At 67.5% G+C, this 56,229-nt stretch carries 57 protein-coding genes, 1 pseudogene and 1 riboswitch (1 of these 59 only partly in view); of the genes and pseudogenes, 41 read left to right on the top strand and 17 right to left on the bottom strand.

What is annotated here, in order from left to right; all coding sequences use genetic code 11:
* Positions 1 to 27: 27 nt before the first annotated feature.
* From AWB94_RS34690 to AWB94_RS21455, 4 genes are all read right to left on the bottom strand, one after another.
* Positions 28 to 519 carry a hypothetical protein gene (locus AWB94_RS34690; RefSeq protein WP_131805217.1) on the bottom strand — a complete coding sequence of 164 codons (492 nt, stop codon included), beginning with the start codon at positions 517 to 519 and terminating at the stop codon, positions 28 to 30.
* A gap of 124 nt (positions 520 to 643) precedes the next feature.
* Positions 644 to 1,642, bottom strand: coding sequence for an acetamidase/formamidase family protein (locus AWB94_RS21445; protein WP_062655435.1), 999 nt, complete (start codon positions 1,640 to 1,642; stop codon positions 644 to 646).
* Positions 1,629 to 2,444, bottom strand: a complete 816-nt coding sequence (locus AWB94_RS21450) for a CbtA family protein (RefSeq protein ID WP_062655434.1) — start codon at positions 2,442 to 2,444, stop codon at positions 1,629 to 1,631. The genes AWB94_RS21445 and AWB94_RS21450 overlap by 14 nt, the downstream gene beginning before the upstream one ends.
* 12 nt (positions 2,445 to 2,456) lie before the next feature.
* Positions 2,457 to 2,684 (bottom strand): CbtB domain-containing protein, encoded by a 228-nt coding sequence (locus tag AWB94_RS21455; protein WP_062655433.1) that lies wholly within the window; start codon positions 2,682 to 2,684, stop codon positions 2,457 to 2,459.
* A gap of 255 nt (positions 2,685 to 2,939) precedes the next feature.
* Between AWB94_RS21455 and nthB the strand changes: the two genes are divergently transcribed.
* From nthB to AWB94_RS21485, 6 genes are all read left to right on the top strand, one after another.
* Positions 2,940 to 3,638, top strand: coding sequence for a nitrile hydratase subunit beta (gene nthB / locus AWB94_RS21460; RefSeq protein WP_062655432.1), 699 nt, complete (start codon positions 2,940 to 2,942; stop codon positions 3,636 to 3,638).
* A 34-nt stretch (positions 3,639 to 3,672) separates the two neighbouring features.
* Entirely contained in the window at positions 3,673 to 4,269 is a 597-nt protein-coding gene (gene nthA, locus AWB94_RS21465; RefSeq protein WP_062655431.1) for a nitrile hydratase subunit alpha, read from the top strand.
* Entirely contained in the window at positions 4,270 to 4,641 is a 372-nt protein-coding gene (locus AWB94_RS21470) for a nitrile hydratase accessory protein (protein ID WP_062655430.1), read from the top strand.
* Positions 4,642 to 4,650: 9 nt separating this feature from the next.
* On the top strand, positions 4,651 to 5,172 hold the full coding sequence (locus tag AWB94_RS21475) for a DUF1097 domain-containing protein (RefSeq protein WP_062655429.1): 522 nt from the start codon (positions 4,651 to 4,653) through the stop codon (positions 5,170 to 5,172).
* An 84-nt stretch (positions 5,173 to 5,256) separates the two neighbouring features.
* Positions 5,257 to 5,700, top strand: coding sequence for a MarR family winged helix-turn-helix transcriptional regulator (locus tag AWB94_RS21480; RefSeq protein WP_062655428.1), 444 nt, complete (start codon positions 5,257 to 5,259; stop codon positions 5,698 to 5,700).
* 113 nt (positions 5,701 to 5,813) lie between these two features.
* On the top strand, positions 5,814 to 6,896 hold the full coding sequence (locus tag AWB94_RS21485; RefSeq protein ID WP_062655462.1) for a substrate-binding domain-containing protein: 1,083 nt from the start codon (positions 5,814 to 5,816) through the stop codon (positions 6,894 to 6,896).
* Positions 6,897 to 6,917: 21 nt separating this feature from the next.
* Here the strand turns inward: AWB94_RS21485 and AWB94_RS21490 are convergent, their stop codons facing one another.
* Both AWB94_RS21490 and AWB94_RS21495 read right to left on the bottom strand, forming a co-directional pair.
* Entirely contained in the window at positions 6,918 to 7,682 is a 765-nt protein-coding gene (locus tag AWB94_RS21490; protein WP_062655461.1) for a MerR family transcriptional regulator, read from the bottom strand.
* Between the two features lie 85 nt (positions 7,683 to 7,767).
* Positions 7,768 to 8,301 carry a GNAT family N-acetyltransferase gene (locus AWB94_RS21495; RefSeq protein WP_062655427.1) on the bottom strand — a complete coding sequence of 178 codons (534 nt, stop codon included), beginning with the start codon at positions 8,299 to 8,301 and terminating at the stop codon, positions 7,768 to 7,770.
* Positions 8,302 to 8,496: 195 nt separating this feature from the next.
* Between AWB94_RS21495 and AWB94_RS21500 the strand changes: the two genes are divergently transcribed.
* The 3 genes from AWB94_RS21500 (at position 8,497) to AWB94_RS21510 (ending at position 13,376) form a co-directional block, all read left to right on the top strand.
* Positions 8,497 to 8,970: an Lrp/AsnC family transcriptional regulator gene (locus AWB94_RS21500; RefSeq protein ID WP_062655426.1), complete on the top strand. Its 474-nt coding sequence runs from the start codon at positions 8,497 to 8,499 to the stop codon at positions 8,968 to 8,970.
* A 138-nt stretch (positions 8,971 to 9,108) separates the two neighbouring features.
* On the top strand, positions 9,109 to 11,997 hold the full coding sequence (locus AWB94_RS21505; protein ID WP_062655425.1) for an aminotransferase: 2,889 nt from the start codon (positions 9,109 to 9,111) through the stop codon (positions 11,995 to 11,997).
* Positions 11,998 to 12,020: 23 nt separating this feature from the next.
* Complete coding sequence (locus tag AWB94_RS21510) at positions 12,021 to 13,376, top strand: flavin monoamine oxidase family protein (RefSeq protein ID WP_062655460.1); 1,356 nt, start codon at positions 12,021 to 12,023, stop codon at positions 13,374 to 13,376.
* 6 nt (positions 13,377 to 13,382) lie between these two features.
* Here AWB94_RS21510 and AWB94_RS21515 read toward each other — a convergent pair whose 3' ends face one another.
* Positions 13,383 to 13,802 carry a DUF5313 domain-containing protein gene (locus AWB94_RS21515; RefSeq protein WP_062655424.1) on the bottom strand — a complete coding sequence of 140 codons (420 nt, stop codon included), beginning with the start codon at positions 13,800 to 13,802 and terminating at the stop codon, positions 13,383 to 13,385.
* Between the two features lie 81 nt (positions 13,803 to 13,883).
* Here AWB94_RS21515 and AWB94_RS21520 point away from each other — a divergent pair, with 81 nt between their 5' ends.
* On the top strand, positions 13,884 to 14,261 hold the full coding sequence (locus AWB94_RS21520) for an ArsR/SmtB family transcription factor (protein ID WP_062655423.1): 378 nt from the start codon (positions 13,884 to 13,886) through the stop codon (positions 14,259 to 14,261).
* Between the two features lie 29 nt (positions 14,262 to 14,290).
* Positions 14,291 to 15,895 (top strand): SulP family inorganic anion transporter, encoded by a 1,605-nt coding sequence (locus tag AWB94_RS21525; RefSeq protein ID WP_062655422.1) that lies wholly within the window; start codon positions 14,291 to 14,293, stop codon positions 15,893 to 15,895.
* A gap of 131 nt (positions 15,896 to 16,026) precedes the next feature.
* Here AWB94_RS21525 and AWB94_RS21530 read toward each other — a convergent pair whose 3' ends face one another.
* Together AWB94_RS21530 and AWB94_RS21535 are read right to left on the bottom strand one after the other, a co-directional pair.
* On the bottom strand, positions 16,027 to 17,049 hold the full coding sequence (locus AWB94_RS21530) for a carbon-nitrogen hydrolase family protein (RefSeq protein WP_062655421.1): 1,023 nt from the start codon (positions 17,047 to 17,049) through the stop codon (positions 16,027 to 16,029).
* A gap of 1 nt (position 17,050) precedes the next feature.
* On the bottom strand, positions 17,051 to 18,466 hold the full coding sequence (locus tag AWB94_RS21535) for a purine-cytosine permease family protein (RefSeq protein ID WP_165605282.1): 1,416 nt from the start codon (positions 18,464 to 18,466) through the stop codon (positions 17,051 to 17,053).
* A gap of 264 nt (positions 18,467 to 18,730) precedes the next feature.
* Here AWB94_RS21535 and AWB94_RS21540 point away from each other — a divergent pair, with 264 nt between their 5' ends.
* The 6 genes and pseudogenes from AWB94_RS21540 to AWB94_RS21565 all read left to right on the top strand — a co-directional run bounded on the left by AWB94_RS21540 (position 18,731) and on the right by AWB94_RS21565 (position 24,759).
* Positions 18,731 to 19,642 carry a LysR family transcriptional regulator gene (locus AWB94_RS21540; RefSeq protein WP_062655419.1) on the top strand — a complete coding sequence of 304 codons (912 nt, stop codon included), beginning with the start codon at positions 18,731 to 18,733 and terminating at the stop codon, positions 19,640 to 19,642.
* A 125-nt stretch (positions 19,643 to 19,767) separates the two neighbouring features.
* The gene (locus AWB94_RS21545; RefSeq protein ID WP_062655459.1) at positions 19,768 to 21,030 is read left to right on the top strand and encodes a flavin-containing monooxygenase; all 1,263 of its coding nucleotides are present in this window, start codon (positions 19,768 to 19,770) and stop codon (positions 21,028 to 21,030) included.
* Between the two features lie 33 nt (positions 21,031 to 21,063).
* Complete coding sequence (locus AWB94_RS21550; protein WP_062655418.1) at positions 21,064 to 21,507, top strand: RidA family protein; 444 nt, start codon at positions 21,064 to 21,066, stop codon at positions 21,505 to 21,507.
* Complete coding sequence (locus AWB94_RS21555; protein ID WP_062655417.1) at positions 21,504 to 22,172, top strand: DUF1028 domain-containing protein; 669 nt, start codon at positions 21,504 to 21,506, stop codon at positions 22,170 to 22,172. Before AWB94_RS21550 ends, AWB94_RS21555 begins: the two co-directional genes overlap by 4 nt.
* On the top strand, positions 22,169 to 23,344 hold the full coding sequence (locus tag AWB94_RS21560) for a M20 family metallopeptidase (RefSeq protein WP_062655416.1): 1,176 nt from the start codon (positions 22,169 to 22,171) through the stop codon (positions 23,342 to 23,344). Before AWB94_RS21555 ends, AWB94_RS21560 begins: the two co-directional genes overlap by 4 nt.
* Positions 23,341 to 24,759 (top strand): annotated as a pseudogene (locus AWB94_RS21565) (aspartate ammonia-lyase). The gene AWB94_RS21560 and the pseudogene AWB94_RS21565 overlap by 4 nt, the downstream one beginning before the upstream one ends.
* On the opposite strand, the gene AWB94_RS21570 reads toward AWB94_RS21565, so the two are convergent.
* Positions 24,756 to 26,228 (bottom strand): serine hydrolase domain-containing protein, encoded by a 1,473-nt coding sequence (locus AWB94_RS21570; protein WP_084395030.1) that lies wholly within the window; start codon positions 26,226 to 26,228, stop codon positions 24,756 to 24,758. The pseudogene AWB94_RS21565 and the gene AWB94_RS21570 overlap by 4 nt on opposite strands.
* Before the next feature lie 42 nt (positions 26,229 to 26,270).
* Between AWB94_RS21570 and AWB94_RS21575 the strand changes: the two genes are divergently transcribed.
* On the top strand, positions 26,271 to 27,491 hold the full coding sequence (locus tag AWB94_RS21575) for a serpin family protein (protein ID WP_062655415.1): 1,221 nt from the start codon (positions 26,271 to 26,273) through the stop codon (positions 27,489 to 27,491).
* Between the two features lie 5 nt (positions 27,492 to 27,496).
* On the opposite strand, the gene AWB94_RS21580 is transcribed toward AWB94_RS21575, so the two are convergent.
* Positions 27,497 to 27,766 (bottom strand): DUF6480 family protein, encoded by a 270-nt coding sequence (locus AWB94_RS21580; protein ID WP_062655414.1) that lies wholly within the window; start codon positions 27,764 to 27,766, stop codon positions 27,497 to 27,499.
* 88 nt (positions 27,767 to 27,854) lie between these two features.
* On the opposite strand from AWB94_RS21580, the gene AWB94_RS21585 reads away from it, so the two are divergent.
* From AWB94_RS21585 to holA, 6 genes are all read left to right on the top strand, one after another.
* Positions 27,855 to 28,886, top strand: a complete 1,032-nt coding sequence (locus AWB94_RS21585) for an acetamidase/formamidase family protein (RefSeq protein ID WP_062655413.1) — start codon at positions 27,855 to 27,857, stop codon at positions 28,884 to 28,886.
* Positions 28,883 to 29,302 (top strand): RidA family protein, encoded by a 420-nt coding sequence (locus tag AWB94_RS21590; RefSeq protein WP_201029503.1) that lies wholly within the window; start codon positions 28,883 to 28,885, stop codon positions 29,300 to 29,302. Before AWB94_RS21585 ends, AWB94_RS21590 begins: the two co-directional genes overlap by 4 nt.
* Positions 29,303 to 29,311: 9 nt before the next feature.
* Positions 29,312 to 29,713 (top strand): DUF6841 family protein, encoded by a 402-nt coding sequence (locus tag AWB94_RS21595; RefSeq protein WP_062655412.1) that lies wholly within the window; start codon positions 29,312 to 29,314, stop codon positions 29,711 to 29,713.
* A 94-nt stretch (positions 29,714 to 29,807) separates the two neighbouring features.
* A complete protein-coding gene (locus tag AWB94_RS21600) occupies positions 29,808 to 30,608 on the top strand; it encodes a ComEA family DNA-binding protein (protein WP_062655411.1) in 801 nt (266 codons plus the stop codon).
* Positions 30,605 to 32,134, top strand: a complete 1,530-nt coding sequence (locus AWB94_RS21605) for a ComEC/Rec2 family competence protein (RefSeq protein WP_062655410.1) — start codon at positions 30,605 to 30,607, stop codon at positions 32,132 to 32,134. Before AWB94_RS21600 ends, AWB94_RS21605 begins: the two co-directional genes overlap by 4 nt.
* A gap of 12 nt (positions 32,135 to 32,146) precedes the next feature.
* Positions 32,147 to 33,103, top strand: coding sequence for a DNA polymerase III subunit delta (gene holA, locus AWB94_RS21610; protein WP_062655409.1), 957 nt, complete (start codon positions 32,147 to 32,149; stop codon positions 33,101 to 33,103).
* Positions 33,104 to 33,174: 71 nt separating this feature from the next.
* Here the strand turns inward: holA and rpsT are convergent, their stop codons facing one another.
* On the bottom strand, positions 33,175 to 33,435 hold the full coding sequence (rpsT, locus tag AWB94_RS21615; RefSeq protein ID WP_024453436.1) for a 30S ribosomal protein S20: 261 nt from the start codon (positions 33,433 to 33,435) through the stop codon (positions 33,175 to 33,177).
* 165 nt (positions 33,436 to 33,600) lie between these two features.
* Between rpsT and AWB94_RS21620 the strand changes: the two genes are divergently transcribed.
* From AWB94_RS21620 to AWB94_RS21630, 3 genes are read left to right on the top strand one after another with little or no spacing between them, the layout of a single operon-like run.
* Positions 33,601 to 35,268, top strand: coding sequence for a circularly permuted type 2 ATP-grasp protein (locus AWB94_RS21620; RefSeq protein WP_409365960.1), 1,668 nt, complete (start codon positions 33,601 to 33,603; stop codon positions 35,266 to 35,268).
* Positions 35,268 to 36,245 (top strand): alpha-E domain-containing protein, encoded by a 978-nt coding sequence (locus tag AWB94_RS21625; protein ID WP_062655407.1) that lies wholly within the window; start codon positions 35,268 to 35,270, stop codon positions 36,243 to 36,245. Before AWB94_RS21620 ends, AWB94_RS21625 begins: the two co-directional genes overlap by 1 nt.
* Positions 36,246 to 37,085, top strand: coding sequence for a transglutaminase family protein (locus tag AWB94_RS21630; RefSeq protein ID WP_062655406.1), 840 nt, complete (start codon positions 36,246 to 36,248; stop codon positions 37,083 to 37,085). It begins immediately after the preceding gene.
* Here AWB94_RS21630 and AWB94_RS21635 read toward each other — a convergent pair.
* A complete protein-coding gene (locus AWB94_RS21635; protein WP_062655405.1) occupies positions 37,069 to 37,938 on the bottom strand; it encodes a ribonuclease Z in 870 nt (289 codons plus the stop codon). The genes AWB94_RS21630 and AWB94_RS21635 overlap by 17 nt on opposite strands.
* A 257-nt stretch (positions 37,939 to 38,195) precedes the next feature.
* On the opposite strand from AWB94_RS21635, the gene AWB94_RS21640 reads away from it, so the two are divergent.
* The 11 genes from AWB94_RS21640 (at position 38,196) to AWB94_RS21690 (ending at position 48,874) form a co-directional block, all read left to right on the top strand.
* The gene (locus AWB94_RS21640; RefSeq protein ID WP_062655404.1) at positions 38,196 to 39,596 is read left to right on the top strand and encodes a purine-cytosine permease family protein; all 1,401 of its coding nucleotides are present in this window, start codon (positions 38,196 to 38,198) and stop codon (positions 39,594 to 39,596) included.
* 18 nt (positions 39,597 to 39,614) lie between these two features.
* Positions 39,615 to 40,778, top strand: coding sequence for an aromatic ring-hydroxylating oxygenase subunit alpha (locus AWB94_RS21645; RefSeq protein WP_062655403.1), 1,164 nt, complete (start codon positions 39,615 to 39,617; stop codon positions 40,776 to 40,778).
* A gap of 11 nt (positions 40,779 to 40,789) precedes the next feature.
* A complete protein-coding gene (glnT, locus tag AWB94_RS21650) occupies positions 40,790 to 42,163 on the top strand; it encodes a type III glutamate--ammonia ligase (RefSeq protein ID WP_062655402.1) in 1,374 nt (457 codons plus the stop codon).
* A 2-nt stretch (positions 42,164 to 42,165) separates the two neighbouring features.
* Positions 42,166 to 42,912, top strand: a complete 747-nt coding sequence (locus AWB94_RS21655) for a creatininase family protein (RefSeq protein ID WP_062655401.1) — start codon at positions 42,166 to 42,168, stop codon at positions 42,910 to 42,912.
* Between the two features lie 14 nt (positions 42,913 to 42,926).
* On the top strand, positions 42,927 to 43,685 hold the full coding sequence (locus tag AWB94_RS21660) for a TetR/AcrR family transcriptional regulator (RefSeq protein WP_062655400.1): 759 nt from the start codon (positions 42,927 to 42,929) through the stop codon (positions 43,683 to 43,685).
* Positions 43,686 to 43,758: 73 nt separating this feature from the next.
* Complete coding sequence (locus AWB94_RS21665; protein WP_062655456.1) at positions 43,759 to 44,187, top strand: CBS domain-containing protein; 429 nt, start codon at positions 43,759 to 43,761, stop codon at positions 44,185 to 44,187.
* Between the two features lie 14 nt (positions 44,188 to 44,201).
* Positions 44,202 to 44,891: a GNAT family N-acetyltransferase gene (locus AWB94_RS21670; protein WP_062655399.1), complete on the top strand. Its 690-nt coding sequence runs from the start codon at positions 44,202 to 44,204 to the stop codon at positions 44,889 to 44,891.
* Positions 44,884 to 45,019, top strand: a riboswitch (cobalamin riboswitch). (Overlaps the previous gene by 8 nt.)
* 39 nt (positions 45,020 to 45,058) lie before the next feature.
* Positions 45,059 to 46,084 (top strand): ABC transporter substrate-binding protein, encoded by a 1,026-nt coding sequence (locus AWB94_RS21675; RefSeq protein ID WP_062655398.1) that lies wholly within the window; start codon positions 45,059 to 45,061, stop codon positions 46,082 to 46,084.
* Complete coding sequence (locus AWB94_RS21680; protein WP_062655397.1) at positions 46,081 to 47,094, top strand: ABC transporter substrate-binding protein; 1,014 nt, start codon at positions 46,081 to 46,083, stop codon at positions 47,092 to 47,094. Before AWB94_RS21675 ends, AWB94_RS21680 begins: the two co-directional genes overlap by 4 nt.
* Positions 47,091 to 48,116, top strand: a complete 1,026-nt coding sequence (locus AWB94_RS21685; RefSeq protein ID WP_165605281.1) for a FecCD family ABC transporter permease — start codon at positions 47,091 to 47,093, stop codon at positions 48,114 to 48,116. The genes AWB94_RS21680 and AWB94_RS21685 overlap by 4 nt, the downstream gene beginning before the upstream one ends.
* Complete coding sequence (locus tag AWB94_RS21690) at positions 48,113 to 48,874, top strand: ABC transporter ATP-binding protein (protein ID WP_062655395.1); 762 nt, start codon at positions 48,113 to 48,115, stop codon at positions 48,872 to 48,874. Before AWB94_RS21685 ends, AWB94_RS21690 begins: the two co-directional genes overlap by 4 nt.
* 77 nt (positions 48,875 to 48,951) lie before the next feature.
* Here AWB94_RS21690 and AWB94_RS21695 read toward each other — a convergent pair whose 3' ends face one another.
* On the bottom strand, positions 48,952 to 49,533 hold the full coding sequence (locus tag AWB94_RS21695) for a type II toxin-antitoxin system PemK/MazF family toxin (RefSeq protein ID WP_201029501.1): 582 nt from the start codon (positions 49,531 to 49,533) through the stop codon (positions 48,952 to 48,954).
* 90 nt (positions 49,534 to 49,623) lie between these two features.
* Between AWB94_RS21695 and lepA the strand changes: the two genes are divergently transcribed.
* Positions 49,624 to 51,465, top strand: coding sequence for a translation elongation factor 4 (gene lepA / locus AWB94_RS21700; protein ID WP_062655454.1), 1,842 nt, complete (start codon positions 49,624 to 49,626; stop codon positions 51,463 to 51,465).
* Positions 51,466 to 51,496: 31 nt separating this feature from the next.
* The gene (locus AWB94_RS21705; protein ID WP_307188154.1) at positions 51,497 to 52,213 is read left to right on the top strand and encodes a sensor domain-containing protein; all 717 of its coding nucleotides are present in this window, start codon (positions 51,497 to 51,499) and stop codon (positions 52,211 to 52,213) included.
* A 138-nt stretch (positions 52,214 to 52,351) separates the two neighbouring features.
* Here AWB94_RS21705 and AWB94_RS21710 read toward each other — a convergent pair whose 3' ends face one another.
* On the bottom strand, positions 52,352 to 53,266 hold the full coding sequence (locus tag AWB94_RS21710; protein ID WP_062655394.1) for a zinc-binding dehydrogenase: 915 nt from the start codon (positions 53,264 to 53,266) through the stop codon (positions 52,352 to 52,354).
* Between the two features lie 94 nt (positions 53,267 to 53,360).
* On the opposite strand from AWB94_RS21710, the gene AWB94_RS21715 reads away from it, so the two are divergent.
* A complete protein-coding gene (locus AWB94_RS21715; RefSeq protein WP_062655452.1) occupies positions 53,361 to 53,888 on the top strand; it encodes a class I SAM-dependent methyltransferase in 528 nt (175 codons plus the stop codon).
* Between the two features lie 14 nt (positions 53,889 to 53,902).
* Here the strand turns inward: AWB94_RS21715 and AWB94_RS21720 are convergent, their stop codons facing one another.
* Together AWB94_RS21720 and AWB94_RS21725 are read right to left on the bottom strand one after the other, a co-directional pair.
* Positions 53,903 to 55,885, bottom strand: coding sequence for a glycoside hydrolase family 15 protein (locus AWB94_RS21720; RefSeq protein ID WP_062655393.1), 1,983 nt, complete (start codon positions 55,883 to 55,885; stop codon positions 53,903 to 53,905).
* A 66-nt stretch (positions 55,886 to 55,951) separates the two neighbouring features.
* Positions 55,952 to 56,229, bottom strand: the final stretch of a protein-coding gene (locus tag AWB94_RS21725; protein ID WP_409365959.1) for an FAD-dependent oxidoreductase. The gene runs 979 nt beyond the window's last position; 278 of the gene's 1,257 nt are visible here — the last part of the coding sequence; the start codon falls outside the window, past its right edge; the stop codon is at positions 55,952 to 55,954.

Here is a 56,229-nt window from a genome sequence, read left to right on the forward strand (position 1 = left end):
ACACACCCAGCCAACCAGACACCCCAATCACAGGCCGACAGCAGCTGACCGTTCTACACCCTCAATCATGAAGAGCCGGTTTACTGCAGACAAACAGATTGGGGCAATGCTATGTAGGGAGAGATCGATAGCTCGTTCATCGACGAAAAATTCACCCCATACTCGGGGCGCGTTGCTGCTAGTCCTGATGGATCTGCCGCCACGCGCTCCGGCCGCGCCGACCACCACGCTGACGAGTTCGATGCGCAGCCCCGGCCGGCGGGGTATCCGCCCGGAATATCCTGGCGGCCCTATGTCGCGGTAGCGGCGTCTGTTGCCTTTGGATGTGATGACCCTGTGGTGTGCGCGTTGCGTCAGGCGGCGCAAACTGAGCAACAGCCGGCCAGACATCACGTGGCCCAGCACCATATGCTCGACTGCCTTGCCTTTATCGGTGTGACGCTCTGCTGCAGTCAGCCTGTCGTCGACGTAGGCGACGATAGCGAATATGTTGCAGCGCTTGGCCCGTCCATCGGCCACCCAACATCGTCGAATGGCTGCGTCGTGAGGATGCTGCGATGGGCGCAGGTCACCGGGCGCCGGTGGATACGAAATGTGAGAAGCCATACTCGCACCACCGGCACGCCGAAGTGCAGGACCGCCTTTACAGTGTCTGCGCCAACTGGCGCAGCCGGGTGTGTGTGCCGTGGTAAGCGGTTGCGGCCGGTAACAGTCCCTTGTCGATCTTGGTGACCGCGCTGTAGTTCACGTCGACGACGTTGGCCAATGGTGACCGGCAGAGTTGACTGCACAGTTGGTAGGCATCGAGCTGGCCGAGGTGATAGAGCTCCTGCAGCCATCGCACCATTTCGACCTGCGAGCACCGCCAGGCATCCTCGAGCGGTCGGGCAGACCCAACCGTGAGCAAGGCGTCGTCGTGCTCGAAGCGGGGCCAGGCCGGTGCGCCGCCCTTGATCAGGTCGACGATCAGGCGGACATTCATCGCGCCTTCCAGTGCCGTGCCGCAGGTTTCGCCTTCCCCCTGCCGGTAATGGCCGTCGCCGACCGAGAACAGGGCGCCGGGGACGTTGACGCCCAGGTACACCGTCGTCCCGGCCCGCAACTCGGGGGTATCCATGTTGCCGCCGAAGTAGTCGGGCACCAGCGTGGTGCGTACCTCGCGCAGCGCCGGTGCGACGCCGACGGTGCCCAGCATCGGAGCCAGTGGCAGTGTCATCGTGAAATCGGTTTCGTGGGCGACGAAGGTTGCCAGTGCCGCGGCCCGGTCCACCTCGTAGATCCACGTGAGTTCCGGTAAGGGACTTTGCAATCCGGCAGTTCGGTCGGTGCCGGTGAGAGCGCCGAACAGGGGGATCGTTGTGGAGGCGGCCCAGTCCCGGGCCGGCTCCAGGGAGACGATGTGGATGGCGAGCGTGTCTCCGGGTTCGGCGCCGGTGACGTAGAAGGGGCCGGTCTGTGGGTTGAGCTCCTTGGGGTTGAGCACTTGACTCGGTTTGTCGGTTCGCGATGTGACCCGACCGGCGAATGCGTCTTCTGTCCAGAGTTGCAGTGCCGTGCCCGGTGCCACTTCGAGTGCCGGTTCGGCCCCGCCGAAGGTCCAGACGTACTGATCCGGTGTGGGGGTGAATTCAACGATGTCCATGCACTACCTTCGTCACGTTGGGGGTGGGGGCGTCGGAGTCACGTCGTCGGCCGGGGAGTAACAGCGCGAATCCGGCCCCGATCACCGCCCACATGATCGCCTGGCCGACCAGTGATCCGATCCGGAAGTCGCTCAACACTTCTGCGGGGAATCCGCCGAACACGAGCTCGCCTGTGGGTGCGGTGAGCGGAAGCGGTACCTCGTGGAAGGAGGGCAGTGCCGCAGCGATTGCGCACATCGCCAGTGCGTATCCGGTGACACTCACCGTGGCGGAGAGCGCGGCTCCGACCTTGGCTGTGAGCCGGACACCGATCACCGCCGCGACCACGGCCAGCGCCACGGAGGCGACCACGATCACCAGGTAGGCAGTGGTCCGATCGCCGATCGTCTCCTCCAGGCCGACGCCGGGTGGATTGGGCGGGTAGGCCAGCGACGGCACGAGGGTGATCGATACGAAAGCGGCGAGCGCCAGCCATCCGGCGACGCAACGCTGGCTGACCGAGACCCTACGTTGCAGCAACCGCACCGCCACGGTGAAAGCCACCGCGAACAGCGCACCCATCACGATGCAGAACAGGATCGTGCCGGCACCGGCACCGACGTTCTGCTGGAACGACCGGCTGAAGATCTCGTGCTCGTGCGGATGTGTGCCGCTGAGCGTGGCTTCGGCGTGCGAGCGGTCGCCCTCGTAACCGATCGCCGTGTCGATGAGCGGGGTGATCATCGTTCGCGCATACCCGAATGACACCACCCCGGCCACCAGGCCCGACCCTATGCCGAGCGCTGTGTACTTCTTTTCCATGTCGAATCACTCTCAGTGGCAGGGGAAACCCAGCATGTGCCGAGCGTCGTGGAAGAGCTCATGGACATGTGTGTCGGCGCCGAAGACCGACACGGCTCCCTGGTCGTACCCGAGGAAGTAGTAGACGATCAGAGCAAGGGTGGCCGTGGTGGTCAGCCAGAGGGCGGTGGAGACGACGGTGCTGTCGGGTGTCTCGACGGCGACCGATCGAGTGCCGGCGGAGGTGTGTGATGCGGTCATTGTTCGATCCTTCCTGAGGTCATTACTTCCATTACGCAACTATTGGTTGCCAACTGGATTCTGTTGCCCAATCGATGGGTGCGTCAACACGGGACGTATGTTTGGCCTGTTTGGAAACCCAGCCGTAACAGCGGCTGACGGGCTGTGTAAAAGCTGTGTTACGGCGGGCCGTTCCGATTGCGCGACCCGTCTGGGTGCGTTTACTTGTATTTCGGAAGTATTTGACCGACGAACTAAAGATCGGAGACCCTAGGTATGCATGGCCCACACGACGTGGGGGGACGCGACGGGCTCGGGCCCATCGCAACTGAGTTCCTCGAGCCGGGTATCCCGGATTGGCGTTACCCTTTCGAAGGCCGGATGCACGCCGTCACGGCGATGGCAATCGCCAAGGGCGCATTCAACCTCGACGAGCAGCGCCACGGTATCGAACTGATGCGCTGGAGCGACTACACCGACTCGACCTACTACGCGCACTGGCTGTTCTCGGTGGAGAAACTGCTCAACGACAAGGGCTACATCACCCACGACGAGATCGACGCGCGGATGGCCGAGTTGGGAACTCCCGACATGACGCCCCACCCCGCCAAGCCGGAAACGCTGTCGCCGTTCGCCGAGCAGATGATCGACGTGCTGTGGAAAGGCACCCCACACGATCTGCCGGCGGACGCCCCTCCGGTCTACGAGGTCGGGGCAACCGTCCGGGTGCGCAATCTCCATGAAACCACGCACAATCGGCTGCCCGGGTATCTCAATCGAGCCGTCGGTGTGATCGCCAAGCAGTATGGGGCCTACCACGACCCGGCGGCCAGCGCACACCGGCAGACCGATGAGCCGCACCAGCTGTACATGGTGCGCTTCACCTCTACCGAGCTGTGGGGTGAGCAGACACCCGAACAGTTCGACTTGTACGCCGACCTGTTCGAGAACTACCTCGAGCCCGTTACCGACTGACCGAACCCAAGAGATCACAAGGAGATTGACGAAGATGGACTGGTTGTCGCTATCCGATGTCGAAGCGCGGGTCAACGCGCTGGAGTCGCTGATGGTGGAGAAGGGTCTGGCCGAATCCGAGGCCGTCGATGCGGTCGTGGCGTCGTTCGAGAACGACATGGGCCCGGTCAACGGCGCCAAGGTGGTGGCGCGGGCCTGGACTGATCCGGACTACAAGGAATGGTTGCTGCGGGATGCCACCGCTGCCATCGCGGACATGGGCTTCACCGGTTTGCAGACCGAACACATGGTCGCGGTGGAGAACACCGCGGAAAAGCACAACGTCGTCGTGTGCACGTTGTGCTCGTGTTACCCGTGGACGCTGCTGGGTATCCCGCCCGCGTGGTTCAAGTACCCCCAGTACCGGGCTCGGGTGGTCAAGGAGCCGCGCAGCGTCCTCGCTGAGTTCGGTGTGACACTGCCCGATGAGGTCAGCATCGACGTCTGGGACAGCAGCGCCGAAATCCGTTATCTGGTGGTGCCTCAGCGCCCTGCGGGTACCGAGGGCCTTTCGGTGGAGGAGCTGATTCCGTTGATCAGCAGGGACTCGATGGTGGGGACCGCACTGGTCGGCACCGGGCCGGGGGCTTAGATGTCGGCCACCCTCGATTTCACCGAATTCGACACCGAGGGCGCCACGTTGGCGCTGCCCCGGTCCAACGGTGAACTGGTCTTCGATGCGCCCTGGCAAGGTCGATTGTTCGGTCTGGTTGTGCATTTGTGTAAGACGGGCGCGTTCGAATGGGACGAGTTCAAGACTCATCTGATCGCCGTGATCGACGAGTCCGGGCTCGTCGATGTCTGTGACCCGGGCGTGTACTACCGCCAGTTCGGCGAAGCGTTCTGCCGACTGGCGGGGCAAAAGCGCTTCTTCGAGCCTGATGCGCTGGAGCAGCGAACGCGGGTCGAGCTCGAGCACCTGTCCCACGATGATCACGATCACGATCATGACCATCATCATTAGGAGTGTGACGTGTCCAAGGTGACTGCATTGTCGATCAGCGTCGGCTTCTTCGGTGCGGTGTCGACATGGTTGACGGCGACGGTATGGCCGCTGCCGGTGTGGGTGTTGTTCCTGGCCTGGGCCTCGTTCTTCTTCGTCGGATCGGGTTGGGCAGGGTTCGTGAAATCGGTGGCGTGCAACTGGGCGGGTATCGTGATCGCGACACTGACATTGCTGTCGGTGCAGTTCACCGGTAGTGCCGTGGTGCTCGCGATCGCCGTGGGAATCGGGAGCCTGGCCATGGTGCAGGCATCGCGGCTGCGGTGGATCTCGGCAGCGCCGGCGGTGGTTTTCGGGTTCGCCATGACGGTCGGCACGATCGCGGCCACGGGCAACGGGATTACCTCTCCAGGGCTGTCCAACCCGGCGCTGGTCGCGGCGACAACCGCCTTGGTGGGGGCGACCTTCGGGATCGCCTCCGAATGGGGCGCTTCGGTGGTGGGGCGCCTGATGCGATTGCCCAACGGTGGCGAGACCGCTGCTCCCGCATGATCGGTGCAGCAGCTGTACAGATAGCGGGGATATGCTGCACCCCAACGAGTATCCGATGAACAACAGCTTCAGGCAGGAGACGAAGTGCCTTCCACGACAAGCTTGGAGAGCCTTTCCGAAGTACTGTTCGGAGTCGAGCGGTGGTGGAATGGCACACTGTCGAACGCTCTTCTCGACGCGGACGTCACAAGCCTGGACGGGTGGCGGGTGCTCGGCGCACTCCGTTCCGGCGACGGGCTGACCATGAGCGAGCTGTCTGCCGGGATGGTGATCGCACCCCCCACGCTGACCAGGATCGTGGACAAACTCGTCGACGGGGGATTCGTCTTGCGCCGCGTCGACGCGATGGACCGGCGGCGGGTGCTGGTCTACCTCTCGGCGCGGGGTAAGACCAAGGTGCGCAAGCTGATTCGGCATGAAGGGTGGGTCAAATCCACCTTGATCGAGGAGTTCGGCGAAGAGGCCGCGGTGGCATTGGTGCGGGGGCTGTCCCGGTTGGCGCAGCTGTCCGTGCCGGCCATGCGCTAGGCGAATGGTTCTGGAGGGCAACTTTTCCTCGCCAGAACAGTTGTGAAACGTCGACGTAACACCGGCGGTCGAGCATGTATCCCGAATGGCGAACATTCGTTGGAGGTGTGGTGATGAACGAGTTCGCGCCGCCGGTGCGCCGGGACACCATTGATATCGCGCTGGTCATCCCGTTCAATGGTTCGGCCGGCATCTACGGTCCGTCCTGCATGGCGTGTGCCGAACTGGCGATCGCCGAGGTCAACAACGGCTCGGGGGTGCTCGGCCGGCCGATCCGACTGATTCCGGTCGACGGCAGCAGGCCGCCCGCCGAGGTTGCCGCCGACATCTCGGCGCTACTGAGCGTCGGCGCGATCGATGCGGTCACCGGCTGGCATATATCGCCGGTTCGTCAGGCCGTGGCTCGCGTCACCGCCAATCGGGTGCCCTACGTCTACGGTCCGCTCTACGAGGGGGGCGAGCGGACACCAGGGCTGTTCCTGACCGGCGAGACCCCGTCTCGGCAGCTGCTGCCCGCCATGGATTGGATGAAGGCCGAGTACGGCATCGACAGATGGCTGCTGATCGGCAACGACTACATCTGGCCGCGACAGACCGGCTTTGCCGCGCGGTTACACGCACGTGCCCAGGGTCGCCCGCTGATCGACGAGATCTATCTGCCGCTGGGAACCGGCGACTTCACCGACGCCATCCGGCAGGTGGACAGCAGCGGCGCGGCGGGAGTGCTGCTCCTCCTGGTGGGAGGAGACGGTGTGGCGTTTAACCGGCAGTTCGCCTCGGCCGGCCTCGCCGCCTCGGTGCCGCGGTTGAGCCCGCACGTCGAAGAGAACATGCTGATGGCCAGTGGTAGTGAAAGCAATACCGGATTGTTCGCAGCGGCAGGATACTTCGAGGCGCTGAACACCACCGCAGGAGCCGAGTTCAGTAGCCGCTACTACGCGCATTTCGGAGCTGCGGCCCCAGCTCTGAACAGCATCGGTGAGTCCTGTTTCGAGGCCATCACCCTGTTGATCGCCCTCGCGTCGCGGGCGGGCTCGCTGCGGATTCCCGACATGATGACAGCCGCTCAGGGCATGACCTATATCAGTCCACGCGGCGAGGTCAGCTTGCGCGGGAACCAGCTGGCACAAGATGTGTACGTCGCCGAGGCGATAGGTCTCGAATTCGAGATCCGCGATCGCATCTTCGCCGCCTGACGGCCGAGAAAAGTGGCGCCGTCAATCCCGCTCGGCGCGGTCCGCGTTCGCGTGGATCACGGCGCGGCAGTAGGCGGCAAGACCCGCAAGCCCGAATGATTCGTCGTACCTGGCGACATACCGGGGGTCGCAGACGTACATGTCGCCCAGCTTGCGGTGAAACGCCGGCGGGCAGTCGTAGAACCAGTGATTCACGTGCAGCCGATGCTGCTCGGCGGCGTCCATCGCCTCGACCGAATCGGCCGGCAGTCCGGCCCGGAAGGCGTCGGCGAGCGCCTTCTCGACGGCCTCGCCCTCGGTCTTGATCCGGACCCAGTCCTGCTTGCCGTACCGCTGCTTGCGCCGCTGGGATTCCTTCCATTCCTCGGTTTCGCCCCACTTCTGTTCGGCCTCGGCTTGGTAGTCGTCGAAGCCCTCGCCGAACAGCTCGCGCATGTCGTCGTCGGTCATGGGGGTGTTGGTCATCGCCTTCTCCAATGCCTGATCGATTGCCTCGACGAGCTCCTTCATCTCGTCGAGCCTGGCCATGACGCGTTCGCGTTGGCGAATCAGGTGGCTGACGGCGTCGCCCTCGTTCAACAGGTTCGCGATCTCGTCGAGTGGAAGCTCCAGTCGCCGATACACGATGATCTGTGACAAGCGCGTCAGGTCGGCCGGCGTGTACACCCGGTATCCCGCGGCGGTGCGCCGGCTCGGGGTCAACAACCCGATCTCGTCGTAGTGGTGAAGTGTGCGAACCGTGATGCCGAATCGTTGCGCGACGTCGCCCACGGTCAGCCCGTCCACCTGTGTCTCCTGCGCCATGTCGTTCAGGTTGGTCCCTCACGTCGGGTGAGGGTCAAGTCATCGGCGGGATACCGCCGACCACAGATCATCGCCGGGGCGGGGCCGACGGGTGAGAGTGGGCCTCGCACACCAGATAGATCAACGGCCGGCCGCGTTCGTCGATGGTCTCGTGATGGCGGTCGAACCCGATCTTTTCAAGGACGCGCAGTGACGCCTCGTTCCAGGCGCCGACCGTCGACCAGATGCGGGTCCGGCCCGTGGCGAATGCTGCGGCCAGCACCGCCCGGGCCGCCTCCGTCGCGTAGCCCTGCCCGTGGAACCGCTGCAGCAGCTCGTACGCGATCTCGGGTTCGTCCAGGGTGCAACGCCCGACGATGAGCCCGCAGTAACCCAGAGGTTCGTCATCGGAGCGCCTGCGGATGGTCGCGAGCCCGATTCCGGTTTCACGGGCCATTTCTCGTTGCTCGGCCATCCGGCGGCGCACGCTCTCCAACGACTCGGTGGTCCCACCGTCGTGCTCACCGAGAAGTTCGTGATTCCACTCGGCATCGCTTGCCTCACGCTGCTGTAGGCGCAGCCGTGGCGTCAGGATCGACAGCTGCATCGCGGCGTAACGCATCTCGGGCTCCTGGCGTCGCGGATGTGTTCCCACGGTAGCCGCCGGTATCGTCGGGGCGAGTCAGATTCTCTCAAGCGTGGGCACCTCCGCGAGGTCCGAACGGTCGCGTACCGCGGCTTCTTGTAACTTCCCGTCGGTTACGATGCGCATTCGGCTGAACCCAGCGAGGCGCCGCACTCATACGGGGAGAAGAACATGACATCGCCTTCTTCTGAGGCCCACGACGAGCTCGACGAGATCGACCGGGTGTTGGTCACCGCGCTTCAGAAGGACGGTCGGATCGGCTACGCCGAACTGGGGGAACTGGTCGGCCTGACCGCCGGCGGCGCACGCAAGCGATTCATGCGATTGCAGGAGCGCGGGATCCTCAAGGTCGTCGGAGTCACCGATCCGCTTCGCTTGGGGTACCGCAGCATGGCCATGGTCGGCATCGTCGCCGACGGTGATATCGAGGCCATCGCGGCGGCGCTCAACGAGATCGACGACGTGATCTATGTGGTTCTCGCCGCCGGCCGGTACGACCTGCTGGTGGAGGTGATCGCGACCGACCAGGCCGGGCTGTTCGAAGTGATCAACCAGAAGGTGCGGGCCACCCCGGGTGTCGCGCGGGCCGAGACGTTCACCTACTACGGGATCCGGACGCACCGCTTCGAGTGGGGCGTGCGCTGATTCCGGTCAGGTCCGGTCATCCGGGCCACGCCTGACACCAGAGTTGGTGTTGATAACTCATGGAATGACCACACTCGGTAACGTATAGTTACCAAGCGAATCGATGCGGTTCGAATTAATGAGTCAGGTGGGAGTAGCGTGACCAGTGATCGGTGGCGCCTCGCGCGTCCCAGCGTGGAAGCCGAGGACGCCGCGCACCTGGTGGCCGAGCACTTCGGCATCCACGGCACGATCAGCGAGCTCGGCAGCCAGCAGGACCGTAACTACCGCGTCGACCCCGTCTCCGGTGACGGACTCCTGTTCAAGATCAACCACCCCTCGGTACCGACCGACGTGTTGGAGCTGCAGGCCGTGGTTTCGGACCGGCTGCGCGGGTCGGGCATCGCGACGCCCGCCGTGCTGTCCACGGTGCACGGGCAGCGATCGATCGAGGTCCGCACCGCCGATGGAAGCACGGCGCGCGCTTGCGCGTTCGAACTGGTCGCCGGGGATGCGGTCGCCGAGCTCGGGCCCATGACCGGGGTGCTCGCGGAGCAATTGGGTGCTCTGGCCGGGCGCATCGTCGGCGCGCTTGCCGGCGTCGAGCACGCCGCCTCGCACCGAGAACTCCAGTGGGAGCTCAGCCGCAGCCTCGACGTCGTCGAGACGCTGTCCGGCGATCTCCCGGCTGATCGCCGCGAGCTCTGTCTGCGCGCGGCGCGGGACGCTGCCGCACAGCTGGATACGTCGGCAGCCGCACTGCCGCGACAGATCATCCACGGCGACCTCACCAGTGACAATGTGCTTCGTGACGGCCAGGGCAGGCTCTGGGTGGTGGATCTCGGCGATGTCATAACATCCTGGCGCGTCGCCGAACTCGCCGTACTCGCGGCCGACGTTCTCGGCCGCACCGACAGTCTGGCCATGGTGGGCCGAGCGGTTCGGGGATTCGTCGGCGCCGTGCCGCTCAGCGATGACGAACTCGCCGCCATCTGGCCGATGATGATCCTGCGCGGCGCGGTATTGGCCGTGAGCGGATGGTCGCAACTGCGCATCGATCCGGACAACGGGTACGCCCGCGAGCGCCTCGAGCACGAATGGCAGGTGTTCGAGCGGACCGTCGACTGCGATGCGGCCCAAGCCATTCCGCAGCTGCGGCTGGCGGCCGGCCGGACCCATCGCCCGGGTCTCGACTATGCCGACGTCATTCCCGGACTGCGACAAGCCGCCGTGCTGGACCTGGGTGTCCGCAGCGAAGCGCTCGACGGGGGACGCTGGATCGCGCCCGGGGTGGAGCGCGAGCTGGTCCGGGAGGCGCTGTCCGGCGCCCCCGTCGCGGCAATGCGGTTCGGTGAGACCCGGCTCAGCCGTGTCTGCCTGGATGTGGGGCAACCCGCACCGACGCGTGCCCGCTGTGTGGAGCTATGGACCCGCCCGGGAACCCTTGTCAGCGCGCCCTTCTCGGGAACCCTCGTGCAGCATGACTCCGGACTGGAGCTCACCGACAACGGGGTGGTGCTGCGGATCGACGGCATCTCGAGCGTCACCGCGAGCGGCGACATCCGCGCCGGCGAGCCGATCGGCCGGGTACGTCCGGATCCGGAAGGTCTCGGCCGGATCGTTGTCACCCGCCGGGTACGGGACGCGTCCGCGGCGCCGGTGTTCGCCGGGCCGGACGACGAGTACGAAACCGATGGTGCGGCAGATCCTTCGCCGATCCTCGGGGTCGCGGCCGTGCCCGACCCGCTCCTCGAGCTGCACGTGGCACGGGAACGTCGCGACCGCGCCATGGGTGGCGCCGCCGAGCGCTACTACAGCGAGCCTCCTCAGATCGAACGAGGCTGGGGCACCAGACTCATCGACACCCAAGGCCGGGCCTACCTCGACATGGTCAACAACGTCACGGCCATCGGGCACTGCCACCCGCGGCTCGCGGACGCTGTCGGCAGGCAACTACGTCTGCTCAACACGAACTCGCGATTCCTGTATCAGGCCTACGCCGACTTCTCGGAGAGGCTGGTGGCCCAGTCGCCGGATCCGGCCCTGGACACCGTGATTCCGGTGAACAGCGGTTCCGAGGCGATCGACCTTGCCCTGCGACTCGCCCAGGTCGCCACCGGACGGCGAGATGTCATCGCGGTACGCGAGGGCTACCACGGCTGGACGATGGCGGCCGACTCGGTGAGCACATCCGCATTCGACAATCCGAGTGCCCTGTCCTCGCGACCCGATTGGGTGCACCTGGTCGACGCGCCGAACGCGTACCGTGGGCCCTTCCGGGGACAGGATGCCGGAACACGCTATGCGGCACAGGTTGCCGAAGTCGTGTCCGGACTCGTCGCCCAGAACCGCGCCCCGGCGGCCTTCATCTGTGAGCCCGTGCTCGGTAACGCCGGTGGAGTGATCCCGCCGGCGGGCTACCTGTCCGGGGCGTATGCCGCTGTGCGTCACCACGGCGGGCTTGCGATCGCCGACGAGGTGCAGGTCGGGTACGGGCGCCTCGGAAAGGCGTTCTGGGGCTCGCAATTCCAGGGTGTCGTCCCCGACATCATCGCCGTCGCCAAAGCCGCGGGAAACGCGTATCCGATCGGCGCCGTCATCACCCGCCGCGAGATCGCCGACGCTCTGCGCGAGGAGGGCATGTTCTTCTCGTCCGCCGCCGGGGCGCCGGCCAGCGCGGTGGCGGGCTCGACGGTACTCGACGTGATCCGCGACGAAGGATTGCAGGCCAACGCGGATCGGGTCGGGGAGCACCTGCGGCAACGGCTCTGCCGACTGGCCGATGAGCACCCGCTCATCGGGACGGTGCACGGGACGGGCCTGTACCTCGGTGTGGAACTGGTCACCGACCGCGAATCACGCACACCCGCAATGGATGAGACCGCGTGGCTGTGCGAGCGGATCCTGGCCTACGGCATCATCTTGCAGGCCACGTCCGAGCGTCAGAACGTTCTGAAGATCAAACCACCGCTGACGCTCACCCTCGACGAGGCGGATGCTTTCGTGGATGCTTTGGATCGGGTGCTGACCGAACTCGGCGACCGATGATCACAGAGTCGAAGAGGATGTCGATGGACACATTCGATACCGTCGTGGTGGGTGCCGGCGTGGCCGGCCTGACGGCGGCGAGGTTGCTCAGCCTGGCCGGCCGGCGGGTGGTGGTGCTCGAGGCGCGGGACCGGATCGGCGGCCGGTTGTGGACGGATCGCTCGGCGGGGTTCTGTGTGGATCTGGGCGCGTCGTGGATTCACGGTATCGAAGGCAACCCGTTGACCGATCTGGCCGCGGCGTTCGGGATGGACACCGTCGAGTTCACGGTGGGTGCGTTCCAACCCGACAGCCGACCGATCGCCAACTACGACCCGGCTTTCCGGCCGCTGGATCCCGCCGCGGCACGGCGGTGGGCCGACGACGTCCATGCCGCGGATGCCGAACTGGAACGGATCGTTGCGGCGTCGAGCGCCGGGCAGAGTTATGCCGACGTGGCGGCGCAGGCGGTGGCCGCGCAGGGCTGGGATACCGACCGTGGCCAACGGGTATGGGAGTTCTACCGTCATCGCACCGAAGAGCAGTGCGGCGCGCACATCAGCGATGTCGCGGCGCACGGTCTGGACGAGGATGCGATTGTCGGGGATGAGGTGATCTTCCCGGGTGGTTATGACCAGCTGGCGGTGAATCTCGCTGGCGGACTGGATATTCGGCTCGACCAGCTGGTGCGGACGGTCACGTGGTCGGAGGCAGGCGTGCGGGTCGAGACCGATGCGGCCGCCTTCGAGGCGCGCAATGTGGTGATCACCGTCCCGCTGGGGGTGCTCAAGGCCGGTGCGATCGAGTTCGTGCCCGCCCTGCCGGACGTGGTCGCCGGCCCGATCGAGCGGTTGGGCATGGGCGTGTTCGTCAAGGTGTTCGTTCAGTTCCCGCACCGGTTCTGGCCCGACGATGTGTATGCGATCCGCCAGCAGGGTGCTGCCGGTGACACCTGGCATTCCTGGTATGACGTGTCGGCGGTCAGTGGGCAGCCGATGTTGTTGACTTTCGCCGGTGGACCACGCGGGCGGGAGGTGGAGGCGATGAGCGATGAACAGGTCGTCGCTTCGGTGGTGAGTTCCCTGCGGCAGATCTACGGTGACAGCGTCGACGAGCCGGTCGGCTCGTGGGTGACAGGGTGGGGGAGCGATCCGTTGTCTCGCGGTTCGTATTCGTATGTGGCGGTGGGTGCAACGCACGAGGATCACGACGCGATGGCCACCCCGGTGGGCGGTGCGGTGCACCTGGCCGGCGAGGCGACGTGGAGTACCGATCCCGCGACGGTGAACGGGGCGCTGCTGTCCGGGCACCGCGCGGCCGAACGCGTCCTCGGGCGGCCGATCCCACTTGCGACGCTGCCGAAGCGTCAGGGCGGATCGGTTCTCGGCGTCGAATCCTGAGACACCTCAGATGTCGTGACTGCTGGGCCCGCCGGATCTCGGGCCGTAGCGCTGCTCGTAGGCCCGGTGGATATGTGCGTTGCGCTCACGGGAGAGCTTGTCGACGAGACCGGTGCTCAGGCCGTGCTTGGCCAGCATGTGACGCCGCCACACCTTGTTGAGTGCGTGCGAGAAGAACACGAACGGGATGAAGATGGGCAGCGTCATGCTCACGTGCAGATAGAGCGACATCGGGATGAACCAGATGGGTGCCAGGACCAGGACGGCCGGCACGGCCACCCTGGCCATCATGCGCACGGTCGCGCCCGGACCCGCGAGGTCCTGAGCAACCCAGGCCCGCATGGAGTCCGGCAACCGCTTGCCGTAGCAGTACGCGATGTACTGCAGCGCACCCGGCCTGGATGTGGGCACGTGTTCGGTCGGCATGGACCGAGCATAGCTAGCGGTATGATGGATTGCGAATTATCGCAATCCACTATCCATGCACCATGTGAGGGGCCGAGCAACGTGGCGGACAGCTTCCTGGGCGGCGCTGAGCGACCGTTGTACGAGATCAAGGCCAACCTGTTCAAGGCGCTGGCGCATCCGGCGCGCATTCGCGTGCTGGAGATCCTGTCCACCAACAGCGCCCCGACACCGGTCAGCACGATCCTGGCCGAGAGCGATCTCGAACCGACCCTGCTCTCCCAGCACCTGGCCGTGCTCAAGCGCCACCACGTAGTCAGCGGCCAGCGCGTCGGCAATGCCGTCTACTACCAGCTCGCGCATCCGAAGATCGCCGAGCTGTTGGTGATCGCGCGCACCTTTCTGGTGGACACCCTTGCCGCACAGCGCGATCGGCTGGACGCGGTGGGGTCCCTGCCTCCCATCGGCTCGGCGACGTGATCGGCCAGCAGGTTCGCCGGGCTGTTCGGATGCTGCCGCGTAGCGCCGACTACACCGGCCTGCGCACCACCTGGACACGCGACCTCGTCGCCGGGCTGACCGTCGGCGTGGTGGCACTACCGCTGGCATTGGCGTTCGGAATCAGCTCGGGTGTCGGCGCGGCGGCCGGCCTGGTGACGGCGGTTGTCGCGGGCGTGGTGGCCGCGGTGTTCGGCGGCTCACATGTCCAGGTGTCGGGTCCGACGGGGGCAATGGCGGTGGTGTTGGCGCCCATTGTCGCGCTCTACGGGGTGGGCAGCGTCGCGCTGGTCACCGTGCTGGCCGGCGTGATCGTCGTCGTCGCCGGCATGACCGGGCTGGGGCGCGCCGTGACGTTCATCCCGTGGCCGGTGATGGAGGGATTCACCCTCGGCATCGCGGTGATCATCTTCCTACAACAGGTTCCGGCCGCCTTCGGCCAGCCTGTCCCGCAGGGCCGGTCCCCGCTGGCCGCCGCGGCGCAGGTGGTGGCGGCGGCGGACGTCGGCACCGCCGGTGCCGCACTGGTGGTGGTGCTGGTGACGGCCGCGCTGATGGTCGTGCTACCCCGGCTGCATTCGGCACTTCCGGCCTCGCTGCTGGCGGTGATCGCCGCGACCGTGCTGGCGGCGGGCTTCAGTCTGACGGTCGCGCGCATCGGCGCGTTACCGGACCGTCTGCCGACTCCGCAGTGGCCGCACACGGACCTCGCCGCGCTGAAGACCCTCGCCGGTGCGGCGCTGGCCATCGCCGCCCTGGCGGCCATCGAGTCACTGCTCTCGGCGCGGGTGGCCGCGGCGATGTCCGCGACCGGACCCTATGACCCCGATCGTGAACTGGTGGGCCAGGGTTTGGCCTCGGTCGCCTCCGGGGTGTTCGGCGGGATGCCGGCCACCGGCGCGATCGCGCGCACCGCGGTGAACGTCCGCTCGGGTGCGCGAACCCGGGTTGCCGCCATCACGCATTCGGTGCTGCTGCTGGCCGTGGTGTACCTCGCCAGCGGCCCGGTAGGGGAGATCCCGCTGGCGGCACTTGCCGCGGTGCTGATGGTGACCGCCTTCCGCATGGTCCCGTACCGCAGCATCGTCCGGATCGTGCGGGCCAGCCGGTCGAGCGCGGTCACGTTCGCGCTGACCGCCGTTGTCACGGTCTGTTTCGACCTCATCGATGCCGTCGAGATCGGTATCGCGGTGACCGCGCTGTTCGCCCTGCGGGCCCTGGCCCGGCGCAGCAGCGTCGCGCGGGAAGAGCTTCCTGGGCCGGCCGAGCCGGGGGACGAGCGGATCGCGTTGCTTCGGCTCGACGGTGCCATGTTCTTCGGTGCGGCCGAGCGTATTTCGGCCGCAATCAGCGACGCGCGTCATCCCGAGGTGGATGTGGTGATCATCCGGCTGTCCCAGCTCGGTTTGCTCGACGCTACCGGGGCGCACACCCTGGCCCAGATCACCAGCGAGCTGGAAGCCAGCGGCATCACCGTCATCATCAAAGGCGTTCAGCCCGAACATGAGTCGCTGTTGCGAAACGTCGGCGTCTTCGACGGCCTGCGTCACGACAACCATCTCGTCGACACCCTCGACGAGGCGATCGCGCATGCCCGCAGACACGTGGCGGCATAACGCCGACGACGGTCCAGGTTGACGCGGCCACAACAGGACATCGCGCGTCCGTGAAGCATCGCGATGTCATTGTTCAGCAGCAGATTCCCGATGGCCAACGCATCGTCGCGCAGGTAGTCCATTTCGTTGCGTCAGTCGGACTCCGGCGGGACGGACACGAAAGACGCCGGCTCCGACGGTTGTGAGCCGTCAGGAAGTCCGCGATGCTCGACCGTGGTCCGAGGGCTCCGGTTCAGGAGCAGTCGGGTGGCGTCGGCGCGGGCGTAATGACCGGCGGGATCGGCGGCTTGCTTGGCACGGCGTATCTCACTGAAGTCGAGATCTGCGATCAGCAGCGCTTGTTCGTCGGAGCCCAGAGGGCCGGCGATCGTGGCTCCATTGGGTCCGAAGATCGTGGTCGTGCCACCGCCGCGCTTGAGCAGCCGGCGTTGCTCGTCGGTGCTGCAGAGCTGCTCGATCACCGAGTCCTCGACGACGGAGGTCACGGCGAGCACGAAACCTTGGCCTTCGAGCGCATAGGTCCGGGACGCCGCCATGTTGGCTTCGACCCCGAGTGCGTATGCGTCGTCTTCGTAGATCGACAGCGCGGGCCAGGCGGCGATATGGATCTGCTCGCCTTGGGCGTACATCGCGTACTTGCTCAGAGGCTGCAGGTGCTCCCAGCAGTTCAGCCCTCCGATACGGCCGATGGGGGTTTCGAGGACGAACAGGTCACTACCGTCACCCTCACCCCAGATGCTCCGCTCGACGTGAGTGGGCTTGAGCTTGCGGTGCCTGCCGCGCAGTGACCCGTCGTGCGAGACGAAGAACTGAGTGCAGTACAGGCTGCCGCCGTCGCGTTCGGTGGCGCCCAGAACCACCTCGATGTCATTGCGTTCGGCGGCTTCGCCGATGGCCCGCAGCTCTTTTCCGTCCGCTTCGACGCTGTTCTGGTGCAGCCGAACGAAGAAATCGGATCCCCAGCGCGGGTTGCCGAGCCAAATCCAGAAGGGAAATCCCGGCAGCCAGCTCTCGCCGAAGGCGATGAGTTTGGCTCCCTTGCTGCTTGCCTCGTCGATGAGGGCGATGGCTTTGTCGACGCTGGCTTCCCGGTCCATCCACACCGGTGACGCCTGTGCTGCTGCCACCCGGACAACCGGGTCGCGGTCACCCATGTCACGCCACCTCCGGCACATGGTTGTCGTCGACGGTCGATGCGATGGCGGTGTCGGCGCGGTCGGGGTGATCGGCTTCGATCGGTAGCCCCGTGATCTTCCACAGCACCGCGTAGATCGCTCCGGGAACGATCATGCCGACGAGCCAGGAGATGTCGAACCCCAGTCGGGTGGCGAGAGGTCCGGTGTAGAACGTCGTGCTGATGAAAGGCGTCAGCGCAAGACACCCGATGAGATACGCGCCGATACCGATCCAACTCACGCCACCATAGCGACCTCGCGGTGTGAAGAGGTCCGCGACGCTGTAGTGGCCCTTGCGGACCAGATAGAAGTCGACCAAGTTGATCGCCGACCACGGGATGAGGAAGGCAATGAGGAAGAACACGAAATTCTCGTAGGCCAGGACGAGGTCCTCGGAGAGGAACACCGCCCCGGCGGTGCCGAGAATTCCGATGGCGGTCATGAACGCCAACCGCAACGACCTGGAGGGCGCGGAATGCTCAGCCCTCAGTGTCGTGGTGATGGTCATGGCGGAAATCGACGCGCCGTAGATGTTCAGGGCGCTGATGTTGATCAGGCCCAACAACAGGGCGAGCAGGACCAGGACCCGCACCACCGGGCCGGCGGTTCCCGCCATTGTCGCGACGGCTTCGACGATGCCCAGGGAGGAGTAGGCGTACTGCAATGCGGCGCCGACGACGAAGATCCAGATGCCGGCCAGTGAGATGCCGGCGTAGGTGTACCAGAACGTCGGCGCGGCCTTGGTGTCGGCGGGCAGGTAGCGGGAGTAGTCGGCGACGTAGGGACCGTAGGTGATCATGTACGCCGCGACGATCCCCAACACGAAGAAGAATCCGGTTGTGGAGAAACCGCCGGCATCGATCGACACGTCGGCTGCCACGCCCGGCCAGTGGATGATCGCGATCACCGTCAACAGTGCGAAGACGGCGATGAACACCGGCGTGATGATCTTGCCGACGACGTGCAAGGTGCGGTAGCCGAAGACGACGAGAATCACGGCCAGCGCACCGCCGAGCAGGATCCCCCATTCGAGGCCACCGCCGAAGAGTTCGGCGAACACCGAGCCCATCAGGATGGCGCCGCCGCCGAAGAAGCCGAGGTACATCGCGATGACGGCGACAAGGGGCACGTTGGCGCCGTAATAGCCGAATTGCGCGCGACTTTGGACCATCTGGGGCAGTCCGAGCGCCGGCCCTTGCGCCGAATGGTAGGCCACGAAAATGGCGCCGACGAGCGTTCCGATCGTGATGGCGATCGCGCTCCAGAGCAGGCTCAGATGGCTGAAGACGGCAAGAGATCCCGTCAACAGCGTGACGCCCATTGCGTTCGCCCCGAACCAGAGGGTGAAGAGGTTGCGCGGCGCGCCATGACGATGGTGATGGGGGACGAAGCCCACGCTGTGAACCTCGATGGTGGGCGCTCTGTCGGGACGCGTCGGAGAAGTCATGCCATTCCGCTCTCTGTGTGATCGGTGCCAGCTTGTTGGCTATAGTCGTGCCAATCCCCGGTTCGTCAAAACGAGACTTTTAGATGATCAGCATCGTAAAAATCGATCGTCCGCGGTGAGGGGCCGCGAAACCACTCGCGCCGCCCCGCTCTGCACTCGGCCAAATCGACGTCGCAACTTGTGAAATCCGATCCGTCCCCAACGAGGTGCCCTATGTCCGACTACACCTTGCGCCAGCTCGAGTACTTCGTCGCCGTGGCCGAGGCCGGCAGCGTCACGCGCGCCGCGGCATCGGTACACCTGTCCCAGTCGGCCATGTCGGCCGCGCTGGCCGACCTCGAAAACGCGCTGTCGGTACAACTTCTCGTGCGCCATCACGCGCGCGGCATCAGCCTGACGCCGGCGGGCAAGGAACTGCTCGTGGCCAGCCGCCAACTCTTGGCGTCCGCAGCCGACCTCCGCGCCGTTGCGCAGGGTCTGGGCACCTCGCTCAGCGGCACCCTGTCCATCGGGTGCTTCCAGGTCGTCGCCCCGTATCTGTTGCCCGAGTTGCTCGCCGCGGTGGCCGAAAAGCTGCCCCGGCTGCACCTGCACACCACCGAGGTCGATCTCGCCGATCTCGCCGAGGGTGTCGCCAACGGCACCTTCGAACTGGGCATCGGATATGACCTGGTGGACGATCCGCGATTGAAGCGCTGGCCGTTGTTCACCCTGCCGCCTTACGTGCTGCTGTCCGGGGAGCACCGCTTCGCGACCAGGGACAGCATCGACCTCGCCGAATTGGCCGACGAACCCATGGTGCTGCTGGACCTGCCGCACAGCCGCGACTACTTCCAGAGTGTGTTCGCCGCCGCCGGTGTCACGCCCAACATCCGGTTCCGATCCACCACGGTGGAGACGTGCCGGGCGCTGGTCGGCCGCGGCCTGGCCTACTGCGTGCTCAACCTGCGCGCGGCGGTGCCGACCGCCCTCGACGGGCATCCCGTCGCCGCGGTGCCGATCAGCGGTGACCCGCCCAGCCTCACCGTCATCCTGCTGGACGCCGTCGCCGCCCGGCCCACCCGGCGTGCGGGCGTCGTCGCCGAGTTGTGCCGCACGTTGTTCGCCAATCCGCCAGGAGTCTGACGCCTCCGACGTGCGAGGATCGTTTTCTCCGATGCCGTACATCGGATCTATGCGCTGTACAGATGTAGCCGTCGGGCTGAACCATGGAAGACGCGAGCAAGGTAGCCGATTCTGGGGAGGTCAAGTTGTCGAGCCAAGAGGTCGAGGTTCTCGTCGTCGGGGCGGGTCAGGCGGGGATCGCGATGAGCGAACACCTCTCGGCTCATGGCGTGCCACATCTGGTCCTCGAGCGCGATCGCGTCGCCGAACGCTGGCGGTCATGGCGCTGGGATTCGTTGGTGGCCAACGGCCCCGCTTGGCACGACCGCTTCCCGGGGCTTGAGTTCGACGTCCCGCCGGACGCGTTCGCCGGCAAGGAGCAGGTCGCCGACTACCTGGTGGCCTACGCTGACAAGATCGACGCACCGATCCGTACCGGTGTGCAGGTGAACTCGGTCCGAAAGGTGGACGGGCATAACGGCTTTCACGTCGATACCTCCGACGGCAGCATCCACGCCCAATTCGTGGTGGCCGCCACCGGCGCCTTCCAGAAGCCGGTCATCCCACCCGTCGTCCCCGACACCGCCGGGGTGCGCCAGATTCACTCCAGCGGCTACCGCAATCCCGGGCAGTTGCCCGCCGGTGCGGTCCTGGTGATCGGGGCCGGGTCGTCCGGGGTGCAGATCGCCGACGAGCTCCGGCAGTCCGGCCGGCGGGTCTATCTCGCGGTCGGCCCGCACGACCGCCCGCCCCGCCGGTATCGCGGCCGCGACTTCTGTTGGTGGCTGGGTGTTCTGGGCAAATGGGATATGGCCGCCCCACCGCGCGGCGCCGAGCACGTGACCATCGCCGTCAGCGGCGCACACGGTGGGCACACCGTCGACTTCCGTGACCTGGCCGCCACCGGCATCACCCTGCTGGGCATGGCGGGTGCGTACCGGGACGGCGTGATGACCTTCGCCGCGGACCTGCGTGAGAACATCGAACGCGGCGACGCCAACTATCTTTCGATGCTCGACGAGGCCGACGCCTATATCGCCCGCAACGGGCTGGACCTGCCCGAGGAACCCGAGGCCAGGACGTTCGGCCCGGACCCGGAGTGCATCACCGACCCGATCGGTTCCCTGGACTTGGCGGCCGCCGGCATCACGTCCATCGTCTGGGCCGTCGGGTTCGCTTTCGACTACGGCTGGTTGCACGTCGACGCTTTCGACGAGCACGGCCGGCCGCGCCACCAGCGCGGCGTATCCACCGAACCAGGAATCTACTTCCTGGGACTGCCATGGCAATCGCGGCGCGGATCGAGCTTCATCTGGGGTGTTTGGCACGACGCCAAATACCTGGCCGACCAGATCATGATCCAGCGCGGCTACCTGGCCTACCAGGCGCCGGCACTCGCCGATCGCTGACGGCCCAACGTGATCCAGAAAGGACTCCCGTCGATGACCGACGCCACCCCGGCCGGGGCGACCCACCGCAGGATCCGGCCGTTCAACACCAAGGACACCTATCCGGAGCAGAACCTGGACAACGACCTGTGCCAAGCCGTGGTCGCGGGCGGGGTGGTCTATCTGCGTGGCCAGATCGGACAAGACCTGGACACCCGCGAGTCGGTGGGCGTCGGCGATGTCGAGGCGCAGACCGACAGGGCGATGGCCAACATCGCCATACTGCTCGACGAAGCGGGCAGCAGCCTCGCCGACATCGTGAAGGTGACGGTTTATCTGGTCGACATCCGGTACCGCGAAACCGTGTACCGCGTGATGGGCCGCTGGCTCAAGGGCGTCTACCCGGTGTCGACCGGACTTGTCGTCGACGCGCTGGCCCGGCCCGAATGGCTGGTGGAGATCGACGCCACCGCCGTGCTGAGCCAGGATCCGTCATGACCTTCTCGCTGGTGGTCCGCGACGGTTCGGCGTTCGGCATGGTCGTGTGTTCGTCCAGCCCCGCCGTCGCGTCGCGCTGCGTGCACCTGCGCGCCGGTGTGGGTGCGGTGGCGAGCCAGAACGTCACCAACCCGCGGCTGGGCACGGCGGCCCTGGACGCCCTGGCGGGTGGGGCGGACGCCCGCGCGGCACTGGACGCGACCATCGCGGACGAACCGCACGCCGACTACCGCCAACTCGTCGTGGTCGACGGCGCCGGCCGCACCGCAATCCACACCGGCGCCAAGGCACTGGGCATCCGGCACGAGGTCAGCACCGACGCCGCCGCCGCCGCAGGCAACATGCTGGCCGACCCGGCCGTCATCACCGCGCTCATCGAGCGGTACCAGACCTCGAGCGCCCCCACCACCGAACAACGCCTGCTCGACGGGCTGGCCGCCGCACTGGCCGCCGGCGGCGAGGCCGGCCCGGTGCACTCGGCGGGCCTTCAGGTGGTCGACGACGTTGCTTGGCCGGTAACGGATCTGCGCGTCGACTGGCACGATGACCCGATCGGCGAACTGCACCGGCTGTGGGCGGTGTGGGAACCGCAGAAGGCCGACTACCGCACCCGCGGTCTGGACCCCACGGCCGCTCCGTCCTACGGGGTGCCGGGCGACCTATGACCGCCGCCTTGGAAGATGCCGTGCGCTGCGCCGGCGAGCGGACACACGACCGCATGCTGGCACTGTCCCACGACCTGCACGCCCATCCCGAAACCGCCTGGGAGGAAGTGCGTTCCTGCGCTCGGGTGGCCGGCGAACTGGCCGAAGGCGGCTTCGAGGTGCAGCCCCGCTTCACCGGCTTGGACACCGCATTCCTGGCCCGCTGCGGCAGCGGGCCGCTGCACCTGGCACTGTGCGCCGAATACGACGCGCTGCCGGGGTTGGGGCATGCGTGCGGGCACAACATCATCGCCGCCATCTCGACCGGCGCCGCGCTGGCGCTCGCGCCGTACGTCGACGACCTCGGGATCACCCTGTCGGTGCTCGGCACCCCGGCCGAGGAAGGTGGTGGCGGCAAGATCGAGATGCTCGATCGCGGCGGCTTCGCCGGGATCCACGCCGCGGCGATGGTGCATCCCGGCCCGGTGGATGTCGCGCGTGCCGAGCCGTACGCCGTGTCGCACAGCCACATTCGCTATGACGGCAAATCCGCGCACGCCGCGGCCTACCCGGACCGGGGCGTCAACGCCGCCGACGCATTCACCCTTGCCCAGGTCGCCATCGGGCTGCTGCGCCAACAATTGCCGAACGACGTGCGGGTGCACGGTGTCATGACCAACGGGGGAGAGGCGCCCAACGCCATTCCGCAGCGCACCGAGGGCCGCTGGTATGTGCGCGCCGGATCGCTGGCCGAACTGGCCGAGCTGGAGCGGCGCGTCATCCGGTGCTTCGAGGCCGGTGCCCTGGCCACCGGTTGTGAGCTGACGGTGACCCCGGAGAGCAAGCCGTACGCGGAGTTCCGTACCGACGAGGTGCTGCTGGACCGTTATGCGCGCCGTGCCGAACAACTCGGCCGGCTGTTCAGCTCCGGCTCGGACTCGCTGATGAACCGGGCGTCGACCGATATGGGCAATGTCTCCCAACATATCTCGGCCATTCACCCGTACATCGGCATCGACTCACTGCCCGCGGTCAACCATCAACCCGAGTTCGCGGCAGCGGCGATCACCCCGGCCGCCGACCGAGCCATCGTGGACGGCGCCCAGGCGCTGGCGCTCACCCTCCTCGACGCGGCGTCGGATGCGCGGATCCGTCAGCGGTTGCTCGCCGCGGCTGATGGCGGCCAGCCGTGACGTCGGTTGATCTGCGCGTCGAGCATGACCTGCTGGGCGACTACGACGTCCCCGACGCCGCCTACTACGGCGTGCACACCGCTCGTGCGCTGGAGAACTTCCCCATCACCGGTACGCCGATCTCGCGGTATCCGGAACTCATCGTCGCGCTGGCATGCGTGAAACTCGCCGCCGCCCGGGCCAATCACCGGCTCGGGCTGCTCGGCGCCGAGCAGTCCGACGCCATCGTCGCCGCGTGCGCCGAGATCAAGTCCGGCAAGCTGCACGACCAGTTCGTCGTCGACGTCATCCAGGGCGGGGCCGGCACGTCGACCAACATGAACGCCAACGAGGTGATCGCCAACCGGGCACTGGAACTGCTCGGCCACCGGCGCGGTGACTACCGGCACCTGCACCCGCTGGAGCACGTCAACCTCGGCCAGAGCACCAACGACGTGTACCCGACCGCACTCAAGGTCGCGCTCCAATTCGCCGTGCACCGGCTGCAACTGGCGATGGCCGAGCTGGTATCGGCATTCGCCGACAAGGCCGCCGAGTTCGGCGGTCACCTCAAGATGGGCCGCACCCAGCTGCAGGACGCGGTGCCGATGACACTGGGCCAGGAATTCGGCAGCTACGCCGTCATGGTCGGCGAGGACGGTGACCGGCTGGGCGAGGCCGTCCGGCTGATCTCGGAGATCAATCTCGGCGGCACCGCGATCGGCACCGGACTCACCGGGCACCCCGGCTACGCCGAGGCGGTGTGCGAAGAACTCTGTGCCATCACCGAACTGCCACTGGTGACGGCATCGAATCTGGTCGAGGCCACCCAGGATGTCGGCTCCTTCGTCCAGCTGTCGGGTGTGCTGAAACGCACCGCGGTCAAACTGTCCAAGATCTGCAACGACTTACGGCTGCTGTCGTCGGGGCCGCGAGCCGGTCTCGGAGAGATCAACCTGCCGCCGGTGCAGGCCGGGTCGAGCATCATGCCGGGCAAGGTCAACCCGGTGATACCGGAGGTGGTCAATCAGGTCGCTTTCGAGGTGATCGGCAACGATATCGCGGTCAGCATGGCCGCCGAGGGTGGTCAGTTGCAGCTCAACGCTTTCGAACCGATCATCGCGCACAGCCTGTTCGAATCGCTGGCCCATCTGACCGCCGCGTGCGACACGCTGCGGACCCGGTGCGTCGTGGGCATCACGGCCAACGTCGCCCGGATGCGTGCCACGGTCGACCATTCCATCGGTCTGGTCACCGCGCTCAACCCGTATATCGGGTACTAGGCGGCGACCCGACTGGCCGCCGACGCCTTGCACTCCGGCTCCGATATCGCGTCGCTGGTGCGTAACCGTGGGCTGCTCACGCCGTCACAGCTGGAGACGATCCTGGAGCCGGCCAACCTGACCCGGCCCTGGCGGGCGGCGGGAACGGGCTAGCTGCCGTACAGGTGCAGGGCGCGGCCCGCCAACGTCGCAACGTCCCCACTGAGCCGCACGATCGGCGGGCCGCCGCGTTGGTGGATGACATTCGCGAGCACCGCGACATAGGTGTCCGAACCCGGATCGATCCACAGCGACACCCCGGTGAAACCGGTGTGCCCGAAACTGCCGATCGGGAAGACGAGGCCACGCGGCTTGGACAGCTCGGTGTCGATATCCCAACCGAACCCGCGCAGATCCTGTCCCGCGATCGCCGGGTAGTCCGGGGCGAGCAGGGGATCGGTTCGGTCGGCTGACGTGTCGAGAGCTTGCCGCTCCGCGGCGCGTGCCGCCTCGAGTTGGCCGGGGGTGTGGCCGGGTTGTTGTGGTGAGGTCATGAGTTGCAGCGTGGCCCGGCTCAGCGGGAAGGCGCTCGGCCGGCCGGCCAGCCGGTCGAGCAGGGCCTGGGCGTAGGTACCGATGTCGGCGGCTGTCGAGAAGACGCCGGCACTGCCGGCCACACCACCCATGCGCCGCCCAGTCGGGTCGTGCACGGTGCCGCGCAGCAGGTGATCGAAGTCCGGGTTGAGGCCGGGGGTGTCGTCATCGTGTGCGGTCGGCGCGACCCGGGCCAGCAGGTCGGTGCGCCACGTGCCGGGTGGGCACGGGCCCGCGGGATGCGCCGCCGGGTCGAAAACGACTGCCGCTCCGCGGATGTGGTGCGGCCCGCAGGCTTTGGCCGCCGGGAGGTAGCGGGTGTCGGCCAACCCCAACGGCGCGAACACGTGATCCTGGACATAGGTGTCCAACGGTTCACCGGTCAGCTTCTCGACCAGCGCTCCGAGAATGATGAAGTTGATATCGGAATAGTGGAATCCCTCGCCCGGGCCGAACTCCAACGGCGCGGTCAGGGCGCGGCGAAGACCCTCGGCCTTGTCCGGGCCCGTCAACCCCCACGGACCCTGCCGGCTGAGATCACCGCCCGTGCCCGAGGTGTGGGTGAGCAGCATGCGCAGCGTCACCCGGGCCCGCCGAGGATCGTTGTCGGCGTTGAACTCCGGCACGTACGCCTGCACCGGGTCGTCGATGCGCACCAAGCCTTTTTCGTAGAGCTGCAGCACCGCAACCGTGGTCGCCAGTGGTTTGGTCAGCGACGCCAGATCGAAGATCGTATCCGCGGTCATCGGCTCGCCGGGCGCCGGTGCGCCGTCGAGGCCGGGTTCGTCCGGCAGCCTGCGCCAGCCGAAGGCCTGCCGGAAGACAACCGTGCCGGCGTGCCCGATCTGCAGCACCGCACCCGGCATGCGGTGCGCCGTAACCGCGTCGTTGACCAGGCCGATGACGGATGCGAACGGACCGGTCGGCGTCACGGTCGGCGCCGCGGCCGCCGGGACCGCCGGGTCCGGTGGTCGGCCGGGATGGCCGCACGAGGCAATCGTGAGCGTGAGCGCGACGGTGACGCAGAGGCGGGCGGTGCGACCGGTCACCGGATCGACCGTAGCCGAACACGCCGCGCCTACAGTTCAGGCATGCCCGTCGAGACCGCCGAGTTGGTGACCTCCTACGCCAGACCCTTCAACGCAGCGATCCTGCGGGGGCACGCGGTGACCTCACCACTGGGCCTGTGGCTGCTGCTGGCGCTGGCCGGACCGGCCACCGCGGGCGCCACCCGCAGCGAAGTCGAGGCCGTGCTGGGCACCTCGGTCGGCGATGCGGCGGCACGCGCCGCCGAACTGCTCGGCGAACCGCATCCTGCGGTGGCGGCGCTGGCGGCGGTCTGGGACCGCAATCTGGGGGTGGCGTTCGACGCCTGGGCGCGGACCCTGCCCGACGTCGTAGCACGCGGCCCGATACCCAGCCAGGCCGAGGCGAACACGTGGGCACAGAGCCACTCGCGCGGCATGATCGACGAATTCCCGCTCCGCATAGAGCGTTTGACCAGATTGTTGCTCGCGTCCGCCCTCGCCACCGATATCGCATGGCGGACGCCGCTGCATACCACCGAAGAGCTGGGTGGCGAATTCGGCAGGCTCATCAGCCGCGGACTGACGATCCGGGACGGCATGCAGTTGGTCGTCGACACGGACGCGGCGGGCCTGGTCGCCGTGGCCGCACCGCACACCACGTCGGCTCTGGAGGTACTCAGCGTCATTGCCGCACCGGGGGTGGCGCCGGCCGAGGTGGACACCGCCGCCCATCAGGTGGCCGCATTGTTGCGGGGTGACGGCCGGGCGGCGCGTCGGGTACCCGACGAGGACCTGGTCGACGGTCACGCCTGGACGGTGACCGAGCACCGCGAGCCGCGCACCGGCGGTCCTTCGGTGCAGATGGAATGGCGAAGCCACTTACCGGCGTGGTCGGCGACGAGCACCCACGACCTCAAGGATGCCCCGGGGGTGGCGCCGGTCGTCAGCGCGCTGACCGGGTTTCTCGCCGAAGACGACCTGCCCGCGACGTTCGGTGCGGCGCAGACGGCCGTCGCGTCCTACACGGAGTCGGGGTTCGAGGCTGCCGCGGTGACGGCGATCGGCCTGGTGGCCGCCGGGATGCCGTCCTTCCACGAGGTACTGGTGAAGCGAATCGAGGTGCGGTTCAACCGGCCGTACGCCGTGCTGGCCTGCGCCGCGCGCGCCGAGGGGCCGCGGGCCTGGCGTGGGGTTCCGGTGTTCAGCGCATGGGTGGAGCGACCCGACGAGACGGCGACGACTGCCGTCGGAAGGCCGCAACCCGTTCCCGTCCGGACGAGCTGAACGAGTCAGCCGAAGACCCCGCAGATCTGCAGGATCAGCAGGACCGCGCCCGCGACGGCCAGCAGCACGAAAACCGCGAGCGGAATCATCGACGTGATCGCGGCGACCGATATCCGTGACGGGGGCGCCGGATGCGGATTGTTCGACTGGGTTTCCTGGCCGGCGTCGGGCGGCGTGTCGCCGGGCTCCGTGCCGCCGCCGGGCAACAGGCCTGGTGTCGACGACGGTTCGGGATCGGGCGGCAGGCCCGCCTTCGGTTGTCTGTCGGTGGCCATGGCGCCCGGTTACCCGCCTGCCTGCCGGCCAAACGGCAGGCCGGGAACTCGTGCTGCAGCGGACCCGACTCGCTGGCATGATCGCCGGATGTATCACGTCCTGCCGGCCACCCCCGCGACGGTGCACTGGGGTTACTTCGATCCCACCCTGACGCCGGCACTCACAGTCGACTCGGGTGACCTGGTGGCTGTGGAGACATTCACACACCACGCCGGTGATGCCCCGGATCTGTTGATGGACAACGAAATCCGCGCCGTCTTCGACCAGGTCGCCGACCGTGGGCCCGGCCCGCACCTGCTGACCGGCCCGATCGCGGTCGCCGGAGCCCGCCCGGGTGACGTGCTGCAGGTCGACATTCTGCAGGCCACTGCCCGCCTTCCTTACGGCTCGAATCTGGCCGCGCACTGGGGCTATCTCTACGACCTCACCGCTGCCGAGCGCGTCACCATCTACGAACTGGACACCGACGCGCTGCGCGGACGGGCGCTGTTCGGCTACGACTGGACCACCACGCCGCTGGCCGACCAGCCGGGCACCCTCGTCGAACCGGACAGCGTCACGCGGCAACCCGCGTTGCCCGGTGTCACCGTCCCGCTGCGCCCACACTTCGGCACCATGGGCGTGGCACCGGCCGCCGCCGGGCGGGTGTCCTCGGTGCCGCCCGGCGATCACGGCGGAAACATCGACAATTGGCGGATCGGTTCGGGGGGCCGGATGTATTACCCGGTCCACACCGCCGGTGCCCTACTGTCGATCGGTGACCCACATGTTTCCCAGGGCGACGGTGAGATCAGCGGTACGGCGCTGGAGGCGTCGTTGAACGGGCTGCTGCGCCTCACCGTGCGCCGCGATCTGCCGTTCACGGTGCCGGTGCTGGAGACGGCGACCGAACTGCTGGTCCACGGTTTCGGCGACACCCTGGACGGTGCGATGCGGGCGGCGGCGGTACGCGCGCTCGATATCTTGCAGCGGCTCTACGGTCTGTCCCGTGCCGATGCCTACTCGTTCATGTCGGTGGCGGTGGATTTCACCGTCACCCAGGTCGTCGATCAGCGTCAGGGTGTGCACGCCCGGATCGACAAACGCTGTTTTCCCGGCGAATGGGGTAGCGCGGCGTGAACGCCTCGGGCGGAATCCGGTCCTTCGCCTTCACCCCGGCCGACGGGGTGCCGCCGTCGGTGGCCCCGTTCGCGCACGCCACCGCCGCCGGCGAGACGCTCTACGTGACCGGGCAGATGCCCACCGATACCGGTGGATCGGTGGTGAGCGAGGACATCGCGGTCCAGACGGATCAGGTGCTGAGCAATCTGCTCCGGGTGACCGAGCTGTGCGGCGGGGGACTGGCCGACGTGGTCTCGGTGCGCGCCTATCTCACCGACTGGTCCGAGTACGAAGCCTTCAACACGGCGTACGCCGCGTGGTTTCCAGACCGGCTGCCGTCCCGGACCTGCGTCGGCGTGACGGGCTTGGCGGTGGGTGCCCGCGTCGAGATCGACTGGGTGTGTTGGCGAAGCGGCGGTTGGGGTTCGCCCTAGTATCGGGGCATGGCACTGGATTCCGCCGCGGTGCGCCGCTGGTTCGACGACTACCTGGAGGTCTTCGCCGCGGCGGTGCGCGGGGAACGGGAGATGTCCGAGCTGCTGGGCCGCTACGCGGTGCCCCTGGTGATCACCACCGACGACGGGGTGGTGACCCTGACCACGGCCGACCAGGTGGCCTCGGTGATCCAGGGGCAGGTCGATGGGCTGCGCGCCCAGCGCTACCACCACAGCTCGCTGCTCAACGCGGAAGTGTCGCTGCTCAACGCGTCTTCGGCGCTGTATCGCGGGGCCTTCGTGCGGCATGACGGCACGGGTGCCGAACTGGGCCGCGTGGCGGTGACCTACCTGGTAGCAGACGGCTCCGACGATGTGCAGATCGCGGTACTCGCCTCGCACGGCGACTGAAGGCGTTATCCACAGTGCCGGATTCATCCACAGGTGATGCGTCCGCGATGCCGTGGCGCCGAAATCTGTTGCCGGCGTTGCCTACCGTCGGCTCATGGACACGGAATCACCGGCGCAGCGGCTGACCCGGCGCATCGGCGCGGCCCCCGACGCCGACCCGGCCACCGCACCCGAGGAGGAGCCGGACACCTCACTGTCGCGGTGGCTGCCCGACCATCCGCCCGGCTCCGGAGACTGGATCGCCGCGCTGCGGGCCGACCCCGGTCGGGCCGGGGCCATCGCCCTGGTCGCGGTCGGCGTGCTGGCGGTGCTGGTCACGGTGTTCACCCTGATGCGCGACCGTACCCCACCCGTCGCATCGGCGAATCTGCCTGCCGTACAGATGGTTTCGTCGGCAACCCCGTCCGCGACTCCGCCGTCGGCGGCCGACGGGCCGGTGGTGGTCAGCGTGGTCGGCCTGGTGCACAAGCCGGGATTGGTCACCCTGACTGCCGGCGCCCGGATCGCCGACGCCCTCGAAGCCGCCGGCGGCCCCCTGGACGGAGCCGATCTGGTCGGATTGAACATGGCCCGCAGGATCGCCGACGGAGAACAGATCATCGTCGGCATCACCGGCCCGCCAGGAGCGCCGTCGCCGATGGGCAGTTCCGTCAGCTCGAATACCGTTGCGGCACCGGCGCAGCCGGATACCGCGCCGTCCGGGGCGGCCGTGGACCTCAACACCGCCACCGCCGAGGACCTCGATGCCCTGCCGGGCGTCGGGCCGGTGACCGCCGCGGCGATCATCGCGTGGCGGGAGGCCAACGGCCGCTTCGGCAGCGTCGACCAATTGGGTGAGGTCGACGGTATCGGGCCGGCGCGCCTGGAGAAACTGCGCAACCTGGTCCATGTGTGAACGCCGAACGGCCACCGCTGGACCTGCGGCTGGTGCCGGCCGCCCTGACCAGCTGGGCGGTGACCGCCGCGGGCATCATCTGGCCGGTCGGAGCGGTACCGGCCGCCGCCGCGTCGATCATGCTGGCCGTCCTGCTGCGCCGGTTCACCGGCCGGCTGGCGGCAGCCGAACCGGACCGGCCGATCTTCGGGACTGCCGGTGTACTGGCCGTCGCGATGGTCGCGGCGGCTTTCGCGGTGTCGATCGGTCTACGGTCCCACGACGTCCGCCACCACCCGGTCACCGCACGCATCGGGACGACGGTCACCGTCACCGTGACACCCGCGGAGACGCCACGCGTATTGGCAGGCGGTCGGCTGCTCTTCCGGGCCGCGCTGCGGGAACTGGCCGGCGCCCCGGCCGACGGCGCGGTGACGGTCTTCGCACCCGCCTGGCGCGGCGGCGAGGTGACCGCGGGCCGCCCCACCACCTTCCGCGCGAGGGTGGGGAGGCCCACCCGCGCGGATCTGACCGTCGCGGTGCTCACCGCAATCGGTGAGCCGACCGTCGGCCGCACCCCCACCGTCCCGCGGCTGGCCGGCCACATCCGGTCGGCGTTCGCCGCAATCGCGCGGCTGGTGTTACCGGTCGATCAGGCGGCCATGCTGCCCGCGTTGGTGCTGGGGGACACCTCGATGGTGTCCGCGTCGGCCGCGTCCGACTTCCGCACCGCCGGGCTGACACATCTCACCGCGGTGTCGGGGGCCAACGTGACGATCGTGTGCGGGACCGCCCTGCTCAGCGCCGCGCTGATCGGCCCGAGGCTGGCCGCGGTGCTGGCGTTCGTGGTGCTGGTGGCATTCGTCATCGTCGTCGAGCCGTCGGCCAGCGTGCTGCGCGCCGCGGTGATGGGCGGTATCGGATTGCTGGCCATGGTGTCGCATCGGCGCCGACAGGCCATCCCGGTGTTGGCGTGCAGCGTCATCGCGTTGATGGTCGGCGCTCCGGCCCTGGCGGTGGACGTCGGTTTCGCGCTCTCGGTGGTGGCCACCGCCGCGCTGGTGCTGATCGCTCCGGCGTGGTCGCAGCGACTGACCGACCGGGGCTGGCCGCGGCCGCTGGCTGCCGCGGTCAGTGTGGCGGTGGCCGCCCAATTGGTGACCGCCCCGTTGGTCGCCGGTATCACCGGTCGGTTCAGCGTGCTGTCGGTGTTGGCCAACCTGGTGGTTGCCGCCGTCATCCCACCGATCACCGTCATCGGGACGGCCGCGGCGGTGTTGGCGGCCTGGTGGCCGACCGGTGCCGGGCTGCTCATCCGGTTCACCGGACCCGAACTGTGGTGGCTGCTGCAGGTGGCCCATCGGGTCGCCGCGGTGCCGGGCGCCACCGTGCCGGTGCCCTCGGGACCGGTCGGCGTGGTGGTGGTCGCCGCCGGGGGGCTCGCTCTGGTGCTGGGCTGGCGCCGGCGCTGGGTGCGGCTGCTGGTGGCCCTGGGTGGGGTCGGACTGTTGGCGTGGACCGTTTCCGGTGTTGTCGGGCCGGCGTGAAACGATCGTGGGGTGAGCGACGGACTGCACCTGGTGCTCGGTGACGAGGAACTGCTCGTGGAGCGCGCCGTCGGGGAGGTGTTGCGCGGTGCCCGGAAACGCGCGGGCAGCACCGACGTGCCGGTGGACCGGCTGCGCGCCGGTGAGGTGAGCACCAGCGAGCTCGCCGAGTTGCTCAGCCCGTCGTTGTTCGCCGAGGAGCGGGTGGTGGTGCTGGAAGCGGCCGCCGAAGCCGGCAAGGACGCGGTGGCGCTCATCGTGACGGCGGCGGCCGATCTCCCGCCCGGCACCATGCTGGTGGTGGTGCACTCCGGTGGCGGGCGCGCCAAGGCCATGGCCGACCAACTCAAAAAACTTGGTGCCCAGGTGCATCCGTGCGCCAAGATCACCAAGGCCGCCGAGCGCGTTGATTTCGTCCGCCACGAATTCCGCGCGCTCAAAGCGAAGGTCGACGACGACACCGTGGCCGCGATCATCGACGCGATCGGGTCGGATCTGCGCGAACTGTCGGCCGCCTGTTCGCAGCTGGTCGCCGATACCGACGGCCAGATCAACGTGGCCGCGGTGCGCCGGTACCACAGCGGCAAGGCCGAGGTGAAGGGCTTCGACATCGCCGACAAGGCGGTGCTGGGCGACGTGTCCGGCGCGGCCGAGGCATTGCGCTGGGCCATGCTCAGCGGCGAACCGCACGTCGTGCTCGCCGACGCACTGGCCGAGGCGGTGCACACCATCGCGCGGGTGGGGCCGTTGTCCGGTGACCCGTACCGGCTCGCCGGCGAACTGGGCATGCCGCCGTGGCGGGTGCAGAAGGCGCAGAAGCAATCGCGACGCTGGTCGCGTGACCGGGTGGCGCAGGCCATGCGGGTGGTGGCGGCGCTCAACGCAGACGTCAAGGGCGCCGCCGCGGACGCGGACTACGCGCTGGAGCGCGCGGTGCGCCGCGTCGCCGAACTCGCGTCCGACCGGTAGGGCTGGAGACGACGAAGCGCGCGCGGGCCGGTGGGCCACACGCGCGTGTCAGTCGAACTCGAGGAAGACCGTCAGATCTTGTTGACGGCGAGCGCCAGGGCGGACTTCTTGTTCGCGGCCTGGTTCTTGTGGATCACGCCCTTGCTGGCGGCCTTGTCCAGCTTGCGGTTGGTGGCGGCGAGCAGCTCGCCGGCCTTGTCCTTGTCGCCGGACTCGATGGCCTCGCGCAGCCCGCGGACAGCCGTGCGCAGCGACGACTTGACGGACTGGTTGCGCAGACGACGGCGCTCGTTGGTCTTGATGCGCTTTTCCTGCGACTTGATGTTGGCCACGCGTGTAAATCCTTCTTCAACGTCGGTTGGGTTACGAAGTCTGGGTGCCCGGCGCAGTGTCGTGGCTGGGCAGCGGTTGTCCAGGTTACCAGCGGATGGCCGGATCTCCCAAAGCGAGAGCGTCTGGCCTGCCGAAATCGCACATCTGGTGCAGCATTGACAACCGTGAGCCTACGAACACTGCCTAACGAATCGGTGCGGACGTCGCGCAGTTCTTCCAGCGCGTCGAAACGCCAGGTAGGGATCTTCGACGGCTACAACGGCCGGGGCGGATACGCCGAGGCCTTCGACGAGATGTTCGACGCACAGGGCAACGTGCGCGGCCCGTACAAGGGCATCTTCGCCGAGCTGTCGCCGTCGGACGCCTCCGAACTGGAGGCCCGCACCGAGGCACTCGGCCGGGCGTTCATCGACCAGGGCATCACCTTCTCGCTGTCCGGGCAGGAGCGGCCCTTCCCGCTGGATCTGGTGCCGCGGGTGATCTCGGCGGCCGAGTGGTCGCGGCTGGAGAAGGGCATCACCCAGCGCGTCAAGGCGCTGGAGATGTACCTCGACGACATCTACGGCGACCAGGAGATCCTGCGCGACGGGGTGATCCCGCGCCGGCTCATCACCTCCTGCGAGCACTTCCACCGCGAAGCGGTCGGCATCAACCCGCCGAACGGGGTGCGCATCCACGTGGCAGGGATCGACCTGGTGCGCGACGGGCAGGGCACCTTTCGGGTGCTCGAGGACAACCTGCGCTCCCCGTCGGGCGTGTCCTATGTCATGGAGAACCGCCGCACCATGGCCCGGGTCTTCCCCAATCTGTTCGCCACCCACCGGGTGCGCGCCGTCGGTGACTACTCGTCGCATCTGCTGCGGGCGCTGCGCAAGGCCGCCGCCTCCAACGAGGCCGACCCGACGGTGGTGGTGCTCACCCCCGGCGTGTACAACTCCGCGTACTTCGAGCATTCACTGCTGGCCCGGCAGATGGGCGTCGAACTCGTCGAGGGCCGCGACCTGTTCTGCCGCGACAACACCGTCTACATGCGCACCACCGAGGGCGAGCGGCAGGTCGACGTGATCTACCGCCGCATCGACGACGACTTCCTGGACCCCATGCAGTTCAAGCCGGACTCGGTGCTCGGTGTCGCCGGCATCCTCAACGCCGCCCGGGCCGGCAACGTCGTGATCTCCAGCGCCGTCGGCAACGGGGTCGGCGACGACAAACTCGTCTACACCTACGTGCCGACGATCATCGAGTACTACCTGGGCGAGAAGCCGTTGGTGGCCAATGTCGACACCTTCCGGTGCTGGCTGGACGACGAGCGCGAGGAGGTGCTCGACCGGGTCGACGAGTTGGTGATCAAACCGGTCGAGGGTTCCGGCGGGTACGGCATCGTGTTCGGCCCGGACGCCTCGGCCAAGGAACTCGCCGCGATCTCGAAGAAGATCCGCGCCGATCCGCGCGGCTGGATCGCCCAGCCGGTGGTGCAGTTGTCCACCGTGCCGACCCGCATCGGCGACAAGCTGGTGCCCCGCCACGTCGACCTGCGGCCGTTCGCCGTCAACGACGGTGACGGCGTGTGGGTGCTGCCCGGCGGACTGACCCGGGTGGCGCTGCCGGAGGGATCGCTGGTGGTGAACTCCAGCCAGGGCGGCGGTTCCAAGGACACCTGGGTGCTGGCGTCGCGCACCTCGGCCGCCGACCGCGAGCTGGCCGCCGCCGAATTGGTGAAGGTCCCGCCCCCGAAGAGCGGCAGGGCCGGCAAGGCCGCGAAACCCGAGCGGGCACCGGAGTCGTCGAATTCGCAGCAGCAGCAACAACAGAATCAGGCGGTGATGCGCTGATGCTGGCCCGTAACGCCGAGTCGCTGTATTGGATCGGCCGCTACGTCGAGCGCGCCGACGATACGGCCCGCATCCTCGACGTCACGGTGCACCAGCTGCTGGAGGATTCCAGCGTGGATCCCGACCAGGAATCCCGAACGTTGTTGCGGGTGTTGGGAATCGAGCCACCCAAACACGCCCTGGACGTGTGGTCGTTGACCGATCTGGTGGCGTTCAGCCGGGATACCCAGGGCGGATGTTCGATCGTCGACTCGATCTCGGCGGCCCGGGAGAACGCCCGCGGTGCCCGTGAGGTCACCTCGACCGAGATGTGGGAGTGCCTCAACACCACCTACAACGCGCTGGCCGAACGCGAACGCGCCGCCAAACGTCTCGGTCCGCACGAGTTCCTCGCCTACGTCGAGGCCCGCGCCGCGATGTTCGCTGGTCTGGCGGATTCGACGCTGTCGCGCGATGACGGCTACCGGTTCCTGCTGTTGGGCCGGGCCGTCGAGCGCGTCGACATGACCGTGCGGCTCCTGCTGTCGCGGGTGGGGGACAGCGCGTCCTCGCCGGCGTGGGTGACGGTGTTGCGTTCGGCCGGTGCCCACGACACCTACCTGCGTACCTATCGCGGCGTGCTGGACGCCGGCCGGGTCGTCGAGTTCATGCTGTTGGACCGGCTCTTCCCGCGGTCGGTGTTCTATTCGTTGCGGCTGGCCGAACACAGCCTCGACGAGCTGCTCAACCGCCCGCACAACCGGGTCGGTTCGACGGTCGAAGCCCAGCGCCTGCTGGGCCGCGCCCGCAGCGAACTGGAATTCCTGCGGCCGGGCGTCCTGCTGGAGTCGCTGGAGGAGCATCTGGCCGGTCTGCAGAAGACCTGCGGTGAGGTGGGTGAGGCGCTGGCATTGCAGTTCTTCCACTCCGCGCCGTGGGTGGCGTGGACCGACGCGGGTCGCAACGGCGCCGTGGTGATCGAAGAGGGGGAGATCTAAATGTGGCGGATGCGGGTGGTGCACGCGACGGGTTATGCCTACAAGTCGCCGGTCACCGCGTCGTTCAACGAGGCGCGGCTGACGCCACGCTCGGATTCCCGGCAGAACGTGATCCTGAACCGGGTCGAGACCACCCCGGCCACCCGTTCGTACCGGTATGTCGACTACTGGGGTACGGCCGTCACCTCCTTCGACCTGCACGCACCGCACACCGAGTTGGAGGTGGTCTCCTCCTCGGTGGTCGAGACCGAGCCCGATGAACTGCCTACCGAGAAGGTCACCTGGGACGAGTTGGGCGCCGAGGCCGTGATCGACCGGTTCGACGAGGTGCTCGGCCCGACCGGGTACACACCGGCCAGCAAACGGGTGCAGCGAGTCGGCCAGCGCATCGCCAAGGAGTACGACCCGCAGGACGCGGTGATCGCCGCGGCGAATTGGGCGCACAGCGAATTGGATTACGTGCCAGGCACCACTGGTGTGCACTCCTCGGGCCTGGACGCGCTACGGGAAGGCAAGGGTGTGTGCCAGGACTTCGCGCACCTGACGCTGATCTTGCTGCGCAGCATGGGCATTCCGGCGCGTTATGTGTCCGGCTATCTGCACCCCAAGCGCAAGGCCGTCGTGGGGGACACCATCGACGGGCAGAGCCACGCCTGGATCCAGGCCTGGACCGGCGGGTGGTGGAACTACGACCCCACCAACGACAACACCATCAACGAGCAGTACGTCACGGTCGGGGTGGGCCGCGATTACGCCGATGTGACGCCGCTGAAGGGCATCTATTCGGGTGAGGGCTCGACCGACCTCGACGTGGTGGTGGAGATCACCCGGCTGGCGTGAGCCCTGAGGTACACACGCCGGGATGCACCTCGACCCGGTGCAGGTCATCACCCAGTTCGATTTGACGGTCGAAATGAGCTGCCGCCCTTGATCTCCAGTCCTCTTCCTGGCCATGGACGAGGGCCGGGACGTAGTGGGTGAGGATCAGGATGCCCACTCCGGCCCGGGTGGCGGTGTCGGCCGCCTGTTCGACCGACGAGTGGTAGTCGCAGATGTCGCGGATGCGTTGCACCGGCATCTGCGCCACCAGGTCGGTGCGGATGACGGTGTGCACCAGTGCGCCGGCCCCGGCCGCCAAGGCGTCCAGGCCGGCGCACGGCACGGTGTCGCCGGCCAGCACCACCGATGCGCCGTCGTGCTCGACCCGGAATCCGATGGTCGGTGTCACCGGCCGGTGATCGGTGGGACCCACCACGATTCGTACCCCGTCGTGCTCCCACACCTGTCCCTCGGTGTGCTCGTGCACCTGCACCGCGGGCGGTCCGGTGATATCGGCGTGGTGGGCGATCCGGTAGCCGATGTCGTGCCCGAACGCCTTCAGCGTGGCGTCCACCACCTCGGCGGTACCCGGCGGGCCGATGATCTGCAGGGGCGCCGGCGCGGGGGCGAACGTGCCGATCCAGCGGGTGATGATGACGTCGCCGAGGTCGGCGATGTGGTCGCTGTGCAGGTGGGTGAGCAGCAGCGCGCTCAGGGCGGCTGCACTCGATCCCGCGGCGGTCAGTCGTTGTAGGACACCGCGTCCGCAGTCCACCAGGAAGGTCTGGGTGCCGGCCCGCACCAACGTCGACGGGCCGGCGCGGTCGGCGTCGGGAATCGGGCTGCCGGTACCGAGCAGGGTGACCTCGATCATGGCCTCTACCTAACTCCATATCCGCCGGTTGGGCGACCGGAATGGCGAGATAGGCCGCCGACAACGGAAGTTTCGATAACCTATTGGTGACTGGGCTGAGATCAGGCTGTGAAGTGGTGATTCGTGGCAGTATCCGATCAGAATGTTTCTATGAGTCATTTACTGCTCCGAAACAGGGTGGCAACAGAGGCTGCTTACCTTGAGGTGGTCACGACGACTGTGGCGACCCAACTGCCTTCCGAGTCACAGGAATTCACATGGCAACATTCATCGAACAACGGACGATCGGCGCCATCCCCGAGGAAGAACGGCACGGGCGAGCGTGGCACCTGCTCCCCCTGTGGTTCTCCCTGAACGCGACGGTGATGGCCGCCACCACCGGCGCCATCGGCATCTCCGTCGGTGCCGGCCTGGTACCGACGCTGATCGCGATCGTCGTCGGCAACCTCATCGGATCGGTCTTCATGGCCTATCACTCGGCGCAAGGCCCGCAACTCGGCCTGCCCCAGATGATCCAGAGCCGAGCCCAATTCGGGTTCTTCGGTGCGGCCCTGCCCAACCTGCTGGCCATCATCATGTACATCGGTTACTTCTCCGGGGCCGGCGTCATCGGCGGCCAGGCCATCGCCAGCATCTTCGGCATGCCGACCTCCACCGGCATCATCATCTGCAACGCGCTCACCTGGTTCATCGCCTTCGCCGGGTACCGCGTCATCCACGCCTTCGACCGCGCCATGGCCGCGGTGTCGGTCATCGTGCTGGTGCTGCTCTTCGTCGCCGCGATCGCCCACTTCGGTTCGGCACCGCCGGCCGAGAGCCATCCCGGCTTCGCGAACTTCTTCCTCATCCTGTCGATCGCCGCGAGCTGGCAGATCACCTTCGCGCCCTACGTCTCGGACTACTCGCGCTACCTGCCCACCAGTCAGGGCGGGGCAAAGACCTTCTGGTACACCCTCATCGGCAGCTGCGCTGGCGCGATCACGTTCATGGCGCTGGGTGCCATCGTCGGTGTCTACGCGCTGGAGAGCCTCAGCGCCGACGCGATCGTCTACCTGTCGAGCCTCTCACCGGTCGGCGCCCCCCTCATCGCGATCATCCTGGTCCTGGGCATGATCGGGGCGAACTGCGACAACCTGTACGGGCCGTACATGGCGGGGCTCTCGACCGTCACCCAGGCCGGCGGTCCGCCGCACGTCTCCCGCCTGGTGCGGGCCGCGGTCACCGGCGGATTCGCGCTCCTGGGCACCGCCATCGGCATCTTCTTGTCCGGCGACTTCCTGACCAATCTGCAGAACCTCATCATGCTGCTGCTCTACATGCTGGTGCCGTGGACGGCGATCAACCTGGTGGACTTCTACCTCATCCACCGCGGCCGCTACGACGTCGCCGCGATCGTCTCGATGCGCGGCCGCTACGGCCTGGTCAACTGGAAGGCCATCGCCACCTATGCGGTCGCCGTCATAGCCCAGGTGCCGTTCATGAGCTGCGCCCTGTTCGTCGGGCCGGCCGCCAACGCGCTCGGCGGCGTCGACATTGCCTGGGTCGTCGGGCTCATCGTCGCCGGTGGTCTGCACTACCTGCTGAACCGCTCGGCAGCCGCGCGCGACGCCGACATCCCCGTTGCCCCGATCACCGCGGCCACCGCCGTCACCGCCTGACCCGCAGAAGGGATTCCCATGTCATTCGACTACTCCCGGCTCGCCGCCACCTGTGCGGTGGAATCACCGGAAAACGCCATCACACTGCCACCGGAGGCGTACGGCAGCGACGAACTGTATGCCGCGGAGGTGGATCGGATCTTCAAGCGGGGCTGGATCCCGTTGTGCCGCGTCGAGGAGCTGCCAGCACCGGGCAGTTACTACAGCATCGACATTCTCGGCACCCCGCTGGTGGTCACCCGCGACCGGAAGAACGACATCCGGGTGCTCTCGCGCAACTGCACCCATCGCTGGATGGAGGTGTGCAGCGGCGCCGGCGAGGCCGGCGTGCTGCAATGCCCGTACCACCTGTGGTCCTTCGGGCTGGACGGACATCTCGCAGGTGCGCCGGAGATGAAACAGGCCGCCGGCTTCGACCGGAAAGACCACGGGCTCAAGCAGTTCCGGCACGAGATCTGGAAGGGGTTCGTCTTCGTCAACTTCGATGGGCAAGCCGCCCCGGTCGCCGAGCAGCTCGCCGGGCTGGCATCGATGGTCGACCCGTACGACTTCGAGAACTACCAGATCGTCGAACACACCGATTGGGGGGTATGCGACTGGGACTGGAAGATCATGGTGGACAACTTCATGGAGTGTTACCACCACATGGGACCGCACCGCGGAACCCTCGAGGACGAGTTCCCGGCCAAGCTCAGCGCCAACTTCCGCGGCGGACCCTATTTCAGCACCATGGTGTCCAAGCAAGCCGAGGGTTATCCCGCCGCCGAACCATTCATGGCGCCGGGCGCGCCGACCCTGGCCCCCGAACAGAGCCACCAGATCCTGATCTTCATCGCCTATCCGTTGCTGCAGATCTCCCTCGGCCCGGGATTCATGTACTGGCTCAAGACATTGCCCGTCGGCGCCGGAAAGGTCGAGATCCACCTCGACATCGCGATGTCGCCGGCCGCGCTCGCCGCACCCGATCTCGACGCCCGGCGCAGCCAGCTGGTGAAGTCCATCTGCGACATCCACCGGGAGGACCTCGACGTGTGCGCGGCCGTGCAGAAGTCGGTCCGTGCCGGGGTGACCTCCACCGGACGCCTGTCACACCTGGAACAACCACTGTGGGAGTTCTACCGCTACCTCGGACGAGAACTCGGAATCGTCTCCCAAACCGCCGATCTCGCCTCCGCAGGCTGAAAGGACCAGAAATGACCAGCACACTCAACGGTCACGTCCAGCACACCACCGCGACGGAGGTTGCCGAACGGCTCGGCGCCGCGGGGGTCAAGTACGCCGCCATCAGCTTCGTCGACATGCACGGAAAGCCGAAGGCCAAGATGGTTCCGCTGAACCACCTCGGGCAGGCGGCCCGCGGCTCGGAGATGTTCACCGGAGCGGCGCTGGACGGCGTCCCGCAGGATGTCAACGATGACGAGGTGGCCCCGCACCCCGACCTGGGCGCAGCGATCATCGCCCCGTTCAACAAGGAGGTGGCCTGGTTCCCGGGCGATCTGTGGATCGGTGACACCCCGTTCGAAGCCTGCAGCAGGCAGATCCTCAAACGGGTCACCGCCGACGCCGCGGCGTTGGGCTACACCTTCAACCTCGGCATCGAGACCGAGTTCTTCCTCCTCACCGATGACCGGGCCGGCACTCCGGCACCGGCCAGCCCGGACGACAACCTCGACAAACCCTGCTACGACCTACGCGGCCTGCTGCACAACTATGCCGTCGTCGACGAAATCGTCACGGCCATGAACGAACTCGGCTGGGACGTCTATTCATTCGACCACGAGGACGGCAACGGCCAGTTCGAGACGGACTTCACCTACACCGACGCGGTGACGATGTCCGACCGGCTGGTGTTCTTCCGGATGATGGTCGGTGAGATCGCCCGCAAGCACGGCTTGTTCGCCTCGTGGATGCCCAAACCGTTCGCCGATCGGACCGGAAGCGGCGCGCACTACAACATGTCGCTGGCCGGTGTCGACGGCATCAACCTGTTCGAATCGACCGACGATCCGCGTGGCTGCGGGTTGTCGGAACTGGGCTACCGATTCACCGCCGGGATCCTGCGGCACGCCTCGGCAATCTGCGCGGTGATCGCCCCGACGGTCAACAGCTACAAGCGACTCGTCAAGCAGGGCAGCATGTCCGGGCTCACCTGGGCGCCTGTCTTCGCGTGCTACGGCGACAACAACCGCACCAACATGATGCGCATCCCCAAAGGCGGGGGACGGGTGGAGTGCCGGGCGGCCGACAGTGCCAACAACCCGTACCTCGGCGCGGCGCTGATGCTGGCGGCGGGCCTGGAGGGCATTCGGGAGGGCCTGGATCCCGGTGAGCCCAACCGGGACAACCTCTACAACGTCTCCGACCTGGAACTGGCCGCCCGCGGTATCGGGTGGCTGCCCCGATCCCTGGGGGAAGCCATCGATGCGCTGGAATCGGATCCGTTGGTGCGCAACGTCTTCGGTGACGCCATGTTCGAGTCGTTCGTGGCCGAGAAGCGCGCGGAATGGGACTCTTTCACCGCGCATGTCTCGTCCTGGGAGACCGATCGCTACCTGCGGTTCTGGTGACCATGCGCTGGGAGGAACTGTCCTGTGCCCGGTTGACCGCGGCGGTGGCCGCCGACCCGGCGCTGGTGGCGCTCATCCCCGTCGGCGCCACCGAGCAACACGGGCCGCACCTGCCGGTCGGCACCGACACCGTCATCGCCACCGCGGTCGCCGAGGCGGCTGCCGGCGGTGACGGACCGTCGGCCGTCGTGCTGCCGGCGATCGCCTACGGCGCCAGCCAGTTCCACGGGACCGATTTGGCGGGCACGGTGGCGTTCTCCGGCGCGGACACCGCCGACCGGGCTTACCAGGTGGCGCGAGCCTGCCTGGATTCCGGGGTGCGGCGCATCCTGTTCGTCAACGGGCACGTCGGGAACGCGGCACCGCTGTGGCTGGCCTGCGACCGTTTTCGGCGTGATCATCCGGATGGCCGGATCGGTGTCATGCAGTGGTGGGAGCTGACACCCGAGATCGCGGCCACGGCCACCGCCGATGCCGTCGACTGGCATGCCAACGCCGCCGAGACCTCGATCATGCTGGCGCTGCGACCCGAACTGGTCGACACCGACCGATTCGCCGAGGCCGACGATCCCGACCGCACCGCCGGGCTGGTCTTCCGCTACTCGGTGGCCCAGGTGTCGACCAACGGGGTGACGGGCCATCCGTCGCGGGCTTCCAAGGAACTCGGCCTGGCGCTGTGGCGCGATATCGTCTCCGCGGCCCGGGATGTCGTCGCACGGGCTCGGACCGAGCAACCGCCGCTGCCGTAGCGATCGGTTCTAGAATGCGTCTCGTGCCCCCTCCCGAGCGCAAGGCGCAGGTACGTGCCATCGGACGTCCGCGCGTGGGATCGGGATCCGAAAGCGGCGACGGCCCCCCGGCGTCGCCGCGCACGGGCATCGTGAATGCGGCGACAAAACTGTTCTCCGAGCGGGGATACGCCCAGACCACGATGAGCGATATCGCCCGTGCCGCCGGGCTGCAGCAGTCCTCGCTGTATTACTGGTTCCGCAACAAGGAACAGCTGCTACAGGAGACGCTGCTGGTCAACCGGGCGCCACTGAAGTTCATCGCCGAAGTGGGGGCGGGATCGGGGTCGCCCGCGGTCAAGCTGTACCGGCTGCTGCGCTTCGACACGATGCAACTGGCGATGTCGCCCATCGACTTCAACGAGATCCAGCGGATCGCCTACGAGCAGCGCGACGAGTTCCACCAGTTCTGGACCGATTACGAGCGATTGCGGCAGTGGGTGGTCGACCTGATCGGTGCGGCGGTCGGCGAGGGCAAGTTCATCGACTGCGACCGCGAGGAGACCGCGGGCCTCCTGCTGAACTTCGACGAGGGTGCGCAGAAGCGCACCCGGCTGCATCCGGACAGGGGCGACCGGGCGGAGGAGGCGATCCGGGTCGGGGAGCAGGTCGCGACCATCGCAGTGCGCGGACTGTTGAAACGTCCCAGCGAAATCGGCCGCATCACGGCGCAGGCCGCGCAGTTCGACGACGCCGCCATCGCCCTGCGGGTCAGCCTGGACGCGACCGATTGAGAGTCCGCCGGGGCTTTCGTCCGGCAGCGAACCGACCTACTCTGGTGTGATCCACATCACCACTGGAGGTTCGGTGCGCATCTCGGACGTGCTGAAGAGCAAGGGCGCTACGGTGGCGACCATCGCCCCGGACACCGCCGTCGCGGATCTGCTGGAAGGCCTGGTCGGCCGCAATATCGGCGCCATGGTGGTGGTCGGTCCGGACGGTCCGGTCGGCATCGTGTCCGAACGCGATGTGGTGCGCAAACTCCACGAGCTGGGCGCCGACCTGCTACAGCGACCGGTCGCCGACATCATGACCAAGCATCTGGTCTATTGCTCACCCGGCGATTCGGTGGACAGCCTCAGCGCGGCGATGACCCACAACCGGGTGCGGCACATCCCGGTGCTCGACGGCGGCCGGCTGGCCGGCATCGTCAGCATCGGTGACGTCGTCAAGACGCGGATGCAGGAACTGGAATCCCAACAGGAGCAACTGCAGGCCTACATCACGCAGGGCTGAATAGGCTGGGCGATGTGAGCGATATCGAGGTCCGTCCCGCCGTCCGTGCCGATATCGGGGAACTGTCGAAGGTGCTGGGCCGCGCCTTCTATGACGATCCGGTGATGGCCTGGATGCTGCCCGATCCGGTTGCCCGGCGGCGCAAACTGCACCGCGTGTTCGCCGCGTTGACCCGGCATCATCACCTGTCGCGCGGTGGGGTGGAGGTGGCGTCGGCGGTGCCGACGAGCGGGGTGAAGTCGGCGGTGCCGACAATCGGGGTCACGTCGGCGGTACCGACAAGCGGGGTCACGTCGGCGGTACCGTCAATCGGGGCTTGCGCGTTGTGGGACCCGCCGGGTCGCTGGCAGCACACCACCGTCGAGGAGTTGCGTGCCGCGCCCGGTCTGCTGCTGACGTTCGGGCGCACATTGCGCCGCGGTCAGCAGGTGAGCGAGTTGATGAAACGCCATCACCCCGAGGAGCCGCACTGGTATCTGGCGGTGATCGGCAGCGACCCCACGGTCCGCGGTAGCGGTCAAGGGCAGGCACTGATGCGTTCGCGCTTGGACCGCTGCGATGCCGAGCACGCCCCGGCATATCTGGAGTCCAGTAATCCGGCCAATATCGGCTACTACCAACGGTTCGGCTTCGAGGTGACCGGGGAGATCACGCTGCCCGACGGGGGACCCTCGCTGTGGCCGATGTGGCGGCAGCCACGATAGCGCTGGCGGGTCCGGTAGAGTGCGCTTGCCGAGCAGCAGGGGAATCCGGTGAGAATCCGGAGCTGACGCGCAGCGGTGTGAGGCGGTGAGCCTCGAGTCCGAATGCCTGCGGCCGGTACCGACCGTTGACGGCCCCGCGACCGGGCCCCGCATCGAAGGAAGCCACCGTGCGTGCTATCGCCGTGCTCCTGTCCATATCCCTTGCCCTTACTGCCTGCACCACGGCGACATCGGCCGAACCCCCGCCGGCACCGGCCGACGCCAGCGGTCACACCCGCTACCCGCTGACACTGGAGAACTGCGGTGTCCGCGTCACTTTCGACAATCCACCCCGCCGAGCCGTGTCGCTGTATCAGGCATCCACGGAAATCTTGCTGTCCCTCGGACTGGCCGATCGGATGGTGGGGACCTCGACGTGGTTCGATCCGGTTCTGCCCGAATTGGCCGCGGACAACGCGCGAGTGCCCCGGCTCGCGGACAACGACCCGTCGTTGGAAACCGTCCTCGACACCGAACCGGATCTGGTCACCTCGGCCAGCGCGCACACCTTCACCCCGGCGGTGGTTGCCGACCGCGCCCGCTTCGCCCAACTGGGCATCCCGACCTACCAGTCCCCGTCGGTGTGTGACGGTGCCACCGTCGACGGTGAGACCGTCACCCGCACCGAACCGTTGCGCATGGACACCCTCTTTCGTGAGATCACCGAGTTGGCAACCATCTTCGATGTCCGAGATCGCGGTGCCCGGTTGGTGGCCCGGCTGAAACAGCGGCTGGCCGCGGCGCCGAAGGCGGCCGGATCCCATCCCACGGTGGCTTTCTGGTTCTCCGGCCTGCGGACGCCTTATCTGGCGGGCTGCTGTTCGGCTCCCGGACTGTACGCACGTGAACTGGGCGTCACCAATGTCTTCGCCGACGCCCGCGAGGACTGGCCCGAGATCAGCTGGGAGGCCCTGGCCGACCGCGATCCCGACGTGCTGGTGCTGGCCGACCTGAACCGGCGCCGCGTGGACGGTGACGCGCTGGAGACGAAAATTCGCTTCCTGGAATCTGATCCGGTGACCAGGAACCTGTCGGCGGTGCGCGAGAAGCATTACGTCGTGCTCACCGGTTCCGAACTCGATCCGGGGATTCGGCAGGTTGACGCCGTCGAGAAACTGGCCGCCGGATTCGCCGCGATCGGGCCGACGCGATGATCGGCCGCGCCGCGGCGGCGATCTGCTCGGTGCTGCTGCTGGCCGGGTGCGGGCAATCGGCCGCGCCGGCGCAGCGATCCGCCGGCGCCGCGGGTTACCCGCTGACCGTGTCGAACTGCGGCCGCGACGTCGTGATCGACGCACCGCCGGCCCGGGCGGTGTCGCTCAACCAGGGCTCCACCGAGATCCTGCTGTCGCTGGGACTGGCCGACCGCATGGTGGGCACCGCTACGTGGACCGACCCGATCCGGCCGGACCTGGCCGCCGACAATGCCCGGGTCCCGCAGTTGGCGGTGAACAAGCCGGCGCTGGAGACGGTGCTCGACACGGAACCGGATTTCGTCTCGGCGTCGTTTGCGGGCACCCTCGGACCGGGCGGCGTCGCCGACCGTGACGAGTTCGAGAAGCTGGGGGTGCCCACGTATTTGGCGCCGAGTGACTGTGTCGGGAGGGTGACCGGCAGCGCGGACGGCGCCCGCATCGCGCCGCTGACCATGGAACTCATCTACGACGAGATCCGAGATCTGGCCGGGATCTTCGACGTGCCGAGCCGTGGGGAACAACTGACCGCCGAGCTACGGGGGCGGATGACGGCCGCCCGTGCTGTCGCCGATGTCGACATGGCCTTCTGGTTCTCCGATATCCGTGCGCCCTACATGGCCGGCTGTTGTGGAGCACCAGGCATCATCGCGGCAACGGTCGGTGCCCGAAATATCTTCGCCGACACCATCGATGAGTGGCCCCAGGTCAGTTGGGAGGCGGTCGCCGCCCGCGATCCCGATGTGCTGGTGCTGGCCGACCTGAGCCGGCGCACCATCGAGGGCGACTCGCTGGCCACCAAAATCCAGTTCCTGGAATCGAATCCGGTGACCGCCAGGCTGACCGCCGTTCGGGAGAAGCGTTACATCGTCGTCAACGGCGCCGACCTCAACCCGTCCATCCGCACCGTCGACGGTGCCGAGAAGGTGGCGCACCGGCTGCGTGAACTCGGATTCGTGACGGGCAAGTGAGCATCCGTACGCCGGCGTTGGTCACGCTGTGGGCCGCCGGCCTTGTGCTGTTGCTCTTTTCGGCCGCGGTGGCCATCACGATCGGCCCGGCCGCGTTGTCGGTGCGCGATGTGTATCGCATCGTCGCCGAACATCTGGGCGCCGGCCCCTCGGGTGCGACACGGCTGCAGGACGGCATCGTCTGGCAGTTGCGCCTGCCGCGGGTGGCGCTGGCCGCGATCTGCGGGGCCGGTCTGGCGTTGTGCGGGGCGATCATGCAGTCGCTGCTGCGCAATCCGCTGGCCGACCCGTTCGTGCTGGGGGTCTCCTCGGGCGCCTCCACCGGTGCGGTGCTCATCGTGGTGCTCGGCGCCGGTGCGGGCGCGGTGTCACTGTCCGCAGGGGCGTTCGCCGGCGCCCTGCTGGCCTTCGCGGTGGTGCTGGCCCTGGCGTATGCCGCCGGCGGCAGCACCGACCGGGTGGTCCTGGCCGGCGTCGCGGCCACCCAGTTGTTCTCGGCGCTCACCTCGTTCATCGTGCTGTCCTCGGCCGACGCCGAGCAGACGCGCGGGGTGTTGTTCTGGCTGCTCGGATCGCTGGCCGGGGTGAACTGGGCCGATGTGCTGACGTGTGGGTCGGTGGTGGCGGCTGGGCTGGTGTGCTGCCTGGGATTCGGGCGCACGCTGGACGCCTTCGCCTTCGGTGAGGATGCGGCCGCCACCCTGGGCGTCGCGGTGCGACGCGCCCAGACCGTGCTGTTGGTGGTGACGGCGCTGGTCACCGCGGCGCTGGTCAGCGCGACCGGCGCCATCGGCTTCGTCGGTCTGGTGCTACCGCACGCGGCGCGTTTCTTCGTCGGGCCGGGACATCTGCGGCTGCTGCCGACGGTCGCCCTGTTCGGCGCGATCTTCATGGTGTGGGTGGACACGCTGGCTCGCACCGTCTTCGCGCCACAGGAGCTGCCCACCGGGGTGGTCACCGCGCTACTGGGGGTGCCGGCCTTCGCGGTGATCCTGCTGCGCCGCCGGGGGGTGCACCGATGAGCCTGCGGGCGCTGGAGGTCGGCTGGACCCGCTCCGGGCAGGTGGTGCTCGTCGGTGTCACGGTGGACCCCGAACCGGGGAGCACCCTGGGCCTGCTGGGGCCCAACGGATCTGGAAAGTCGTCGCTGCTGCGGCTGTTGGCCGGGGTGGACCGACCCGACTCCGGGCTGGTCACACTCGACGGCGTGGTACTGGACCGATTGTCGCGCCGGGCCATTGCCCGCCGGGTGGCGATGGTCGGCCAACATGCCGATACCGATCTGCACATCACGGTCCGCGAGGTGGTGCGGCTGGGTCGCATCCCGCACACCGGGCCGATCGGGGCTGCCCGGGACACCGACCACGCGGTGCGCGAAGCACTGGTGGCGACCGGGCTGACGGACATGGCCGGCCGGCACTGGCACACCCTGTCCGGTGGGGAACGTCAGCGGGTGCAGATCGCCCGGGCACTGGCCCAGCAGCCCGGCGAACTCCTGCTCGACGAGCCGACCAACCACCTGGACATCGCCCATCAACTCGACATTCTGGCCTTGGTCCGGGCTCTCGACGTCACGACGGTGGTCGCCCTGCACGACCTCAACCTCGCCGCGATGTTCTGCGATCAGCTGATCGTGCTGTCCGGGGGCCGGGTGGTGGCCGCCGGCCCGCCGGCCGAGGTGCTCACCGAACGGCTGGTGGCCGCGGTGTACCGGGTGGACTGCCGCATCACCGTCGAGCAGGGGCGCCCGAGTATCCGTTACGCCGCCCCGAGTCGGTGAGCGCGCGCCGAGATCGACGTTTCGCCGGATCGCACTCGCACAACCCCGCCGATTTGATCAATTGGGCGGGGTAGGGGTCAGGACCAGGAGAAGTCGGCCCGCAGCCGGGCGGCGACCAGCTCGAAGCGGTCCCGGTCCAGGATCGCGCCCTCGCGGCGGATACCGTCCTCGGGCACGTCGAGCACCCGGTCCAGGCGCACCCAGCTGGGCCGGCCGTCGTCATCCCAGGTGCCGGTGCCGATGGCGACCCAATCCTTATCGCCGGCGTGGTAGTCCCGGCTGGACAGCATCAACCCGAGCAGCACATCGCGGTCGCGGCCGACCACCAGAACGGGCCGGTCCTTTCCGCGGGTCGGGTCGTCCTCGTAGACCACCCAGGTCCAGACGATCTCGCCGGGATCGGCCTGACCGTCGAGGTCAGGGGAGTAGATGATGCGCCGCGCGCGCTGCGCGGTGGGCACGCTCGCGTCGGTGACGGGCCGGCCCGCGGTGATCGCGGGGGTTTGTTGGGCCGGTGCCCCGGCCAGCACGTCCAAGCCGATCTTGATGCCCTGCTGCAGCACCCGCTCCGGTGAGGGCAATTGGCGGATGAGTTTCGGCGCTTCGTTGAAGACGAGGTGTCCCGCGAGGCGCTGGAAGGCTTTCCACTGCGACGCCATGGAAACGAGGATAGGTCCTCCGATTGTGTCGGGACGGGCCACGCTCGATACGCTGGAGTCACATATCGCGCCTCGACCAGGAGAAACCCAATTAGCAGTTTCGCCGACCGGACGTTCACCGCGCCGGCGCAGATCCGGAACTTCTGCATCATCGCTCATATCGACCACGGCAAATCGACGCTGGCCGACCGGATGTTGCAGCTCACCGGTGTCGTCGACGACCGCTCCATGCGAGCCCAGTACCTGGACCGGATGGATATCGAGCGGGAGCGCGGAATCACCATCAAGGCGCAGAACGTGCGGCTGCCCTGGAAGGTGAACGACGAAGAATTCGTGTTGCACCTCATCGACACCCCCGGGCACGTGGACTTCACCTACGAGGTGTCCCGCGCGCTGGAAGCCTGCGAGGGCGCGGTGCTGCTGGTCGACGCCGCCCAGGGCATCGAGGCCCAGACCCTGGCCAATCTGTACCTGGCGCTGGACCGCGACCTGACGATCATCCCGGTGCTGAACAAGATCGACCTGCCGGCCGCCGACCCGGACCGCTATGCCGGCGAGATCGCCCACATCATCGGCTGCGAGCCGTCCGATGTGCTGCGGGTGTCCGGCAAGACCGGCGCCGGGGTGGCCGAACTGCTCGACGCTGTGGTCGCGCAGGTGCCGGCCCCGACCGGTGATCCGGACGCGCCCACCCGGGCGATGATCTTCGACTCGGTGTACGACATCTACCGCGGCGTGGTCACCTACGTCCGCGTCGTGGACGGCAAGATCACCCCGCGCGAGAAGATCGCGATGATGTCCACCGGCGCCACCCACGAACTGCTCGAGGTCGGCATCGTCTCACCCGAACCGAAGCCCAGCGTCGGTCTGGGCGTCGGTGAGGTGGGCTATCTGATCACGGGGGTGAAGGACGTCCGCCAATCCAAGGTCGGGGATACCGTCACCACGGCCCGCAACGGCGCCAAGGAGGCGCTGACCGGGTACCGCGAACCCAAGCCGATGGTGTACTCCGGTCTGTACCCGGTGGACGGCTCGGATTACCCCAACCTGCGCGAAGCCCTGGACAAGCTGCAGCTCAACGACGCCGCGCTGACCTACGAGCCGGAGACCTCGGTGGCCCTCGGCTTCGGTTTCCGGTGCGGCTTCCTCGGGCTGCTGCACATGGAGATCACCAGGGAGCGGCTGGAACGCGAGTTCAACCTCGACCTGATCTCCACCTCGCCGAACGTCGTCTACCGCGTCATCAAGGAAGACAACACCGAGCTGATCGTCACCAACCCGTCGGACTGGCCCGAGGGCAAGGTCCGCACCGTCTACGAGCCGGTGGTCAAGACGACGGTCATCGCGCCGAGCGAGTTCATCGGCACCATCATGGAGCTGTGCCAGTCCCGCCGCGGTGAGCTGCAGGGCATGGACTATCTGTCCCCGGAACGCGTCGAGCTGCGCTACACCATGCCGCTCGGCGAGATCATCTTCGATTTCTTCGACTCGCTGAAATCGCGCACCCGCGGCTACGCCAGCCTGGACTACGAGGAGGCCGGCGAGCAGGAGGCCGACCTGGTCAAGGTCGACATCCTGCTGCAGGGTGAGGCCGTCGACGCGTTCAGCGCCATCGTGCACAAGGACGGCGCCTCGGCCTACGGCAACAAGATGACCACCAAGCTCAAGGAGCTGATCCCGCGCCAGCAGTTCGAGGTGCCGGTGCAGGCCGCCATCGGGTCGAGGATCATCGCCCGCGAGAACATCCGGGCCATTCGCAAGGACGTGCTGTCCAAGTGCTACGGCGGTGACATCACCCGCAAGCGCAAACTGCTGGAGAAGCAGAAGGAAGGCAAGAAGCGGATGAAGACCATCGGGCGGGTGGATGTGCCGCAGGAAGCCTTCGTCGCCGCGCTGTCCACCGACGCGAGTGCGGACAAGCCAAAGAAGTGACGCCAGCCGCACCATCGGTCAGAATGACGCGGTGAACAGCGCCGCAAAACCGTGCCGTAGCCTGCTGGCCCTGTCGGGTATGGCCGCCGCGGCCCTCCTGTTGACCGGATGCGTCAGCACGGTGACCGGTGTTGCGGTCCGCGACCGCAACGCGGCTCCCGCCGACGTGCCGCCGCTGAAAGACTCCCAGCTCGACCGGGTGCTGTTGTCGGTGCGCGATATCAATGCCGTCATGGGTGCCAGCGACATGGAGATCACCAGCGAACTGAATCAGATGACCGACCATTCCCGGGACATCTCGGATCCGGACTGCTTGGGTGCCATCTACGGCGCCGAACAACCGGTTTACGACGGCAGCGGGTGGACGTCGGTGCGTGACCAGGTGGCGCGCGAGCCGGAAGAGGACAACCAGCACTGGGCCGAACAGACGGTGGTGCTGTATCCCAGTGCGGACAAGGCCCAGCGGTTCTGGGAGAAGTCCGAGTCGACGTGGAAGCAGTGCGGCGGTTCGGCGGTATCGGTGGACGACGGGCAGTCCAGCTACACCTGGCAACTCGACGATCTGGAGGTCAAAGACCAGGTCATCACGCAACGCACCATGCAGGAGGACGCCGGCGGCTGGGAATGCCAGCACGCCATGTCGTATGTCTCCAATGTGACCGTCGAGGCGTGGGCCTGCGCGTACGGCATCAACGACGAAGCGGCCGGCATCGTGCAGAAGATGATCGACAACGCCAGCAAGAAGTAGTTCTGACCGTATCGCCCTGCCCGCCAACTGCTTTCACTCGATCAGAACAACGGTACGGGCGAACAGCTTGGGCTGGAACGGCATTGGCACAATCCGCGCACCCCGGGCGACCACCTGATCAACGGCAGAGCAACCGGGCTAGACCACCCGCAGCACGGCCTTGCCGGGCACCTGCCGGTTCAACAGGGCCTGCGTCGCGGCACCGACGTTGACCCACGAGTCGCGCAGGCCGATCTGCGGGTCGAGTTCACCATCGGTGAGCAGCGTCAGCAGGTAATGCAGGTCGGCTTGGAAGGGCGCACGAACCATGAAGGGCTCCAAGCGTTTCCGGTTGCCCAGCCGACGATGCGCCTCGAGGTCGATGGTGGTGGGCTCGTTGGACGCCATCCCGATGGACTGCACCGAACCGCCGTCGGACACCAGGGCGAAGGCCTGCGCCAGCAGTGGTCCGCCGACATTGTCCAGCACACCGAAGACCGGTTCGTCGACGCCGTCCAGTCCGACGACGACCTCGGCGGCACCCAGTTCGGTGAGGCCGTCACCCCTGGCGGGGTTGCCGACCGCGGCCACCACATGGGCGCCGGCCCGAGCGGCCAACTGGACCGCGAACCGCCCGACCCCGCCCGAGGCCCCGGTGATGAGCACCCGTTGCCCGACCACCGGCCCCAGGGCCCGCAACGCCTGCAGAGCGGTGACACCCGCGACCGGGAGGGCGGCCGCCTCCTCGAACTCCACGAACTCGGGCAACTCGGCCATGTTCTGGCTGTCCACCGCGCGGCGCTCGGCCCAACCGCCCTCGCCGCCGAAACCGACCACCCGGGTGCCGACCGGCGGACCCGACCCGTCGGCCGCGGCCTGGGCCACCACACCTGCACTGTCCCAACCGGGTACCTCACCGGGCCGGCGCATGTGGTCGATGAAACGCACCTCACCGAAATTCAGCGCGATGGCGTGCACGTCGATGACGGCCTGGCCGGCGGTGGGTGCGGGCTCACCGACCTCCCCGAGACGTAGGTTGGACGGCGCGTGCGGGTCGTAGACGATGGCGCGCATGCCCTCGCCCAACAATGCCGTCGACGGTCGTATTCCCGCCCGCCAGGTTTCGCCATTCGAGCGTGGGAAGGCTTCTAGGGTGGTGTCGGTGACCATGCACGACCGCGAGCGCTGGGATGCGGTGTACAGCGGCCGCCGAGTCTGCGAGCCCGCACTGCCGGCCGCCTTCGCCGCGCACGAAACGGTGTTCCCCGCCTCCGGCACGGCGCTGGACATCGCCTGCGGTCAGGGTGCGGCAGCGGTCTGGCTGGCGCGTCGCGGACTCGACGTGCTGGGCGTCGACGCCTCGGTCGTCGCGATCGAGCAGGCGCGCGCTCTCGCTGCCGGGACGACGGCACGCTTCACCGTCGTCGATCTGGACGACGGACTGCCGGCCGGGCCCGCGGTCGACGTGCTGCTGTGTCACCGGTTTCGCGATCCCCGGTTGTACCGGGCTTTCGTCGACCGGCTGAAACCCGGTGGGCTGCTGGCGATCTGCGTGCTCAGCGAGGTGGGTGGATCGCCGGGCCCGTTTCGCGCCGTGGCCGGGGAATTGGGCCGGGCATTTACGGAACTGGAGCCCATCGCCGCGGGGGAGGGCGACGGGGAGTCTTGGCTGCTCGCTCGTCGGCCGCCGAACTAGGTGGCCAATCGCTCCTACATGGGGGCGTTGGCCGGCTGGAAGACGCCGGTGCTGTCGGCCTCCTCCTCGGCGCGGATGACGTGCACGACGGCGTTGATCAACGCCAGGTGGGTGAACGCCTGCGGGAAGTTGCCAAGGTGGCGCCCGGTGCGCGGTTCGATCTCCTCGGCGTACAGATGCAGTGGGCTGGCGAAGGACAACAACCGCTCGCACAGATGCTTGGCCCGGCTCACCTCGCCGATCTCGACCAGCGCCGACACCAGCCAGAACGAGCAGATGGTGAAGGTGCCCTCTTCACCGGACAACCCGTCGTCGGTCTCCTCGACCCGGTAGCGCAGCACCAGGCCCTCGTCGGTCAGCTCATCGGCGATGGCCAGCACGGTCGCGCGGATCCGCGGATCATCCGAGGGCAGGAACCGGGTCAGCACGGCCAGCAGCAGGGAGGCGTCCAGCGCGTCGTCGCCGTAGCGCTGGGTCAGCACCCCACGCGAGTCCACCCCGTGCGCCAGGATGTCGGCCTTGATCTCCTCGGCGACCACCCGCCATTGCTGCGCGTAAGACTTCTCGCCCTGCAGCTCGGCAAGTTTGGAACCGCGGTCCAACGCCACCCAGCACATGATCTTGCTGGAAGTGAAGTGCTGCGGCTCGCCGCGGACCTCCCAGATGCCGCGGTCGGGCTCGCGCCAATGCTTGATCGCTTCCTCGACCTGATTCTTCAGCACCGGCCAGAGCATCTCGGGAATCTGCTCGCGGGATTTGGCGTGCAGGTAGACCGAATCGAGCATGGTGCCCCAGATGTCGTGTTGCATCTGGTTGTACGCGCCGTTGCCGATGCGGACCGGCCGCGCGTTGTCATACCCGGACAGGTGGTGCAGCTCGTCTTCGACGAGGCTGCGTTCCCCACCGACGCCGTACATCACCTGCAGCGGATGGCGTTCGCCGTTGTTGGCGCCGGACACGTCGGCGATGAAGCTGAAGAAGTCGTCGGCCTCGCGGTCCAGACCCAGGGTGTACAGCCCCCACAACGCGAACGTGGAGTCCCGGATCCAGGAGTAGCGGTAATCCCAGTTGCGTTCGCCGTGCGGGGTTTCCGGCAGTGACGTGGTGGGGGCGGCCAGCAGCGCGCCGGTCGGTGAATAGGTCAACCCCTTCAGCGTCAGCGCCGACCGCTGCAGGTACGAACGCCACGGGTGGTCCGGGAAATCGCCGATGTTGATCCACTGGCGCCACGACTCGCTGGTCTTCCACATCTTGTCCGAGGCTTCCTCGAACGTCTGTGGCGCCGGGTGCTTGGACCACGACAGTGCGACGAACACGTTGTCGCCCTCGGTGAGCCGAGTCCGGGCGCGGGCCTCATGACCTTCCAGGCCGATCCGCAGGTTGGTGGTCAGGCGCAGCGTGGGATGGGCTTCGGGGTCCTTGTGCGAACGGGCGATGGCCTCGCCGTAGGCGGCCGCGGAGTACTCCCAGGTGGCGGGCTGGCGGCCGTAGTCGAAGGAGGGTTCGCAGTTCATCACGAGTTCGACGACGCCGGACACACAGCGCACCGTGCGCAGCAGGATGTGTTCGGCATCCCAGTCCATCGGGGTGCGCCGGTGGGTACGGGACCGGGTCTCGATGTCGTGCCAGGGCCCCATCACCAGGGCGTCGCGCACGATCATCCAGCCGGTATGGGTCTGCCAGGTGGTCTCCATGATCAGCGATCCGGGCAGGTAGCGACGGGCCGAAGGCACGGTCACGCCGTAGGGGGCGAGCCGGAAATGCCCGGCGCCGCGGTCCAGGATGGCGCCGAACACGCTGGGGGAGTCGGGGCGCGGGACGCACAGCCACTCCACCGACCCGGCCGCCGAGATCAGGCAGGTGTTCTCGCAGTCGGAGAGGAACGCGTAGTCGGCGATCGGCGGAAACGGGTTCCGCAACGACGGCCCCGTCGTCGCGTACGGGACCGGTGCCGTGACGGACAGCGGCGTGTCGGAGTCGGTGTGTTCCAGGACCATGCCGACATCATCGACCGCCGGGCCGCCTGTCGTCCACCGGGGACAGAAACCCGGCGGTTTGCCGGTTCAGCGCCTGGCGAACGCCGGGACGTGTTCGGGCAGCGGTCCGATGGCCACCCCGTAGCCGGCGATGCTGCGCAGCAACGGGATTCGGGCCAACATCCGGACGGGGGCGGGGCTGCCCGACGTCGACGAGGCGCCGTCGACGGTATCTGGACTGTCGGCACCGCCGATCGCCTTGGCGATCACCGTGGCGTGGATGGCCCGCTGCACGCCCTGGATCAGCGCCGTCGGGCCCCAGCGCCTGGCCTGTACCCGGGCCAGCTCGCGCGTCGTCACCCGGC

The sequence above is a fragment of the Mycolicibacterium canariasense genome, from assembly GCF_002101555.1.
Taxonomy (GTDB): Bacteria; Actinomycetota; Actinomycetes; order Mycobacteriales; family Mycobacteriaceae; genus Mycobacterium; species Mycobacterium canariasense.

Bases quoted from the DNA above. Each gene is read 5' to 3' on its own strand.
- AWB94_RS21695 (WP_201029501.1), bottom strand. From the start codon at position 49,533: ATGGCGTCGCAGTGGAAAGCCTTCCAGCGCCTCGCGGGACACCTCGTC.
- nthA (WP_062655431.1), top strand. From the start codon at position 3,673: ATGGACTGGTTGTCGCTATCCGATGTCGAAGCGCGGGTCAACGCGCTG.
- AWB94_RS21555 (WP_062655417.1), top strand. From the start codon at position 21,504: ATGACCTTCTCGCTGGTGGTCCGCGACGGTTCGGCGTTCGGCATGGTC.
- AWB94_RS21495 (WP_062655427.1), bottom strand. From the start codon at position 8,301: ATGCGTTACGCCGCGATGCAGCTGTCGATCCTGACGCCACGGCTGCGC.
- AWB94_RS21630 (WP_062655406.1), top strand. From the start codon at position 36,246: ATGTGGCGGATGCGGGTGGTGCACGCGACGGGTTATGCCTACAAGTCG.
- AWB94_RS21600 (WP_062655411.1), top strand. From the start codon at position 29,808: ATGGACACGGAATCACCGGCGCAGCGGCTGACCCGGCGCATCGGCGCG.
- AWB94_RS21595 (WP_062655412.1), top strand. From the start codon at position 29,312: ATGGCACTGGATTCCGCCGCGGTGCGCCGCTGGTTCGACGACTACCTG.
- AWB94_RS21720 (WP_062655393.1), bottom strand. From the start codon at position 55,885: ATGGTCCTGGAACACACCGACTCCGACACGCCGCTGTCCGTCACGGCA.
- AWB94_RS21530 (WP_062655421.1), bottom strand. From the start codon at position 17,049: ATGGGTGACCGCGACCCGGTTGTCCGGGTGGCAGCAGCACAGGCGTCA.
- AWB94_RS21450 (WP_062655434.1), bottom strand. From the start codon at position 2,444: ATGGAAAAGAAGTACACAGCGCTCGGCATAGGGTCGGGCCTGGTGGCC.
- AWB94_RS21635 (WP_062655405.1), bottom strand. From the start codon at position 37,938: ATGATCGAGGTCACCCTGCTCGGTACCGGCAGCCCGATTCCCGACGCC.
- AWB94_RS21710 (WP_062655394.1), bottom strand. From the start codon at position 53,266: ATGCGCGCCATCGTCTACGACCCGCACGCGCCGTCCAACCTACGTCTC.
- AWB94_RS21510 (WP_062655460.1), top strand. From the start codon at position 12,021: ATGGACACATTCGATACCGTCGTGGTGGGTGCCGGCGTGGCCGGCCTG.
- AWB94_RS21640 (WP_062655404.1), top strand. From the start codon at position 38,196: ATGGCAACATTCATCGAACAACGGACGATCGGCGCCATCCCCGAGGAA.
- nthB (WP_062655432.1), top strand. From the start codon at position 2,940: ATGCATGGCCCACACGACGTGGGGGGACGCGACGGGCTCGGGCCCATC.
- AWB94_RS21715 (WP_062655452.1), top strand. From the start codon at position 53,361: ATGCACGACCGCGAGCGCTGGGATGCGGTGTACAGCGGCCGCCGAGTC.
- AWB94_RS21645 (WP_062655403.1), top strand. From the start codon at position 39,615: ATGTCATTCGACTACTCCCGGCTCGCCGCCACCTGTGCGGTGGAATCA.
- AWB94_RS21550 (WP_062655418.1), top strand. From the start codon at position 21,064: ATGACCGACGCCACCCCGGCCGGGGCGACCCACCGCAGGATCCGGCCG.
- glnT (WP_062655402.1), top strand. From the start codon at position 40,790: ATGACCAGCACACTCAACGGTCACGTCCAGCACACCACCGCGACGGAG.
- AWB94_RS21500 (WP_062655426.1), top strand. From the start codon at position 8,497: ATGACATCGCCTTCTTCTGAGGCCCACGACGAGCTCGACGAGATCGAC.
- AWB94_RS21660 (WP_062655400.1), top strand. From the start codon at position 42,927: ATGCGTCTCGTGCCCCCTCCCGAGCGCAAGGCGCAGGTACGTGCCATC.
- AWB94_RS21655 (WP_062655401.1), top strand. From the start codon at position 42,166: ATGCGCTGGGAGGAACTGTCCTGTGCCCGGTTGACCGCGGCGGTGGCC.
- AWB94_RS21690 (WP_062655395.1), top strand. From the start codon at position 48,113: ATGAGCCTGCGGGCGCTGGAGGTCGGCTGGACCCGCTCCGGGCAGGTG.
- AWB94_RS21445 (WP_062655435.1), bottom strand. From the start codon at position 1,642: ATGGACATCGTTGAATTCACCCCCACACCGGATCAGTACGTCTGGACC.
- AWB94_RS21485 (WP_062655462.1), top strand. From the start codon at position 5,814: ATGAACGAGTTCGCGCCGCCGGTGCGCCGGGACACCATTGATATCGCG.
- AWB94_RS21580 (WP_062655414.1), bottom strand. From the start codon at position 27,766: ATGGCCACCGACAGACAACCGAAGGCGGGCCTGCCGCCCGATCCCGAA.
- AWB94_RS21455 (WP_062655433.1), bottom strand. From the start codon at position 2,684: ATGACCGCATCACACACCTCCGCCGGCACTCGATCGGTCGCCGTCGAG.
- AWB94_RS21680 (WP_062655397.1), top strand. From the start codon at position 46,081: ATGATCGGCCGCGCCGCGGCGGCGATCTGCTCGGTGCTGCTGCTGGCC.
- AWB94_RS21560 (WP_062655416.1), top strand. From the start codon at position 22,169: ATGACCGCCGCCTTGGAAGATGCCGTGCGCTGCGCCGGCGAGCGGACA.
- AWB94_RS21540 (WP_062655419.1), top strand. From the start codon at position 18,731: ATGTCCGACTACACCTTGCGCCAGCTCGAGTACTTCGTCGCCGTGGCC.
- AWB94_RS21470 (WP_062655430.1), top strand. From the start codon at position 4,270: ATGTCGGCCACCCTCGATTTCACCGAATTCGACACCGAGGGCGCCACG.
- AWB94_RS21585 (WP_062655413.1), top strand. From the start codon at position 27,855: ATGTATCACGTCCTGCCGGCCACCCCCGCGACGGTGCACTGGGGTTAC.
- AWB94_RS21575 (WP_062655415.1), top strand. From the start codon at position 26,271: ATGCCCGTCGAGACCGCCGAGTTGGTGACCTCCTACGCCAGACCCTTC.
- AWB94_RS21525 (WP_062655422.1), top strand. From the start codon at position 14,291: ATGCTGCCGCGTAGCGCCGACTACACCGGCCTGCGCACCACCTGGACA.
- AWB94_RS21515 (WP_062655424.1), bottom strand. From the start codon at position 13,802: ATGCCGACCGAACACGTGCCCACATCCAGGCCGGGTGCGCTGCAGTAC.
- AWB94_RS21625 (WP_062655407.1), top strand. From the start codon at position 35,268: ATGCTGGCCCGTAACGCCGAGTCGCTGTATTGGATCGGCCGCTACGTC.